Below are 50,437 nucleotides of genomic sequence, written 5' to 3' on the forward strand. Positions count from 1 at the left end.
AACCCTTGGATTCCGCACTCCCGCACACGAACTCAATGAGCTACTCTTAGCACCGAAACAACACGACGGTGTTGCGTCGACCCCCTGAATTCGCCCGGCAGATCTCGATGCGCGGGCTCGCAAGCTCGCTCGCTTACTCGATCAGCGAGGTGGGGCAGCTCTTCGGATCAGGCTCCGAGCGCAGCGAGGCGCCGCATCGAGATCACCTCACCTCGTACAGAATTCCGCGCATGATCGCCTCTCGGACCACCGGCAGGGCGGCCTGGGCCAATGCGTCGGAATCCACCTCGTGGAATCCGGCGAGCAGGTCGATAAGTGCACCCAGCGGCACCTGGCCGCGGCATCCCGCGAGCAACGCACGGGACACCTCGTCGACGCCGAGCACCGCCGCGGGGCCGCCTGGTCGTCGTACCGCCGATGAAACCTGTTGCCAGCCATCGTCTCCGGGCAGCGACTGGTCTTCGAGGAACACGGGTGCCGTGGTCAGGCAAGCCGTCAGAAGCTGCGCGTCCGACGTCGTGCGCAGGTAGTGCCGACGCGCGAGGAACGCATCGGCCTCGGGTCCGGTGACCTCCTCGCCCGCTCCGGTGATCTCCTCGACGATCTGGTCGGGCGGCCCGGCGTCACCGTCACCGTCGGCGCGCTTGCGTAACGTGATGACGCCCATGCCGATACCGGCAATGTCCTGTTCGGTGAACCAATTGAGCCACGCCGCACCACGATCGGCGGTCGCGTCCGCCGATTCGCCGGCGTCGGCAAGCCAGAGCGAGATGTAGCTGACCGGGTCGGCGAGCTCACGCTGGACCACCCACGCGTCGAGCCCGGTGCCGGCGAGCCAGCCCCGAACCCGTTCGGCCCAGTCGGGTATCGGTGTGGACGATCCAGTTGGCCAGGAGTTGTGCTGTGCCACCGGGATTCAGATGGTCGGGAATCTGCCGGATCAGCTCTGCGCACAGCGCGTCGCCCACCATGCCGGAGTCCCGGTAGATGTAGTCCTGGGCGCCCGCGCCGACGACGAAGGGCGGATTGGACACGATGAGGTCGAAGCGCTCGCCGGCCACCGGCTCGAACAGGCTGCCCGCGCGCAGATCCCAGGACATCCCATTGAGTCGAGCGGTGGCCGCCGCCAGCGCGAGCGCCCGCTCATTGGTGTCGGTGGCCACGATCTCGTCGCAGTGCGCATCCAGGTGCAATGCCTGGATGCCACATCCGGTCCCGATATCCAGTGCGCGCCGCACGGGCCGGCGAATCACCGCTCGCGCCAAGGACACCGACGCACCACCGATCCCGAGCACATGATCGTGGCGGACCGGCGCCGACCGCATCACGGCATCCTGGTCGGACACGACGAGGTAGTCGCCGACGTCGTCGGCGTGCGGCCGGATGTCGAGCACCGCACCCAGCGATCCGTCGGTGCGCTGCTCGAGCACGCCGTTGCCGACGAGGCGAGCGATCCCACTTCGGGAGAATGCATGTGCAACAGCGTCTTCGGGTTCATCAGTACCGAGCAGGAACAGCCGGACAATGGTGGCGAGATCGGCACGATCACCGGACACGCCGGAGGTCGCAGCCATGGCCGGCCACCAGATCCCGCGCCCGAGCGCCTCGTTGGCCGCATCCGAGAGCAGCGCTCCGACACCATCCGAACTGTAGTGGGCCGCACGGAGATCGGCGCCGAGGTCAACAACGACCGCGGCATCGGACAACGGCTGGATCGGACTCACCCGACCTTCCGGTACTTCTTGTGCATCGCCTGTTTGGACACTCCGAGCAGGAGCCCGATCTCGGCCCACGAGAGGCCGGCCTGCCGGGCGCGCCGCACGGCGACCTCCTCCTCGCGTGCGATGTCGCGTCGCAACGCCGCAATACGCGTCAGCTGCTCGATCGGCGTATCGCCGTCGCCATCTCCCACCACCGTTCTCATGCGTCCATGGTGCCCAGGAAGGACGCGATCGTCAACCTAGGTTGACTCCGGCCGGACCGGCCGCCGGGTTTCATCGCCCGCGTGCCGGTCGGTTGACGCCCCTGCGGCCGCCCGCGTCCGTGCCCGTCGCGATGTGGCCGACGACACGAGTCCGGCGCGCCGTCGCCGGATGGGAGATGATCTGGCGATGTCCGGTCGCCTGATCTACTACCACGGCCCGATGGGTGCCGGGAAGTCCACCTTCGCCCTGCAGACGCAGTTCAATCAGCAACAGCAGGGGCGCGCGGGAATGCTCGTGACCAAGCAGGACCGGTCCGGCGGGGCGCTGGTGAGCAGCCGGATCGGCCTGGAATCCGAGGCCGACCTGCTCGACGACGACACCGACCTCTACACCCTCGTCTCGACGCGTCACGAGGAATGCGCGGTCGACTTCGTGATCTGCGACGAGGCACAGTTCCTCACGCCGGCTCAGGTCGAGCAGCTCGCCCGGGTCGTCGACGTCGAGAGCATCGACGTGTTCGCGTTCGGTCTGCTCACCGACTTCCGGTCCATCCTGTTCCCCGGCGCGGCGCGGCTGGTGGAGATCGCCGACGAGGTGCACCGCATGCAGTCGATCGTGTTGTGCTGGTGCGGCGGTGCGGCATTCCTCAACGCCCGGATCGTCGACGGACTGGTGATGCGATCGGGTGACGTGATCGCGGTCGGTGATACTCGCGGCGGACCGGTCATGTACCGCGCGCTGTGCCGCAAGCACTATGTCGAGGGCCGGATCGGTCGCTGACTGCCGCGCTGGGGTGCCGACTCTCGGGATTTCGCGCCCCTGTCCGCCGCGACGGTGTGAAGTTGGGGCATGAAGGTGCTCTTCCTCGACATCGACGGCGTCGTCAACAGTCGGCGGACGAGTGTGCGTCACGGACGGATCGTCGGGATCGACCCGACACTGGCGAAGCGGGTGCGCCGCATCATCGCGGAGACCGAATGCGAGGTCGTGCTCTCCTCGACGTGGCGTCTGTGGGAGGAGAACGTGGCCGAGGTTCGGGCGGAGGTGACACCGGACCTCTACGGCATGACACCGTCGATCCCGCTCGCGCCCCGCGGCGACGAGATCGAACAATGGCTCGCCGACCATCCGGAGGTCACGCGCTATGCCATCGTCGACGACAACGACGACTTCGCCTCGGATCAGCCGCTGTTCCGGACCTCATGGGAGGTGGGACTGACCAACAAGGTCGCCGACGCGGTGATCGCGTATCTGAACGGCGAGGGCGATGTGGCCTTGGCGACCGGACAGCGCCGCAGTTGGTGGCGACGGTGGTTCGGCAGGTGATCGGTGGTGCGCGAGGGGGGACTTGAACCCCCACGTCCGTAGACACTGGAACCTAAATCCAGCGCGTCTGCCAATTCCGCCACTCGCGCGTGGCACCGGACACATCCGGCGCGGCCCCAGCGTACCGCCCGCGACCCGATCAGTGCTGGCCAGGTACCGTCGAGGGTATGCAATCCGGTTCCACCACGCCTCGGCGGCGGCATCGTCCGGCGCTGATCGCACTGGTCGGCGTCGCCGCCATCACGTGCCTGCTCCTGGCGTGGTGGCAGTGGGACCGCTACGAATCGGACTCGGGAACCGCCCAGAATCTCGGGTACGCCCTGCAGTGGCCGGCGTTCGCGGTCGCGTTCGTCTACGCGTACCGCCGATTCGTCGTCCTGGAGAGCGACCCCGAGGAACAACGCAAGCTCGCCCCCGACGCGAAGGGCGCCGCGGAGATCCCGGAAGGCATCCTGCCCGATCGACCGACCACGCCCAGCGCATCCTCGCTGGCGTCGTCCCCCGACCCGACCGAGGACTCGGCGCTCGCCGAGTACAACTCGTACCTGGCCGAACTGTCCGGCCAACCAACCGCAACCCCCAGCAGTGAGGAACAGCCCCGGTGACCGACACCACCACTCCGGCATCCACCACCCCCGTCGACAAGGTGCGCAGCGCGCTCGTGCGCTATCGCGTCCTGGCCTGGATCACCGGTCTGTGGTTGCTGCTGCTGGTCGCCGAACTCATCGTCAAGTACGGCTTCGGCAACGACTCCCTCGACTTCGTGCCGATCGTGCACGGCTGGGTCTACTTCGTCTACCTGATCTGCACCATCGACCTCGCCATCAAGGTGCGCTGGCCGCTGGGCAAGATCATCGTCACCGCGATCGCCGGCACCATCCCGTTCCTCTCGTTCTACTTCGAGCACATCCGCACCAAAGAGGTCAAAGCCACCTACAACCTGTGACCGAGGCGCACGGACCCCGGCTGTTCACGAGCTGATCCTCGGCGCGTGACCGTGCGATCGGCGTTGGTTCATCCGAACCCGACCACACTGTGCGAGTGCGCATCGTGCAACTCGCCAACTTCTACGGCGCCCGCTCCGGCGGACTGCGAACCGCCGTCGACCGCTGGGGTGCCGGCTACGTCGCCCTCGGTCACGAGGTCATCCTCGTCGTGCCCGGCGTCCGCGATTTCTCCGAGACGCTGGCCGGTGGGGTCGAGCGCCTCCACGTGCGTGCGCCGCGACTCCCCTGCTCCGGCGGCTATCGGGTCGCGTCCGCCCGCCGGGTCGCCGACGTTCTCGCCCACCTGAGGCCCGACGCCATCGAGGTGTCGGATCGGTTGACGCTGCGCGGTTTCGGGCGCTGGGCCCGCGCCCGTGACATCCACGCGACGATGGTCTCCCACGAACGCCTCGATCGACTCCTCGGCATGGTGATGCCCACCCGTCCGGCGCGCGCGATCGCCGACGAGGCCAATCGGCGCACCACCCGCTCCTTCGATGCGGTCGTCTGCACCACCGATTTCGCGGCCGCCGAGTTCCGGCGGATCGGGGCGAGCAACGTCCACCGGGCACCGCTCGGCGTCGACCTCGACCTCTTCGACCCGCGGCATGCCGATCCGACCATGCAGGCGCGATTCACCGACGAGTCGACCACGTTGATCACCCATTGCGGCCGGCTGTCCCCGGAGAAGCGCGCAGACCGCAGCATCGCCGCGATCGCGCGACTGCACGCGGCGCGGCGACCGGTGCATCTGGTGGTGGCCGGTGACGGTCCCCGACGACCCGCCCTCGAACGCGCGGCACGCGGACTACCGGTCACCTTCCTCGGGCACGTGCCGGATCGTCGTGAGATCGCGACGCTGCTGGCCACGACGGAGATCACCGTGGCACCGGGACCGCACGAGACGTTCTGCCTCTCGGCGCTGGAGTCGCTGGCGTCCGGAACGCCCGTGGTGGCGTCGCAATCGTCGGCGGTGGCCGGTCTGGTCGACGCGAGTTGTGGTGCGCTGGCCGACGATTCGGGCGACGGGTTCGCCGAGGCGATCGACCGGGTGCTGGCGATGCCCCGCCCGCTGCGGGAGCGCGCGGCGCGGGCACGCGCGGAACGCTACCGCTGGCCCGATTCGGTCGCCCGCATGCTCGAGATCCATCGTGGCTCCGAGCGCCCGGGAGAACCGGACACGAGTTCGTCCGCGGCCTCTTGATTCCTTCGCGCACAATTCACCGCCGACGAATCAAGACCCCGCGGACGAACAGGCCCTCAGCCCCCTGACAGCTCCCGCAAGGCGGGCACCAACTGCGCCAACGCCTTTCCGCGGTGACTGAGCGCATCCTTCTCCGCCGCCGAGAGCTCCGCCGACGAACGACCTTGCGCCACATCGTCGTCGGGGGCGAACAGCGGATCGTAGCCGAACCCGTTGGCGCCCCGGGGCGCGGCGAGAATACTGCCGCGCCACTCGCCGCGCACCACCGTCTCCTCCCCCGGCGGGACCACGAGCGCGCACGCCGACACGAAGGCCGCACCGCGGCGCTCGGCCGGGACGTCGGCGATCTGGGCGAGCAGCAGGTCGTTGTTGGCCCCGTCGGCGCCGTGACGCCCGCTCCAGCGCGCCGACAGCACGCCCGGCATCCCGTTCAGCGCATCCACCGACAGGCCGGAATCGTCTGCGAGACAAGCCAACCCGGTTGCCGATGCGCCGGACCGCGCTTTGATCAGCGCGTTCTCCTCGAAGGTCGCGCCGGTCTCGGGTTCCTCCGGATAGTCGTCGACGTCGTCGAGTCCGACGACGTCGAGCCCGGTGATCCCGGCGGTCGCGACGACCCGGCGCAACTCGGCGAGCTTCTTGGCGTTGCGGCTGGCGAGGAGAACCGTCGCCATCAGGACTTGCCGGGCAGCGTGCCCGGGTAGGGGGCGGCGAGCACCTCACGCTGCGCGTCGAACAACTTCCCGGTGCCGACCATCGCCATGTCGAGGAGCTTGTCGAGGGTGGCGCGCGCGAAGGTGGCGCCCTCGCCCGTGCCCTGCACCTCGACGAGGGTACCCGCGTCGGTGGCGACGACGTTCATGTCCACCTCGGCCCGCGAATCCTCCTCGTACGGAAGGTCAAGTCGCACACGGCCGTCGACCACACCGACGCTGACCGCGGCGATCATGCACGACAGCGGCTGCGGGTCCTTCAGCCGGCCCGCCGCACGCAGCCAGGTGACGGCATCGTCGAGCGCGACGTAGGCGCCGGTGATCGCGGCGGTCCTGGTGCCGCCGTCGGCCTGCAGCACGTCGCAGTCGAGCGCGATGGTGTTCTCGCCCAGGGCGGCGAGGTCGATGCACGCGCGCAACGACCGGCCGATGAGCCGGCTGATCTCATGGGTGCGGCCACCGATGCGGCCCTTCACCGACTCGCGGGACGACCGATCATGCGTCGACGACGGCAGCATCGCGTATTCGGCGGTCAGCCAGCCGAGCCCGGATCCCCGACGCCACGGCGGCACCCCCTCGGTCACGCTCGCGGTACACATCACGCGGGTGTCACCGAACTCCACCAGCACGGATCCCGCGGGATGGGAGGTGAATCCGCGGGTGAACGTGATCGGTCGCAGTTCGTCGTCGGCTCTGCCATCGGCTCGTGTCGTCACGGCGTCAACTGTAGTCAGTGCCGGATCCGCGCCCGTCACGGCACGAGGTCGAACACCTGCCCTTGCCGGACCAGGTCGACCGGACCGGAGAAGGTCGAGCGCGCCTCGGCCAGGATGGCGTCGGCGTCCGACCAGGGCGCGACATGGGTGAGCGCCAGCGCCCGCACCCCGGCCTTGGTCGCGATCTGCCCCGCCTCGTGCCCGGACAGATGCAGGTTGGGTGGCCGGTCCTCGGGCGCGTGGGTCCACGACGCCTCGCACAGGAAGATGTCGGCGTCGGCGGCGAGGTCGACCGCCTCGTCGCAGAATCCGGTGTCGCCGCTGTAGGCGATGACCTGCCCGTGGGGCCCGGTGATCCGCAGGCCGAAGGTCTCCGGCGGATGGTTGACCGACATCGGGGTGATCGTCAGACCACTCAGCGACACGTCGACGCCGTTGCGCCACGCGATCACGTCGAACGTGTCGGTGATGTCGTCGAGTTCACCCGGGACCTCTGACGACGCCGCACCCAGCCGCACGTCGGTGCCGGCCGGACCGTAGAGCCGTGCGCGGGTGGTGGCCGGTTGCGGGGCGTACCGGCGCCACACGAGCATCGCGGGCAGGTCCAGGCAGTGGTCGGCGTGCAGATGGCTGAGGATGACGTCGACGTCGTTGGGGTCGATGCGGCGTTGCAGCTCACCGAGCACGCCGGGTCCGCAGTCCATCAGTACCGGCTGCTCGCCGTCGACCTCGAGGAGATATCCGGAGCAGGCGGCACCCGGGCCACCCACACTTCCGGAACACCCGAGGACCGTCAGACGCATAGGGCTACTGTGCCATGCCCGCAGGCGGCCGTGACCGGATATCGGTCACAAGTCGTCAACGATGACTCATCACGGTTCACAAGTGCTGCACCTGGCCGATCGCGGGCCCCAGGAACCGGGTGGACAGGCGCGCGAAGAACTCGGGGTCGCCGGTGGCCTGGAACAGTCGCAACGCCACCCGGTCGGTGTGCGGGTGCAGCAGATCGCCTTCGGTCAGCACGCGGAAGACGTCCTTGGCGGTCTCCTCGGCACTCGACACCAGGGTGACCTGGTCCCCCATCGCGAGCTGGATCACCCCCGACAGCAACGGATAGTGCGTGCACCCGAGGACGACGGTGTCGACGTCGGCCTCCTGCAGCGGTTCGAGGTAGCCCTGCGCGAGCCCCAGGATCTGCCGGCCGCTGGTGATGCCGCGTTCCACGAAGTCGACGAACCGCGGGCACGCCACCGCGGTGATCTCGGCGTCGCGGGCTGCGGCGAACGAATCCTGGTAGGCCCGTGAGGAGATCGTCGCCTGGGTGCCGATCACCCCGATCCGGCCGGTCTTGGTGGCGATGACCGCGCGCCGGACCGCGGGCAGGATCACCTCGATCACCGGGATCGGCGCGTAGCGTTCCCGCGCGTCACGCAGGCACGCCGCCGAAGCCGTATTGCACGCGATGACAATCGCTTTCACCCCGCGCCCGGCCAGGTCGTCGCCGATGGCCAACGCGTGCCGCCGGATGTCGGGGATGGCCAGCGGCCCGTAGGGCCCGTTTGCGGTGTCGCCGATGTAGATGACGTCTTCGTCGGGCAGCAGGTCGATGATCGCCCGGGCGACGGTGAGTCCGCCCACGCCGGAGTCGAAGATCCCGATGGGCGCCATCGGGTCAGACGGGACGGTGTCTATGACCGCACCCCCGGATACTGCGTGCCCGGGTATTGGGGTCCGGGAAACTGGGGTCCGGCCTTCGCCTTTCGACGACGATCACGGTCCGCGATGTACCACGCGGCCAGTACGCCGCCGGCCGCGCCGAAGAGATGACCCTGCCACGACACCGTCGGGTTGCCCGGCAGGATGCCCCACAGGATCGACCCGTAGATCACGAACAGCACGAGGCCGCCGAGCACCTGCCAGATGTCGCGGTTGAACAGGCCGCGCACGAGCAGGTAGGTGAGCCAGCCGAAGATGATCCCCGACGCGCCGACGGTGATCGTGTACGGCGGCGCGAACAGCCACACCCCGAGCCCGGATACCAGCCAGACGATCGCGGTCACGATGACGAAGTGCCGGGTCATCAGCACCAGGAACCCGAGCACGAGGCCGGGGATCAGATTGCCGATCAGGTGCGCCCAGTCGGCGTGCAGCAGTGGCGCCCACAGGATGCCGTCGAGTCCGTCGATCTGCCGGGGCTCGATGCCGTTGTTGTCGAGCTGATAGTGCGTCGCGGCGTCGATGGCCTCGATCACGAACAGCAGGGCCGCGATCGCAGCCATGATGATGACGGACCGTTGCCACAGGGGCCGCGGCGTGGGCCGGGTGGGCGCGGGGCTGGCTGACATGCTGATCCTGTTCGGGCTAGGTCTCGATACGCCCGCGGGTCCTGAGTGAGCGAGCTTGCGAACGCATCGAAGGGCGGCTGGCACCTCGCGGGCTACTCGACCAGCGAAGAACTGGGCGTCATGCCCAGAGCTGGCCCTCGAGGGCTTCCTCTGCCTGCTCCAGGCTACCTTCGTACGCTCCGGTGCTCAGATACTTCCATCCGGCGTCGGGGATGACGAGGCCGATGTCGGCGCGCTGTCCCTTCTTGAGCGCACCGCGACCGATCCCCCGGGCGGCCTGCAGGATGGCGCCGGTCGAGATGCCCGCGAAGATGCCCTCCGCGTCGATGAGTTCCCGCACCCGGGCCACCGCGTCGACACCCTGGACGGAGAATCGCCGGGTGAGCACCGTGTCGTCGTAGAGCTCCGGCACGAAGCCCTCGTCGATGTTGCGCAGCCCGTAGACCTCGTCGCCGTAGCGCGGCTCGGCCGCGACGATCTCGATGTCCGGATTCTGCTCCCGCAGATACCGTCCGACACCCATCAGGGTTCCGGTGGTGCCCAGCCCGGCGACGAAGTGCGTGATCTCCGGGAGGTCGGCATACAGTTCGGGTCCGGTGCCCTCGTAGTGGGCGAGCATGTTGGCCTCGTTGCCGTACTGGTAGAGCATCACCCAGTCGGGGTTCTCGGCGGCCAGTTTCTTCGCCACGGCCACCGCGGTGTTCGACCCTCCCGCCGCCGGCGACGAAATGACCTCGGCGCCAAACATTTTCAGCAGTGAGCGGCGTTCTTCGGAGGTGTTCTCCGGCATCACGCAGATCAGCCGGTAGCCCTTGAGCTTGGCGGCCATGGCCAGCGAGATGCCGGTGTTGCCGCTCGTCGGTTCCAGGATGGTCGAGCCGGGCCGCACGAGCCCGTCACGCTCGGCCTGTTCGATCATCCGCAGCGCCGGGCGGTCCTTGATGGAGCCGGTCGGGTTGCGGTCCTCGAGTTTGGCCCACAGCCGGACGTGAGGTCCGCCATCAGGATCGTCGGGGTCGGTGTCGTCCCACCGCGGGGACAGACGCTGCAGGCCGATCAGCGGGGTGTGCCCCACCGACTCGATCAGCGAGGTGTAGCGCGCCACCTGCGACTATCCGCCCGCGACGGCCGGCAGGATGGTGACGTCGTCGCCGTCGTCGACGCTGGTGTCGAGACCACCGGAGAATCGGACGTCCTCGTCGTTGACGTAAATGTTGACGAAGCGATGCAGCTTGCCGTCCGCGACGAGGCGCTCCTTGATGCCGGGGTTCGCCGACTCGAGGCTGTCGATCACCTCGGCCAGTGTGGCGCCGCCGGCCTCCACGCGCTTCTCGCCGCCGGTGTGGGTCCGGAGGATGGTCGGGATGGACACGGTTACCGCCATGGTCAGCTCCTGATCTCGATGGGTTCTTCGGTCACCACGCCGTCGACGATGCGATAGCTGCGGATCTCCGCGGTGTCGGCGTCGCGGGTGGACACCAGGACGTAGTGGGCGCCCGGTTCGCTCGCATAGGAGATGTCGGTGCGACTCGGGTACGCCTCGGTGGCGGTGTGCGAGTGGTAGATCACCACTGGTTCCTCGTCGAGGCGCTCCATCTCGCGCCACACCTTCAGCTGTTCGCCGGAGTCGAACCGGTAGAAGGTGGGCGACCGTTCGGCGTTGGTCATCGCGACGAACCGTTCCGGCCGATCGGATCCCTCGGGTCCGGCGATGATGCCGCACGCCTCGTCCGGGTGGTCGGCGCGTGCATGCGCGACCATCTCGTCGACCAACTCCTGGCTGATCGTCAGCACCAGCTCTCCTTCTGCAGACATCGCCTCTTGCCAACACCCGGTCCTTCGACCCTATTCCGATTGCCCCATGACATCAGCCACACCGCTGCGGCACCTTCGCGTGCACAGTGCACCCGAGCACCGTCGACAGCTGTGCCCGGTGTCAGCCGAACGCCGACGGCACCACATCCCGATAGGCTGGAATCCCGGCCACCGACGTGGCCGAGAGCACCGCGTCCACGATCGCGCGGGCAACCACGACGGCGGCGACCCGCCCGATCTCGGCCACCACTGCGACGTCGGGATTCATCCCCTGCGGGACCGGTTGCGGCGGATCGGGATGCACCCGGCCGGTGGCGACCGCGAAGACCGTGTCGCCGTCCAGCGGAGAATGGGCGGGCACGATTGCGCGCGCGAGTCCGTCGTGGGCGGCCATCGCGACGCGTTTCGTCGACGCGGGGTCCAGCACGGCGTCGGTGGCCACCACCCCGATGGTCGTGTTGAGCACCGTCTGCTTGGCCACCAGGTCGGCGTACCGTGCCACCTCGGCGGCCACCGGCTGTCGTAGCCGATGATGTCGCATCTCAGAAGATGTTGCCGTCCAGGGCAATCCGGTTTCGGGATCGATGACCGAGCCGACCGGATTGGCCACCATCAGCGCGCCGACGGTGACGCCGGCGGCCGGTCCGTCGTCGATCCGGATCGACGCGGTGCCCACCCCGCCTTTGACCGCACCGGCCCGCGCTCCAGTTCCGGCACCGACCGAGCCGACGGCCACGTCCGCCGACGCCGCGGCCAGGGCACGGCGACCGAAGTCCGCATCGGGCCGCAGATCCCACGCACCCACCGGGAGGTCGAAGATCACCGCGGCGGGCACGATTGGTACGACGTGTCCGCGCTCGTCCATCGCCAGTCCGGCACCTGCTTCCTCGAGGCCGGCCATGACGCCGTCGGCCGCGGCCAGCCCGTACGCACTGCCACCGGTGAGCACGATCGCGTGCGCCGTCCGCACCGTGTTCGACGGATCGAGCAGATCGGTCTCCCGGGTGCCCGGGCCGCCGCCGCGGACATCGACCGCGCATGTGGCATCCGGCGCGGTGATCCGCACGACGGTGGTGCCGGCCGCCCATCCCGATCCGTAGGACTCCGGCGTCGCGACCGAAGCCGCCGGATCGAGTCGATGATGGTGCCCGACCTCGATTCCCGTCACATCGGTGATCCGGTCACCCGCAGTGGCGAACGAGGTCATCGCATCAGCGCTTCGACGAGCAGTTCCTGCATCACGGTCAGCCAGTGATACACGTCGAGATGCGCGGCGTGCGGATGGTCGGGCGGCAGCTGGTCGGGAGTGTCCTCGGTGATGCCGAGCATCGCACCGAGCGCGAGGCGGACGTCGTTGAGCGCGGTCAGCCACTCCGTCGCCTGGGCCTCGGTCAGCGCGAGTTCACCGCCACCGGCCGGCAGCGTGTCCAGCACGCACTGCGCGGCCGCCATCTTGGCGTCGATGATGTGCGGCTCGTGCACACTGCGCAGGGCCGCGTTCAGATCACCGTTCACCACATCCGCCGAAAGCGTCCGGTCCTGGTCGGGTCGGTGGAAGTCGGGCAGCAGCCGGCCGAGCGTCGCATCGGTGGGTGCGGTCGTGTGGCCCACCGGGATTCCGGTGAGCTCGGACAACTCGTCGTGGGGCGCGGTGGACTCGCGCTCGGTCAGCAGTTCGGTCAGCGACGTCACCATCGACGCGAGCAGTTCCACCTCGTGCACATCGAGATGGGAGTAGATACGCATCGATGCGCCACGGCCTTTGCGCTTCCAGGTACGCACGTGGTTGGTCTCGACCCCTTGTCAACTCGTCGGCGATGTCAGCTGTCGTGCTGCATCGTCGCCCACAGTCCGGCGGCGTGCAGCTTGCGGACGTCGGCTTCCATCTTGTCGCGGTCACCCGCCGACACGACGGCCTTCCCTTCCGTGTGTACCTGCATCATCAGTTCGTTGGCACGCGATTCCGAGTAGCCGAAGATCTTCTGGAACACGAACGTGACGTAACGCATCAGGTTCACCGGGTCGTCCCACACGATGGTCACCCAGGGCCGGTCGAGTGCCGTCGCCCCGTCCGCGACGCCGGGTTCGGCCACCGCGGTGCCGCCGGGAGATGTCCCGTCGCCGCCCCCGCCGGGGGTAGCCTCATGCGCACGAGTCTCGTCAGGCGCCATACGGACAAGGGTAAGCGATTGTGACCATCGACAACACCGCGTTGCTCACCGACCAGTACGAGCTGACCATGGTGTCGGCCGCGCTGCGCACGCCGATGGCTCATCGCCCGTGCGTCTTCGAGGTGTTCGCCCGGCGGCTGCCCGACGGCCGGCGCTACGGTGTCGTCGCCGGTACCGGACGGCTGCTCGACGAGTTGGCGCACTTCCGTTTCGGCGACGACGAACTGGCGTTGGTGAGCCGGTTCCTGGACCCGGACACCGTCGACTGGCTGCGCGACTACCGCTTCTCCGGCGACATCGACGGATACCGCGAGGGCGAACTGTACTTTCCCGGCTCGCCGATCCTCACCGTGCGAGCGAGTTTCGCCGAGGGGGTGCTGCTGGAGACACTGGTGCTGTCGATCCTCAACCACGACAGCGCGATCGCGTCGGCCGCCGCTCGCATGGTCAGTGCCGCCGCATCGCGGCCCATCATCGAGATGGGCTCTCGCCGTACCCACGAACGGGCCGCCGTGGCCAGCGCGCGCGCCGCGTATCTCGCCGGTGTCGCGACGACCTCCAACCTCGAGGCCGCCCGAACCTACGGCGTCCCGAGCGCCGGCACGGCCGCACACGCCTTCACCCTCGGCTTCACCGGCCCGGACGGGCCCGACGAGAAGGCGGCGTTCGCCGCGCAGATCGACCGGCTCGGCGTGGGCACCACACTGCTCGTGGACACCTACGACATCACCCAGGGCGTGCGCAACGCCATCGAGGTCGCCGGACCCGAACTCGGAGGTGTGCGCATCGACTCCGGGGACCTCGGCGTGCTGGCCCGGCAGGTCCGCGACCAGCTCGACGCCCTGGGCGCGACAAAGACTCGGATCGTGGTGTCCGGCGATCTCGACGAGTACGCGATCGCGTCGCTGCGCGCCGAACCCGTCGACATCTACGGGGTCGGCACGTCGCTGGTCACCGGCAGCGGCGCCCCGACCGCCGGCATGATCTACAAACTCGTCGAGGTCGACGGCATCCCGGTGGCCAAACGGTCCAGCCACAAGGAGTCCAAGGGGGGCGCGAAGGCCGCCGTCCGATCGGCCCGATCCACCGGCACGATCGTCGAGGAGATCGTCTACCCGGCCACCGGCGCGCCACCGCCCGCGGACGGATTGACCTTGCGCCCCTTGCAGATTCCCCTTGTCCGGGACGGCGATCCGGTTCCGGGCCTGCCCACGCTGGCCGACGGCCGCACCCACCTGGCCGACAACCTTGTCAGTCTCCCGTGGGAAGGTCTTGGTCTGTCCCACGGAGATCCGGCGGTACCCACGCGGTATCTCCTCGGTGCGAGCGGATAAGGAGTACCCGATGCCCGACAACAGCCCCGCCGACAAGGCGCCCCGCGATCAGGCACTCATCGTCGTCGACGTGCAGAACGACTTCTGCGAGGGCGGCGCGCTCGGCGTGAACGGCGGCGCCGCGGTGGCGCGCGCCATCGACTCGATCCTCGACGAGTACCAGACCGTGGTCGCCACCCGTGACTACCACATCGATCCGGGTGATCACTTCTCCGACCGTCCCGATTTCGTCGACTCGTGGCCGCCGCACTGCCGGGTCGGCACCGACGGCGTGTGGTTCCATTCGTCGTTCGACGCGTCGCGGGCTCAGGCGGTGTTCTCCAAGGGCGCGTACTCGGCCGCCTACTCCGGGTTCGAGGGCACCGACGAGGACGGCACCGGACTGGCCGACTGGCTGCACCGGCAGGGCATCAACCGCGTCGACGTCGTGGGTATCGCGACCGACCACTGCGTGCGCGCAACGGCGCTCGATGCGGCGGCCAACGGGTTCGGCACCCGGGTACTGCTGAACTTCACCGCCGCCGTCTCGCCGCAGACGACGTCGCAGGCATTGCGGGAGATGCGTGAGGTCGGCGTCGAACTCGTCGGCGACCTGCTCTACAACGGATCGTCGCGCACCGAATGAGCGGTGCCCCACCGGTGACCGCGTTGCTCGACTCCGCGGTCACCGCACTCGGCGGCAGCCGCCGCGGCGGCCAGGTCCGCATGGCCTCGGCGGTGGCGCACGCGATCGACACCGGCGAGCACCTCGCCGTGCAGGCGGGCACCGGCACCGGGAAGTCGTTGGCCTATCTCGTCCCGGCCATCCGCCACGCGATGGAATCCGGCCGGACCGTGGTGGTGTCGACCGCCACGATCGCCCTGCAACGCCAGCTCATCGAACGCGACCTCCCCCGGCTCGCCGCGGCCCTGGCCGGGCAACTGGGCCGCGAGCCGTCCTTCGCGATCCTGAAGGGACGTGGAAACTACCTGTGCTTGAACAAGATTCACAGTGGGACGGCCGAGGAGCCGGCCACTGAGCTGTTCGATGCGTTCGAGTTGTCGCGGACCGGGCGGGAGGTGACACGGCTGCGCGAATGGGTCTCGGACACCGACACCGGTGACCGCGACGATCTCTCCCCTGGCGTGTCCGACCGGTCGTGGCGTCAGGTCAGCGTCACCGCCCGGGAATGCCTGGGTGCGGCCAACTGCAGCTACGCCGAGGACTGCTTCGCCGAGAAATCGCGGCGCGCGGCGGGCACCGTCGACGTCGTGGTGACCAACCACGCACTGCTGGCGATCGACGCGATGAGCCCGGCGAGCATCCTGCCCGAGCACGACGTCGTGGTGATCGACGAGGCCCACGAACTCGTCGACCGCATCACCTCGGTGTCCACCGAGGAGATCTCCGGGGCGGGCATCACCCTGGTCGCCCGACGCTGCGGCAAACTGCTCGACGACGAGATCGCCGATGCCCTGCTCGGTGCCGGGGAGCTGATCGGCGAGCTGCTCGACGATTGCCCGGTGCGGGAGTGGACCCGCCTGCCGTCGGGGATGGCCGAGGCATTGGCATCGCTGCGCGACCGCCTCTGGCAGGCGCGCTCGGGGATCGGGCCGGTGCGCGTGCCCGGCGGCGGGAACGACGAGTCCGCGGCCGCACGCTCGGCAGCGCTGACCTCGTTGGACGAGACCCACGACACCGTCGTCCGCATCCTCACCGCCTTCGAGGTCGTCGACGAGACCAGAAAACGCGACGTCGTGTGGCTGGCGCAGGACAAGTTCGCCGGTGAGGTCCGCCCGGTGCTGCGGATCGCGCCGCTGTCGGTGGGCGGGTTGCTGCGCGCGTCGTTGTTCGCGCAGTCCACCGTGATCCTGACGTCGGCGACCCTGACCATCGGCGGCAACTTCGATGCGCTCGCCGCGACGTGGGGGTTGCCGGCGAGCGGGCGCCGCGACACGAACGGCCAGGTGGCCGGGCCGGACACCGGCACCCGCACCTCTGCGGTCGACGTGACGGCCACCGGCCTGACCGCCCCGTCGGACACCGGGACGATCCGCTGGTCGGGCCTGGACGCCGGCTCCCCGTTCGACTACCCGAAATCGGCAATCCTTTATGTCGCCCGCCACCTCCCGCGGCCCGGCCGTGACGCCATCGCCCCGGCCACCATGGACGAGTTGGCCGGGCTGATCGATGCCGCCGGTGGGCGCACCCTGGGGCTGTTCTCGTCGATGCGCGCGGCCAAGGAGGCCGCCGAGGCCATCCGCGGCCGCACCGCCCATCCGGTGCTCTGTCAGGGCGACGACATGACCTCTGCACTGGTGCGCCGCTTCGCCGACGACCCCGAGACCTGCCTGTTCGGCACCTTGTCCCTGTGGCAGGGCGTCGACGTACCCGGGCCGTCGTGCAGTCTCGTGGTGATCGACCGGATCCCGTTTCCGCGTCCCGACGACCCGCTGCTCACCGCCCGCCAGCGCGCGGTGGAGGCCCGCGGCGGAAACGGTTTCCTCACCGTCGCCGCCAATCACGCCGCGCTGCTGCTCGCACAGGGCGCGGGTCGCCTGTTGCGGTCGACCGATGATCGGGGTGTCGTCGCCATTCTCGACTCCCGACTCGCCTCGGCCGGATACGGTGGATACCTGCTCGCGTCGCTACCGCCGTTCTGGCGGACGACCGACGGCGATCTTGTCCGTTCTGCGTTGGGCAGACTGGCCTAGATCCCCTACGGTTGAGAGGAACGGCAACAGCAGGCAACGGTGCAGCCGGATCGGCATCCGCCGACGGGTCGCGCAACGCGACGAGAGGAGATCGTGAGTGATCGGGCGGATGGGGATCGACGATATCCAACCCCTCGTGTCGGCAGGCCAATTCCCGGTCAAAGCCGTTGTGGGTGAACTCATTCCGGTCAGCACCATCGCGTGGCGGGAAGGCCACGACGCCATCGGCGTCACCGTGCACATCGATGGCCCTGACCACAGCAGCCGCGACATCCGGATGGTCCCGGCACCGGAAACCCCCGACGCCTTCAACGCGGCGTTCGTACCCGACGTCGAGGGCTTCTGGGTGTACCGCATCGAGGCGTGGAGCGACCCGTACACGACGTGGCGGTCCGCGGTCATCAAGAAGGTCGACGCCGGTCAGGGACCCGAGGACATGGCCAACGACCTCGAAACCGGTGCACGCCTGCTCGAACGGGCGCGCGACTCCTTCCCCGTCGAGTCCTACGAGGTACTCGACGACGCGATCGCCTCGCTGCGCGCGCAGCGCAGGCGGATCGAGAACCGCGTGATCCTCGCGATCTCCGACGAGATCGTCGAACTGTTCCACCACCATCCGATCCGCGAATACATCACGAAGTCCAGGTCGTACCGCGTCTGGGCGGATCGCCGTCGAGCGCTGTTCGGTTCCTGGTACGAGTTCTTCCCGCGCTCGACCGGCGGCTGGGATCACGACGGCACGCCGGTGCACGGCACGTTCCTCACCGCGGTCGGCGACCTCCCGCGCATCGCGGGGATGGGATTCGACGTCGTCTACCTGCCGCCGATCCATCCGATCGGCCAGGTGAACCGCAAGGGCCGCAACAACACTCTGGTCGCCGGCCCCGACGACGTCGGGTCGCCGTGGGCGATCGGCTCCGACGAGGGCGGCCACGACGCCATCCATCCGCAACTCGGCAGCGTGGAGGATTTCACCTACTTCCTCACGCGCGCGCACGAACTCGGACTCGAGGTCGCCATCGACCTCGCGCTGCAATGCGCCCCCGACCACCCGTGGGCGGCCGAGCATCCCGAGTGGTTCACCGTCCTGCCCGACGGCACCATCGCCTACGCGGAAAACCCGCCGAAGAAGTACCAGGACATCTACCCGCTCAACTTCGACAACGACCGCAACGGCATCTACCGTGCCGTGCTCAAGATGGTCCTCGGTTGGGTTGGGTTGGGTATCAAGATCTTTCGCGTGGACAACCCCCATACGAAGCCACCGAACTTCTGGGAGTGGCTGATCAGCGAGGTGAAGAAACGCGACCCGGACGTGCTGTTCCTGTCCGAGTCGTTCACCCGCCCGGCTCGGCTGTACGGCCTGGCCCGCGCCGGGTTCACCCAGTCCTACACGTACTTCACCTGGAAGACCACCAAGTGGGAGCTCGAGGAGTTCGGCCGGGAACTCGCCGAGCACGCCGACGAGGCGCGCCCCAACCTGTTCGTCAACACCCCCGACATCCTGCACGCCAGCCTGCAGCACGGCGGGCCCGGAATGTTCGCTCTGCGCGCGGCGCTGGCCGCCACCCTGGCGCCGACATGGGGGGTGTATAGCGGTTACGAACTCTACGAGCACGTCGCCGTCGCCGAGGGCAGCGAGGAGTATCTGCACTCGGAGAAGTACGAGCTGCGGCCGCGGGACTACAAGGCGGCGTCGAGCCGTGGCGAGTCGCTGGAACCGTGGATCACCTCGCTCAACGCGATCCGTCGCCGCCATCCGGCACTACAGCAGTTGCGCAACATCTGTTTCCACCACGTCGACAACCCGGCCCTGATCGCCTACTCCAAGGTCGATCCGGTCAGCGGCGACCGGGTCATCGTCGTGATCAACCTCAATCCGTACGGCACCGAGACCTCCACCGTCTGGCTCGATCTGCCCGCCCTCGGTTTCGAGTGGCACGATCGCTTCCCCGTCCGCGACGAGGTCACCGGATACGAATACCACTGGGGCCAGGCCAACTACGTCCAGCTCGAACCGTGGCATCAGGTTGCCCACATCCTGGCGCTGCCCCCGCTCGACCCGTCCACCGCCCGTCGACTCGCCTATCGGATTCAGTGAGGTTGCCGTGACCAAGACACCGGAAAGCCCTCGGTCGAGCAGTGCGACGAAGACCTCGAGGTCAGCCAAGAGCACCAAACCGGCTGCTCCCCAACCGTTTGCGTCCGATCACGATCTGCGTCGCATATTCAGCCTGACCCACCCCGACCCGCACTCCTTCCTCGGCGCCCACGACGCCCCGGACGGCCACACGATCCTGCGGACACTGCGGCCCGACGCCGAATCGGTCACCGCGGTGATCGGCGGAGTCGACTATCCGATGCTCCGGCAGAGCGACGACCTGTGGGTGGTCGCGGTTCCGATGCCCGACCTGATCGACTACCGCTACCGCGTGGTCTACCCCAACGGCGAGGGAGGTTCCGACGAGTATGTCGTCGCCGACGGCTACCGCTTCCTGCCGAGCTTCGGAGAGATCGACCAGCACCTGTTCTCCGAAGGCCGGCACGAGAAGCTGTGGGAGATCCTCGGTGCGCGGCCCATCTCGTACACCACGCCCGACGGCGAGGTGAACGGAACCGCATTCTCGGTCTGGGCGCCGAATGCGCACGGCGTGGCGGTGATCGGCGATTTCGATGCGTGGCAGGGACGTCTCGCACCGATGCGCATGATCGGCAGCAGTGGCATCTGGGAGGTGTTCGTCCCCGACGTCGGCGCCGGCCAGCAGTACAAGTTCCGGGTGCACTGCGCCGACGGCGCCGTCCGCGACAAGGCCGACCCAATGGCCCGTGAGACACGGACCCCGCCGTCGACGGTGTCGGTGATCACCTCGTCGGACTTCACCTGGTCCGACGACGACTGGGTCGCTCGACGCGTCTCAGCCGATGCGGTCACCGCGCCGATGAGCGTCTACGAGGTGCACCTGGCGTCGTGGCGGCACGGCTTGTCGTATCGGGAGATCGCCGACCAACTCGGTGACTATCTCGTCGAAAAGGGTTTCACCCATGTGGAATTCCTGCCGGTCGCCGAGCATCCGTTCGGTGGGTCGTGGGGATATCAGGTCACGTCGTACTATGCGCCGACGGCTCGGTTCGGCTCCCCCGACGACTTCCGCTACCTGGTCGATCATCTGCACTCGCTCGGCATCGGTGTGCTCGTCGACTGGGTACCGGCGCATTTCCCCAAGGACGACTGGGCGCTCGCACGGTTCGACGGAACCCCGCTCTACGAAGACGGCGACCCGATGCGTGGCGAGCAACTGGACTGGGGCACATACGTTTTCAACTTCGGCCGACGCGAGGTACGCAACTTCCTGGTGGCCAACGCGCTGTTCTGGTGCGAGGAGTTCCACATCGACGGCCTCCGCGTCGACGCGGTCGCGTCGATGCTGTACCTCGACTACTCCCGCCCGGCGGGTGGCTGGCGCCCGAACATCTACGGCGGCCGGGAGAACCTGGAGGCGGTGCAATTCCTCCAGGAGACGAATGCGACTGTGCACAAGCTGTTTCCGGGCGTCGTGACGATCGCCGAGGAGTCCACCGCGTGGCCGGGTGTCACCCAGATGACCACGCTCGGCGGGCTCGGGTTCAGCTTCAAGTGGAACATGGGGTGGATGCACGACACCCTGGGCTATCTCGGACGCGACCAGGTGCATCGCAGTTTCCACCACCACGAGATCACCTTCTCGCTGATGTATGCGTGGAGTGAGCATTTCGTGCTGCCGATCTCCCACGACGAGGTGGTGCACGGCAAGGGCACACTGTGGTCGCGAATGCCCGGTGACTCGTGGACCAAGGCGGCCGGTGTACGAACATTGTTGGCCTACATGTGGTCCCACCCCGGCAAGCAGCTGCTGTTCATGGGACAGGAGTTCGGCCAGACCGGCGAATGGTCGGAGAGCCGCAGCCTCGACTGGCACCAGATGGAGGGCTGGGAAGGTGAGCTGCATTCGGGCATATCGGCTTTGGTGACCGACCTGAACAGCACCTACCGCGCACGGCCCGCCCTCTACACCCAGGACGGCACCCCGTTGGGCTACGAGTGGATCGACGCCAACGACACCGCCAACAACGTGATCACGTTCCTGCGATGGGGTTCGGACGGTTCGGTCGTCGCCTGCCTGTTCAACTTCTCCGGTTCCGACCGCGACAACTACCGGGTGGGCCTGCCGAGACCCGGTGTGTGGGAGGAGATCCTGAACACCGACTCGCAGGCGTACAACGGCGCCGGCAAGGGCAACCTCGGCAGCGTGACCGCCGACGGTCCCGGCTGGCACGGCCGGGAGACGTCGGCGACCGTGGTGATCCCCGCCAACTCCGCGATCTGGTTGGCCCCCAAGTCCGATCAGTGATGCCGCGAGTGGACCCCGCCGGTCGATCTCGATGCGCTCGTCGCATCGAGATCACCTCGCCCGCCCGCTGATCGAGTAAGGCACCGAGCGCAGCGAGGCGCCGCATCGAGATCAACCGGGCGCCAAACGATCTCGATGCGCTCGTCGCTACGCTCCTCACTTACTCGATCAGCGGAGGCGGGTCCCGCTGATCGTGGAGTGGGGCCCACCGCCCACTCGATCAGCGGAGGCGGGTCCCGCTGATCGTGGAGTGGGGCCCACCGCCCACTCGATCAGCGGAGGCGGGTCCCGCTGATCGTCGAGTAGGTCCCACCGCCCACTCGAACAGCGGCCCCCTCCGCCGATCGAGTAAGGCACCGAGCGCAGCGAGGCGCCGCATCGAGATCACCAGCGCGCCAACCGATCTCAATGCGCCACATCGCGATCAGTACAGCATCGTGATCAGTACAGCGCCGTCGCCAACTTCCGCCGCGCGCTGACGACGAACGGCTCGGCCGGGTCGAACAGCTCGAACAGTTCCAGCAGCCGCGTCCGCGCCCGGGTGCGATCGTCGCCCGCGGTCACCTTGACGACGTTGATGATGCGGTCGAAGGCGGCATCCGGCTGTTGCGCGAGGAGTAGCACGTCGGCCGCGGCGAGTTGCGCATCGACGTCGGTAGGGGCGGCGTTGTCCACGATCGCCGGGTCGTGCGCCTGGGCACGCAGCACGAATTCGAGATTGCGTGCGGCCGAGGCGGCCTCGGTGTTGGTGGGCTCCACCTCGGCGATCGCGCGGTAGATCGCGAGCGCGCCGTCGAAGTCACCGGCGTTGAGCCTCTCCTCCGCGGCGACCATTCTCGGGTCCTCCGGCTCGGGCTCGGGTCCGCTCGGTTCGCCTCCGACGAGGGTGTCGCCCACCTGCGCAAGGATCTCCGAAACCCACTGCGAGATCTCCGCCTCCGAGCGCACCCCGTTGAACGCCGCCACCGGCTGACCGTGCGCTATGGCCACCACCATCGGGATCGACTGCACCCGGAAGGCCTGAGCGACACGCTGATTGGCGTCGACGTCGATCTTCGCGAGCACCCATGCGCCACCGGCACGCGAGGCCAGCGACTCGAGGACCGGCGAGAGCTGCTTGCACGGTTCGCACCATTCGGCCCAGAGATCGACGAGCACCAGCTGCTGCTCGGAGCGGGCGAGCACCTCGGTCTCGAAGGTCGCGTCGGTGACGTCGACGACCGCCGCACCCGCGGGAGGCCCGGACGGGGCCGCCGCCGACGGGGGTGGCCCCGTCGGAGCCGTCGGAGCGGAACGCTGGGCTCCGGCGCGTTGAGCCTCGGCGCGTTCCTTGAGGCCGGACAGGTCGACGGCGCCGGACATGGCCACCGCCGCGGAGGCAGCCTGCTGGCGTGCCGCGGCCGCCTGCTGCCGGTTGGTTGGTCTGCTCACCCCACCAGTGTGTCACGGGACGGTGTCGGCTCGATCGCTCTGCCTGCGATAAGGACCGCCCACCGACGCGTCGACCGGTCAATCCCGGATCGGCACCTGCCGCGGCCGCACGACGCCCGCCGCCGCAATCGCGACCACCAGTGCGACCACCGCGACCACCAGACCCGTCGCCAGCGAGCTGCGGTTGCTGATGAAGCCGACGATCGCCGGACCGGCCAGCATCCCGAGGTAGCCGCACCCGACGACCAGCGAGATGCTGCGGCCGCTCGCACCGTCGGTGAGATTGCCGGCGGCGGTGAAGATCTGTGGGATCAACCCGGCCAGGCCGACGCCGAACACCGCCCACCCGGTGATCGCCCAGCCCGTCGTCGGAGCGAGGATCGCGGTCAGCATGCCGACAAGGCCGATCAGCGATCCGATCCGCACCACTGCCACCGGGCCGACCGCCGCGGCGACGCGGTCCACCCCGAAGCGCGCGACGGTCATCGCCGCGCTGAACGCACCGAACGTGATCGCGCCGACCGCGTCGCGCACGCCGTAGGTCTCCACGACGTGTAGCGCACTCCAGTCGTAGGCGGTGCCCTCGGCCAGCATCAGCGCGAACGCGACGACGGCCAGCACCGCGAGCCGGCGCATGTCCACCCCGCGCCACCACGGTGCCCGCCGATCCGGCTCATCGGTATCGCCGACAGACCGGCCGCCGGCGGCCGCATCGGGTCGACCGGCGAGATTACGTGCGACGACGGCCGTGACGAGCACACCGAGGACGACCGCGGCGAGGACCGTCCGCACGACACCGAGGTCCGCCCACAGCGCAGCGGCCACGATGGCCGACCCGGCGAGGCTGCCGACGGAGAAGAAGCCGTGGAACGTGGACATGATCGGCCGCGCGTAGATCTGCTCGACGACCACCGCCTGGGCGTTCATGGAGACGTCGAGCGAGCCGTTGGCGAAGCCGAAGACGGCCAGCACGGCGGCCAACGGCACCGGCCCGGCCGCCGTCACCGGGCCCAGGATGGACAGGCTCAACAGGATCGCCGCCGCGACGGTGGTGGGGCGCGATCCCCAGCGATCGATCAGTGGACCGCAGATCTGCATCCCGACGAAGGCCGACATCCCGAGCAGCAACAACAACCCACCGAGCTGATCATGCGAGACTGCGGTACGCGCGGAGATGACCGGGATGTGGGCGACCCACATCGCCGCCAGAAAGCCGTTGAGCGCGAAGACAACCGCAACCGCGACCCGGGATCTGCGCGCGTTCGCCGTCTCCATCGGATCAGCGGAGATGCTGATCGACCCGTTCGACCTTGCCGGTGAGCTCGTCGGTATGCCCCGGCCGGATGTCGGCCTTGAGGACCAGGCCGACCCGCGGGGCGTGTTCGGCGACGGCGTCGGCGGCACGCTTGACCACCGCCATCACCTCGTCCCACTCCCCTTCCAGGTAGGTGAACATCGCCGTGGTCTGGTTGGGCAGACCACTCTCGCGCACCACCCGCACCGCGGCGGCGACAGCTTCACTCATCCCGCCGTCCGCGTCGACGGCATCACCGCCCGACGGCGACAGACTGAACGCGACGATCACGGAGCCTCCTCGACTCTCGAGCCGCTCAGGCGGCCAGTTGCTGCGGCGCCGACCCCTCCGACAGTTCGGCCAGGTGCCCGTTCTTCTGGGCCCACCACTCGAACACGATCGTGCCGAACGGCGGAATGCTCGAGATCAGCGCGAGCCCGGTGACGGGCAGCGACCACCGCAGCTGCCGGGCGGTCAGCACCGAGGTCAGCACGAACACGATGAACACGATCCCGTGCACCATGCCCGGCACCGCCACCGCCTCGGTATGCCCGAGCACCCACTTGAAGAACATCGCGACGAGCAAGGCCAGCCAGGTGACGGCCTCCGCGACGGCGACGAATCGGAAGCGCTTGGCAGGTGTGCTGAGATCAAAGAACTGCGACATGGTCTCCATTGTGCCGAATCACCACGCCCGGCTACTACCTGCTGTAGTACAGATCTCCATTCACTGCTTCGGAACGCGGACGATCAGCGCGTCGCCCTGGCCGCCGGCGCCGCAGAGTGCGGCCGCGCCGACACCGCCGCCGCGGCGCTGCAGCTCGAGTGCGAGGTGCAGCGTGATGCGGGCGCCGGACGTGCCGATCGGGTGCCCGACCGCGATCGCGCCACCGTTCACGTTGACGATCGACGGGTCGACGCCCAGTTGTTGCGTGGAGGCCAGCCCGACGGCGGCGAACGCCTCGTTGATCTCGATGACGTCGAGGTCGGTCGGTGCGATTCCGGCGCGCGCACAGGCCTTCTCGATGGCGTTGGCCGGCTGCGCCTGCAGCGACGAGTCCGGACCGGCGACCACGCCGTGCGGGCCGATCTCGGCCAGCCAGGAGACGCCGAGCTCTTGCGCCTTGGCCTTGCTCATCACGATGACCGCGGCCGCGCCGTCGGAGATCTGCGACGAGTTGCCGGCGGTGATGGTGCCGTCCTTACGGAACGCGGGACGCAGGCCGGCGAGCGAGTCCGCGGAGGTGTCGGCCCGCACGCCCTCGTCCTCGGCGAACGAGATCGGATCACCCTTGCGCTGCGGGATCTCGACCGGCACGACCTCGTCGGCGAACACCCCGTTCTTCCACGCGATGGCCGCCCGCTGGTGGCTGGTCGCGGCGAACTCGTCCTGCTCGGCACGCGTGAACCCATTGGTGTCATTGCCCTGCTCGGTCAGCGCGCCCATCGGCTGATCGGTGAAGGCGTCCCACAGTCCGTCGTAGGCCAGGTGGTCGACGAGTTCGGTGTTGCCGTACTTGAAGCCGTTGCGGCTGCCGGGCAGCAGGTGCGGCGCCTGGGTCATCGACTCCTGGCCGCCGGCGACCACGCATTCGAACTCGCCGGCGCGGATCAGCTGGTCGGCGAGCGCGATGGCGTCGATGCCCGACAGGCACATCTTGTTGATGGTCAGGGTCGCGACGTCCCACCCGATGCCGGCCTTGACCGCCGCCTGGCGGGCGGGCATCTGGCCGGCTCCGGCCGTCAGCACCTGGCCCATGATGACGTAGTCGACGGCCGATGCGGGAACCCCCGTGCGCTCGAGAGCGCCCTTGATCGCGACGGCGCCGAGATCCACGGCGCTGAAGTCCTTCAGCGACCCCAGCAGCCGGCCGAACGGTGTCCGGGCCCCGCCGACGATGACCGTCGAGAACTGGTCGGTGTTCGTGGACATGAAGTACCTCCAACATCGGGAAATTCCGGGCAGACCGAACGCCCGCTCGGCACGCGTGTACCCCCAACGCTACCGTTAGGGCATGACGTCTTCAGCAACTGACCCCACGACCGATGCCGCCGCTCCGACGGCGCTGATCTCCGACCTCGTGGTCGCCGTCGACCATGCCGGCATCGCGGTACCCGATCTCGACGCCGCCAAGAAGTGGTATCTCGACAATCTCGGCTTCGAGACCCTGCACGAAGAGGTCAACGAGGGCCAGGGCGTGCGCGAGGCGATGGTAGGCCCCCGCTCGGCCGCCGCGTCCGGCGGCACGGTCATCCAACTCCTCGCCCCGCTCGACGAGTCCTCGACCATCGCGAAGTTCCTCGACCGCAACGGCCCCGGCCTCCAGCAGCTCGCCGTCCGCGTCACCGACGTGGAGGCCGTGATGGCCCGCCTCACCGAGGCCGGCATCCGGGTGCTCTACCCCGCTCCGCGGCGCGGTACCGCCGACTCGCGGATCAACTTCGTGCACCCCAAGGACGCCGGCGGCGTGTTGCTCGAACTCGTTGAGCCTGCAAAGGATTCCGCAGGTCACTGACCTACTCGGGACCGAAGTCCCGGGCCGCGTGTCGGGGGCATGCCCTAGACTTGCTCCCATGTCAGCACCCGCACCGCGGCCGTTACCGTTTGCCACCGTGATGCGCGGCTTCGACCGCGATCAGGTGGCCGAACACCTGCGCCGGATCGATGCCGAGATGCGCGTCCTCGCCGCCGACCGCGACGCCGCCACGGCCAACGCACACGAACTCGCCGCTCATCTCGACGAGGCGCGCGACGAGATCGAAGACCTGCGCCGCGAGGTCGACAAGTTGTCGGTGCCCCCCACCACCGCGCAGGGCATGAGCGAACGTCTGTCCCGGATGCTGCAGTTGGCGGCCGACGAGGCCTCGGAGATGCGTGCGGACGCCTCCGCCGAGGCCGCCGAGACCACTTCGGTGGCCCGGCAGGAGGCCGACTCGATGCGCGCGGATGCCGAAGCCGACGCTGCGCGTATCCGCGCCGAGGCGCAGGCCGAAGCCCAGCAGATCATCGACGCCGCGCACGAGGCCGAGCGGCTCACCACCGAACGCCGGGCGGCGATGGAGGTCGAGCACACCGAGACGATGGCGGCCGCCAAGGCGGAGGCCGAACGTATCGTCGCCGCCGCCACCGAGGAGGCCGCCGAACTCGAGCGGCAGAGTGCCCAGACGCGACGGGCCGAGCGCGAGCAGCATGACGCCGAGCTCGCCGACCAACGGGAGAAGGCCCAGCGTGACGCCCGGCAGGTGCGCGACGCCGCCGCCGCCATCGCGACCGAACGGCTGGCCCGCTCGCGGGACGTGGCGGCGATGGCCGAACTGGCCCGCCAGGATGTCGTCGACCAGCTGAATCAGGTGCGCGACCACGTGGCGCAGCTGCCGATGCACCTGACCGCGCACCACCGCGAACTCGCCGAGCTGAATGCCGCCGATGACCTCGAGCTCCTCAACGGCTCACTGTCGGCGCAGGCCAAGATCGGTTCGTCGTCGAAGGGATCGGCACCCAACGGGGTGGCATCCGACGCAGTCCCAACCGACGACGCGCCGACCGACAAGGTCCCGACAGACGGGGCGGCATCCGACGGGACCCCGCAGACCGTGTCCGCGACCAAGGGTTCCCCGCGGTCCTGACCGATCCCGGCCGACGGTCTCAGAACAATCGGAACTCGGTGCTCTCGGCTCCGCGCAGCGCATCGTAATCCAGGACGAGACAACGGATTCCGCGATCCTCGGCGAGCGTGCGCGCCTGCGGCTTGATCTGCTGCGCGGCGAACACCCCGGACACCGGCGACAGCAGCGGATCCCGGTTGAGCAGCTCGAGGTACCGCGTCAGCTGTTCGACCCCGTCGATCTCACCGCGCCGCTTGATCTCGACCGCAACCGTGCCGCCCCCCGCGTCCCGGCAGAGCAGATCCACCGGGCCGATGGCGGTCATGTACTCGCGACGGACCAGGGTGTGTCCCGGCCCCAGGGTGTCGACGTGCTCGGCGAGCAACTCCTGCAGGTGGGCCTCGACGCCGTCCTTGACCAGACCTGGGTCGACGCCGAGTTCGTGTGCGGAGTCGTGCTCGATGGCGGCGATGGTGATGCGCAGTTCCTCACCGGCCTTGTTGGTGACCACCCAGTACGCCTGCGCCTCGACGCCGTCGGGCACGGGCGCCTCGGCCAGCCAGCACGGCGGGCTCATCCAGTTCAGCGGCTTGTAGGCGCGATCGTCGGCGTGCACGCTGACCGATCCGTCGGACTTGATCAGCAGCAGCCGTTTCGCCATCGGCAGGTGCGCCGTCAACCGACCCACGTAGTCCACTTGGCATTCCGCTATGACCAGACGCACGTGGGTCAGCTTAGAGTGTCCTCGCCGGGCACAGCAGCATCCCCGCCGTCGAGCATGTCGCCGGCGAGGCGGCGTTTCAGCTGGAACGCCTCGGCGTCGGCGACCGCGGCGTCCATCGTCGAATGGACGTGCGGCAGTGTCGGATCGAAACCCCGAAGCGCTTCGGGTGCAACAAGATCCGGAGAGATGTGATCGTGCCGATGACGCTCGACGCTGGCTTTGAGCACGGAATCCGGATCGACGACCAGACCGAGCTGCCCGCGGGATTCCAGGGTGTGCTTGAACGTCAGCAACATGGTCCGGGCGACGGGGTCGATGGCATCGATGCGGGAGAGATCCACGATCGCCGCCTCGAAGGCGTCGATGTCGCTCTCGAGTCGACGCATCGCCGATTCCGCTCCCGAGAAGGTCAGGTCACCCTGCAGCTCGTAGACCCGGACACGGTCGCGGCAGGTGCGCAGGAAGCTGCGTTCACGTTCTCCCCAGTCCGCACCCACCTCGAACTCGCCGATGTCGTAGATCGTCCGGATGGTGACGCGACTCTCGCGCGTGAGGTTGAACATGTGCAGTCCGAGGTCCGTCGACAGATGCCGGCAGGTGAGGATGCCGCGCACGCTGTTGCCGTGCCGGTCCAGCCGCGGCGAGTACACGCCGATACCCAGCTGCCCCGGCAGGACGGCCAGGATTCCGCCACCCACACCGCTTTTCGCGGGTAGGCCGACCGCCGACACCCAGTCACCCGCGCCGTCGTACATCCCGCACATGGTCATCACCGCCATCACCCGCTGCGCGACCTCCGGTTTGAGGACCTGACGGCCGGTGCGCGGATTGACACCCCCGCAGGCGAGGGTCGCGCCGATCACGGCGAGATCGGCGGTCGTCACCTCCAGGGAGCACTGCCGGTAGTAGATGTCGAGCGCCGCCTCCGGATCCGTGTCGACCACTCCGAAGCTGTCGAGCATGTAGGCGATCGCGCGATTGCGGGCACCGGTCTGCGCCTCCGAGCGGTAGACGTTCTCGTCGAGCGTCAGCCGGCGGCCCGCGCACTCGGAGAAGAACTCGACGAGTTCGGCGAAGACACGGTCGACCGTCGACGGATTCACGTCCCGCACCGGCGGCAACAGCAACGACGAGGCAAGGATCGCACCCGCGTTGATCATCGGGTTCTTCGGTCGACGTCGATCGTCGACCCGGATCTCGTTGAAGGCCTCGCCGGAGGGTTCCACACCGATCTTGTCATCGACCTCCGCGAACCCGAGTCGGGTCAGTGCGAGGGCGTACGTCAGCGGCTTCGACACCGACTGGATGGTGAACCGGTGCCCGCTGTCCCCGTCGTTGTAGAGGTGACCGTCGTGCATACACAGCGAGAGGCCATAGCCGTCCGGGTCGACCTGCGTCAGCTCGGGGATGTAATCGGCCGGCTCTCCCGATCGGTCGTCGGCGCAGACATCCATGATGTGGCGGAGGTACCCGCCGACGTGAGAGATCACGATGACAAATCTAGGGCATGTCTCCCAACCCTTTGCGGGTCTTGGCAGTGGAATTGAGACACATGCCCTAGTCCTGAACCGATGTCGTCCGGATCGGGATCGGACGCGCTCAAGCTCCGAAGTGGTGAAGGCGGGCCGATCGCACACGCCAGTTCGTCGGTGGTGGCCGGTTGCGGCGCCGGGCACGGTGGGACCCGACATTCACGCCGATGACAAAGGAGTCTCGCGGTGATCGAAGCCAGCACGTCCCCCACGCACGAACCCACCGACCTGTCCCATTCCCCCGACGCCCCGTCGCTCACCTTCGCGCCGAGCGGTCCGGGCGCGACCCGGGTGCGGGCGACGCTGACGTGGCCGCACAATGCACCGAGCATGACCGGCCTCATCGCGACCTTCGGCCACTTCGGTCTCGAGGTGATCGCGCACGAGGCGGGTGTGGATGACGCGGAGGTGCCAGTGCATCGACTCGTCCTGCAGATGCCGTCGTCGTGCGCGTGGGACCCGGCCACGGCCGACTCGGTCTCCGAGGCATTCGGGCTGCTCGGGCAGGACACCTTCGAGGTCGACGGCCACCTGCGCCACGTGGTCACCGCGTCGCTGTCGGGCGCCGAGGTCGTCCTGATCCGGACGCTGTGCCGCTACGTCGCCCAATGCGGCCTGTCGATCGAGGCGGAGAACGTGGCGGCCCTGCTGGCCGGACGCCCCGATGTCATCCGCGGACTGCTCGATCTGTTCACCGCACGGCTGCGCCCACAGCTGACCGACCGCGAGGCCGCGATCGACGACGCCGAGCGGCGCCTCGACGCGGCGATCGCCACCGCAGCCACCCTCGACGCCGACCGCCTGTTCCGCTCGCTGCGGTCGGCGGTGCGGGCTACGTTGCGCACCAACTGGTTCCAGCAAGGTGTCCCGTCGACGCGGGCTCTGGCGCTCAAACTCGATCCGTCGCTGGTCGAACCGGCCACCGCGGTGGTCCCGTTCCGGGAACTGTTCGTCCACTCGGCAACCGTCGAGGGCAGCCATGTGCGCGGCGGACCGATCGCCCGGGGCGGGCTCCGGCATTCCGAGCGCCCCGGCGATTTCCGCACCGAGGTGCTCGGCCTGATGCGCACGCAGGTCGTCAAGAACTCCCTCATCGTGCCGGTCGGTGCCAAGGGTGCGTTCGTGGTGCGCGGTGGCGAGCCGACGCCCGAGCGTGTGCGAGCCGCCTACTCGGAGTTCATCGAGGCACTGCTCGACGTCACCGACAACCGCTCCGGTGAGGGAGTCGTGCATCCGGCCGACACCGTGGTCACCGACGGTCCCGATCCCTATCTCGTGGTCGCCGCCGACAAGGGCACCGCTCGCTTCTCCGATGTCGCCAACGCGATCGCGCTGCGGCGCGGGTTCTGGCTCGGCGATGCGTTCGCCTCCGGTGGGTCCGCCGGCTACGACCACAAGGCCATGGGCATCACCGCCCGCGGCGCGTGGCTCGCGGTGAGCCGTCACCTGTCCGAGTCGGGCATCGATGCGGAGACAGACGAGTTCACCGTCGTCGGGATCGGCGACATGTCGGGCGACGTGTTCGGCAACGGCATGCTGTCGTCGCCGGCGATCCGCCTGGTCGCGGCGTTCGACCATCGGCACATCTTCCTCGACCCGAATCCGGACGCACAGTCGTCGTTCTTCGAGCGCCAACGGCTCTTCCATCTGCCGTCGAGCACCTGGGACAACTACGACCGCAGCCTGATCTCCGTCGGCGGTGGCGTGTGGCCGCGGTCCACGAAATCCATCCCGCTCTCCCCCGAGGCGCGTCGTGCACTGGACGTCGACGACGCCGAACTCGCACCGCACCAGCTGATCTCGGCGATTCTGCGCGCCCGGGTGGATCTGCTCTTCAACGGCGGCGTCGGCACCTACGTGAAGGCGTCGACCGAACCGCATTCGGCGGCCGGCGATTCGGCCAACGACATCCTGCGCGTGGATGCGACGACGCTGCGCGCCACGGTGATCGGCGAGGGCGGCAACCTGGGCCTGACCCAGCGCGCCCGCGTCGAATACTCATTGGCGGGCGGTCGGGTCAACGGCGACTTCATCGACAACGCGGCCGGTGTCGCGACCTCGGACCGAGAGGTGAACCTCAAGATCGCCCTGGATGCCCTCGTTCGGTCGGGCGAGGTCACCGCGGCGGCGCGCGACGAGCTGCTCGCCGGCGCGACGGATGATGTCGCCGCAGCCGTGCTCGCCGACTGCGATCGCCAGACGCTGGCCCTCTCGCTGGCCGAGTCGAATTCGTCGTTCCTGCTGGGCCGGCATGCGCGGCTCATCGAGAACCTCGAAGCGACCACCGGGATCGACCGAACCGCCGAGGTGCTGCCGACCAGCGGCCAACTCGACGGACGGCTACGGGACGGCAGCGGACTCGTCCGGCCGGAGATCGCGGTGCTCCTGGCCATGTCCAAGAACGTGGTCCGCGACGATCTGCTCGCCTCCACCGTCCCCGACCACGACGCGTTCGCGCACATACTGACCGACTACTTCCCGGGCGCCATCCGAGACACGCTCGGCGACAACGTGTTCGGGCACCGCGTCGCGCGCGAGATCGTGGCGGTCCGCCTGGCCAACGATTTGATCGATCACGTCGGACCCGGTTTCGTCTACCGTGCCGAGGAGCGGTTCGGGGTATCCACCCCGGAGATCGTCAGCGCCTACGCGCTCGCCGCCGACACCCTGGGGCTGCCGGACCTGTGGGACGCCGTCGTCGCGCGTCGGGACCTGTCCCACGGCGAGCGCATGAGACTGCTGACCGACGTTCAGACGGCGATCGAGGAGGCCACGGGGTGGATTCTGCGACAAGGGAACTCGCGTCGCTTCGGGTCGCCGCACGACCTTGTCGCGCAGGTGCGCGCGCTGGCGCCAGTCGTCACCGAACTCCGGGCGGGCCTGTCCCCGCTGACCGGCGATCCGGCGATCGACCGGACCACCCTCACCGCGGTTACCCACGCGCTGCCGATCGCCGACGAGGCCGCCTCCCTCGACCTTCCGGTGAGCCGTGTCTGGGAGACGTGGCGCGTCGCGGGTGAGCGGTTCGGTCTGGACGGATTGCGTGCCCGGATGCTCGCGGGTGCCCGCGGCGACCACTGGGCCGCGATGGCCGCCGCGGTGGTCGCCGACGAGATCACCGCGGCGCACCGAGCCCTGGTGCGGGTGATCCTGACCGACACGCGGGCCGGCACACCGGCCGCCGAGGCGATCGAAGTGTGGGCAGGGCGTCATCACGCGCCGATCGCACGACTCGACGACATGGTCGCCCGCCTGCGCGACGACGACCTGGACACCGCGCGTGGCCTGTTGGCCGCCGCCGAGGTTCGCCTGCTCGTCGATCACGTTGCGCGGCAGCCACTTACCACTCCCTGAGCCGAGGGGCCCGGCCGCAACGCGCGGGCACCACCCCCATGCTCAGGTCCGGGCGATGATCGCGAGCAGCAGCTCGGCGCGCACCCGGGCGACGGAGAGGTCGCAACCCAGCACCTCTTCCGCCCGCGCGATCCGTCCGCGCAGGGTGTGCCGGTGCACGCCCAGCGCGGCGGCCGCGGCCTCCCACTGACCGTTCGCCTCCAGGTAGGCGCGCAGGGAGGCCAGCAGGTCGGTGCCGTGGGCGGTGTCGTATTCGACGAGCGGTGCGACGAGGATCTCGGCGAGCCCGTCGAGTACCCGCCGCGATTCCGGGAAGGAGAGCAACGCGCGGCCCGCGAGCGACGTCGACTCCTCGGGAAATCCGCGCCGCTCGGCCGAGGCCGCCGCCATTCGGGATTGGTCGACGGCGGTGCCCAGATCGTCGATGCGATGGGCGGCACTGAGCCCGATCCGCAGCCCGCGGCGCTGCGCCGGGGTCAACCCCTCGAAGAGCCGGCCGGCGAACTCGACGGTGTCGGTGCCGCGGAGCAGCACCACGAGGGTGCCGGCATCCTCGATGACGAACACCGGCCGCGCCGATGCCGCGAGCGCGTCGTCGATCGTGGACACCACCGATGTGCCGCGTTGCGGCAGATCCAGCACGGTCAGCACCCGCACCTCGTCGTGGGCGTCGCCCGCGGCCATCACCACGTCGCGCGCGGTGTTGCGATCCGCGGTGCCCGACAACAGGATGCGCAACGCCGCGGTGTTGATCCGGGACTGTTGCAGATGCAGTCGGCGTGGTTTTTCGAAGTCAAGTGCCAGAAGCGAATTCGCGTGTCCGATGAGAACCTGGTCCGTCGGGCGCGGATCGCCGGCGAACACCACCCCGAGATACCCGTGGACCCGCTTCTCGACGCGGATCGATTGCGTCACCACCACACCGAACGGGCTCGACGACACCCCGCTCACCACACTCGAGGAATCACGCGAGATGAGCTCGGCCACCGACGCCACCACGTCGGCGGCAAGATCGACCGGATAGGTGTCGATGACGCGTTCGTCTCCGTCGAGCAACACGACCGCGGCGGCACACGCCACCGAGAGTTCCTTGATCAGCGCCGACGGCCCGCCACCGACGGCAGCCCTGGTCATCCGTGGTTGCGCCCGTGACGCCAGGAGGACCGCGTCGTACTGCAATTCGGCGAGGCGATCCGTGACGGTCTTGACCACCGCGACGAACGGTGTCGGCAGCGGGACCGTGAACAGGGTGAGGCCGTGGTCGTCGGCGGCCGCGATCAGTTCGGCCGGGACGTTCTCGTGCGAGAATCCGATGCCGACCCCGAGGGCGGCGGCCCCACTCTCGACGAGCTCCGCCACGTAGCGGCGTTGACCCGCGTCATCGGAGGGCAGTCCCAGGCCGGTGGTCAGCACCGCCTCACCGCCGGAAAGCCATTCGCCCGGCCGTTCGAGCTCGGAGGCGACCACGAAAGTGATCTCGGCATCGTCGGCACCACCCGCAACCCGCCGCAAGCCGAGTTCGCGGCGCCCGAGCAACCAACGGACCGGCACACCCATGGCAACTCCAATCTGTCCGGCGCGGGCGGGTTCAGCCGGACATTGTGGCACCCACACTCGCCCTTGGAGGAGAGCACAGTTGAGGGCGGCGGGGCAACCCCCCGCCGAGTTCTCTCCCAGCTGTCAGAAATGGAGTTCACGATGCGGCTGCTCGTTGCCTACCTCGCCACCACCGGTGGCGCCGACGCGATCGCCGTCGGTGTGCGACTGGCGCGGACACTGCACGCCGACCTCGACATCTGCCTCGTCGTGCCCCGCGAGCGCTCCGCACCGCTCCTCGGCTCGGCCGCCTACGACGAGGTCGTGGTGGAACAATCCGAGCAGTGGCTCGCCGAAGCCACCGATCTGGTCCCGTCCGACGTGTCGGCCACCACGCACATCGTCGTGGCCGACTCGATCGCGGCAGGGCTGATCGCCGAGACACAACGTCTCGGAGCGCACGCGATCGTCGTGGGTGGCTCGGGTGGCGGCGTCGTCCGCGGCCACACCCTCGGCTCGGTCGTCAACGAGCTTCTGCAGTCGTCACCGGTGCCCATTGTGTTGTCCCCCAGAGGAATACGACACTCGACGGTTCACCGCGCGCGCGAGGTCACCTGCGCGCTGGGCATGCTGCCGGGTGCCGGCGAACTCCTGGACACGGCGGTGCGCACGTGCGCCCAGGGCGGGCTGCCGCTGCGTCTGGTGTCCCTGGTCGCCCTCGACCCGGCCGCCACAGTCGACGCGCAGCGTCTCCGGCGGGCGCTGGATCACGCGCACGAAACGGTGGACAAGGCACTCGCACCGCTGCCGGCGGAGTTGCGGGTCACCTCGGCGGTCGCCGAGGGCACATCCGTGGAAACCGCTCTCGACGCCCTGACCTGGAGTGACGGCGACCTGATCATGGTGGGGGCGAGCAGACTGGCCCAGCCACGCCGACTCTTCCTCGGTTCGATCGCCGCCAAGATGCTGCGTGTCCTCGGCGTCCCGGTCGTCGTCGTGCCGCGTGACAACGACTGACACGAGCGCGACCGTCAACCTGACAAAACGTCGTCGCGATACGCCTTCGGTTCACCGGAATGTCGATATCGCCGACCACCCATCCACGAAACACTTCAGTGCAGAGACGCACCCGACACCTCAGGAGCCCGTCATGACCGACCTCACCTACCGCCTGCCCCAGAAGCGGCACCTCGTCACACCGCTGCCCGGGCCGCGCTCCGAGTCGCTCACCGCACGTCGTCGCGCCACGGTCGCGGCCGGCGTCGGATCGTCGGTGCCGGTGTACGCCGCCGATGCCGACGGCGGTGTGATCGTCGACGTCGACGGCAACTCGCTCATCGATCTCGGCTCCGGCATCGCCGTCACCAGTGTCGGAGCGTCGGATGCCGGTGTCGCCCAGGCGGTCCGGGAGCAGGTCGGCCACTTCACCCACACCTGCTTCATGGTCACGCCGTACGAGGGGTACGTCCGCGTCGCCGAGGAACTCGCGGCCCTGACGCCCGGCGAGCACGAGAAGCGCACGGTGCTGTTCAACTCGGGTGCCGAGGCCGTGGAGAACGCGGTGAAGGTCGCGCGCCTGGCGACCGGACGCAACGCGGTGGTCGCCTTCGATCACGCCTACCACGGTCGCACCAACCTGACGATGGCGCTGACCGCTAAGAACATGCCGTACAAGCACAACTTCGGTCCGTTCGCCCCGGAGATCTACCGGATGCCGATGAGCTACCCGTTCCGCGACAGCGACGGGCTGACCGGTGAGCAGGCCGCCCGCCGCGCCATCTCGCAGATCGAGAAGCAGATCGGCGCCGACGCGCTCGCCGCCATCATCATCGAACCCATCCAGGGTGAGGGCGGGTTCATCGTGCCCGCACGTGGATTCCTCCCGACCCTCGTCGCATGGGCCAAGGACAACGGGGTCGTGTTCATCGCCGACGAGGTGCAGACCGGCTTCGCCCGGACGGGCGACTGGTTCGCCTGCAATGACGAGCAGATCGTGCCCGACATCATCACGATGGCCAAGGGCATCGCCGGCGGCATGCCGCTGGCCGCGATCACCGGCCGCGCCGACCTGCTCGACAAGGTCCATGCCGGTGGTCTCGGCGGCACCTACGGCGGCAACCCGGTCGCCTGCGCCGCCGCGCTTGCCGCGATCGACGCCATGCGCACCCACGACATGCCGGCCCGGGCCCGCCACATCGGTGACCTCGCCCTCGCGCGGCTGCGGTCACTCGCCGACGAGGTCGACGTGATCGGCGATGTCCGCGGCCGCGGCGGCATGCTCGCCATCGAACTCGTCCGGCCCGGCACCACCGAGCCGGACCCGGACCTGACCAAAAAGGTTGCGGCGCAGTGCCTCGCCGAAGGTGTCATCATCCTGACCTGCGGCACCTACGGCAACGTCATCCGCCTGCTCCCGCCGCTGGTCATCGACGACGACCTGCTCACCGACGGCCTTGATGTCCTCGCCGACGCGATCCTGACCGCCGCCGCAGCGTAGCCCGCTTCCCCGATCCCTGAGCAGCCCGCGAGGCGATAGCCGAGCGCGCGTGTCAAAGGGCCCCGTCACACAGGAGCACACCATGAGCACCCCCTCCCTCCCCGCACTGCCCACAGGCCTCTGGCTGGGCGGACAGTCCGTTCCCGCGAGCAACGGCAACGAGTTCGACGTCATCGCCCCGGCGACCGGTGAGCTGCTCGCCCGGGTCGCCGACGCCACGATCGCCGACGCCATGACCGCCCTCGACACCGCCGCTGCGGCCCAGGCCGCGTGGGCCGCGACCCCTGCCCGCACCCGGTCGGAGATCCTCTATCGCGCCTGGGAACTCGTCGTCGAGCACACCGACGACCTGGCCCTGGTGATGACCCTGGAGATGGGCAAGCCACTCGCCGAGGCCCGGGGCGAGGTCGCCTATGGCGCGGAGTTCCTGCGCTGGTTCGCCGAGGAGGCGGTCCGCGTCGGCGGGCGCACCGCGCCGGCGCCGTCCGGTAACGGCCGCATCCTGGTCACGAGGGAACCGGTCGGTCCGGTCCTCGCCGTGACCCCGTGGAACTTCCCGCTGGCCATGGGCACCCGCAAGATCGGTCCCGCGCTCGCGGCCGGCTGCACCGTGGTGGTCAAGCCGTCCGAGGACACACCGCTGACCATGCTGCTGCTCGCCCGCCTCTTCGCCGAGGCCGGCCTGCCCGCCGGCGTGCTGTCGGTGCTGCCGACCCGCGACGCGGTCGGTGTGGTCGGTGCGCTGATGAACGACTCGAGGCTGCGCAAGATCTCGTTCACCGGTTCGACCCAGGTCGGCCGAAAGTTGTTGGCACAGGCCGCCGATCAGGTGCTGCGGACGTCGATGGAGCTCGGCGGCAACGCCCCCTTCATCGTGTTCGACGACGCCGACCTCGCCGCCGCGGTCGACGGCGCGATGGCCGCCAAGATGCGCAACGGCGGCGAGGCGTGCACGTCGGCCAACCGTTTCCTGGTGCACAACTCGGTGCGTGAACAGTTCACCGCGGCCCTGGCCGATCGCATCGGTGCGCTGCGGGTCGGCCCCGGGTGGGCCGACGGGACCGAGGTCGGGCCGATCATCAATGAGCGGCAACGCGATCGGATCGCCGCGCTGGTCGACGGCGCGGTCGCCGAGGGTGCGGTCGTCCGCACCGGCGGCAAGGTGATCGAGGGCGACGGCTGGTTCTACTCGCCCACCGTGCTCGACAACCTCCCCGCCGACGCCGCCATCCTCGACGAGGAGATCTTCGGGCCCGTCGCCACGATCACCGGCTTCGACACCGAGGCCGAGGCGATCGAACGCGCCAACGCCACCGAGTACGGACTTGCCGCCTACTTCTACACCCGCGACCTCGACCGGGCGCTACGTGTCTCGGCCGCACTGGAATCCGGCATGGTCGGGGTCAATCGCGGCATCATCTCGGACCCCGCCGCGCCGTTCGGTGGCGTCAAGCAGTCGGGCCTCGGCAGCGAAGGTGGCAGCGAGGGCATCGACGAGTACCTCAACACCAAATACATCGCGCTGCAGTCCTGACGGAGAAAACCGATGACCACACAACTGTCCCCGGCCCATGACGCGCCGGCGGTCGAGGACCTGACCACCAAGGGCCTGGCCGCCGGCAAGATCGGCGTGATCTCCGGCGCCGTCCTCGGCATCTCCACGGTCGCACCGGGATACACGCTCACCGCGTCCATCGGGCTGATCGTCGCGGCCGTCGGATTGAAGATGCCGGCCATCCTCATCGCCGGCTTCATCCCGATGTTCCTCACCGCGTACGGCTATCGGGAGCTCAACGCCGACAACCCCGACTGCGGCGCCTCGTTCACCTGGTCCACCAGGGCATTCGGGCCGTACGTCGGCTGGATGTGTGGGTGGGGCATGGTCATCGCGACGATCATCGTGCTGTCGAACCTGGCCGCCGTCGCGGTGGAGTTCTTCTACCTCATCCTGGGGCGCGCATTCGACTCGGTGTGGCTCGCCGATCTCGGCGGCAACAAGGCCGTCAACATCGCCACCACACTCGCCTTCCTGGCGATCGCCACCTGGGTGTCGATGCGCGGCATCACCACCAGCCAACGAATTCAGTACGTACTGGTGGCTTTTCAGATGATCGTCCTCATCGGCTTCGCCATCGCCGCATTCGTCAAGGTCGCCAACGGCGAGGCGCCCGGACAGCTGCATTTCGATCTCGACTGGTTCAACCCCTTCACCGGCCTGACCATCGGCGCGTTCGCGGTCGGCCTCACCGGATCGATCTTCGCGTTCTGGGGCTGGGACACCTGCCTGACCCTCGGCGAGGAATCCACCGACCCCAAGCGGACGCCCGGACGCGCCGGACTGCTGTGTGTGATCTCGATCCTGCTCACCTACCTGCTCATCGCCGTGGCCACGATGATGTACGCGGGTGTCGGCGAATCCGGACTCGGACTGGGTAATCCGGACAACTCGGAGAACGTGTTCGGCGCGCTTGCCGAACCGATCCTCGGACGGTGGGGCGGCGTCATGCTGTTCAGCGCCGTGCTGGTGTCATCGATCGCGAGCCTGCAGACCACCTTCCTGCCGGTCGCGCGAACCATGCTCGCGATGGGCACCTACCGCGCCTTCCCCACCAAGGTCGCCGACATCCACCCGCGGTTCATGTCGCCGTCGTTCGCCGCACTCCTCGCCGGCGTCGTCACCGGCGGGTTCTACACGGTCGTGACGATCCTGTCGGACAACACGTTGTGGGACACCATCGCCGCGCTGGGCATCATGATCTGCTGGTACTACGGCATCACCGCGTTCGCCTGCGTCTGGTACTTCCGCCGCACCCTGTTCGCCAGCGTGCACAACATCGTGTTCCGCCTGCTCTTCCCACTGATCGGCGGCATCGCCCTGCTGGTCGTGTTCGTCATCTCGGTGGGCGAGAGCATGAATCCCGCCAACGGCAGCGGCGCCTCGATCTTCGGCATCGGGCTCGTCTTCTACATCGGCTTCGGCGTCCTGGCGATCGGTGCGGTGCTGATGCTGGTGATGCGCACCGCCCAGCCCGCCTTCTTCCGCGGTGAAACCCTTCCGCGATCCGTAGCTGCGTCGAAATAGCTCTTCCCCCAACACCTCAGGAGCAAGCAACCGTGACCACCATCATCGAACGCGATGTCGTCGTGATCGGCGCCGGACCGTCCGGCCTGACCGCCGCCCACGAACTCACCAAGGCAGGCCGAACAGTAGCCGTCGTCGAGGCCCGCGACCGCGTCGGCGGCCGCACCTGGACCGACACCATCGACGGCGCCATGCTCGAGATCGGCGGCCAGTGGGTGTCGCCCGACCAGTCCGCGCTCTACGAAACCCTCGACGAACTCGGCCTGCAGACCTTCCCCCGCTACCGTGAGGGCAGTTCGGTCTACGTGAGGCCCTCCGGCGAACGCGTGGTCTACGACGGCGAGGACTTCCCTGTCGCCGACCACACCATCGCCGAGATGAACCGCATCACCGCGATCATCGACGACCTCGCCGCCGCGATCGGCGCCGAGGAGCCGTGGGCACATCCGCGCGCGGCCGAACTGGACACGGTCTCGTTCCGGCGCTGGCTGGAAGACCTCACCGACGACACCGCGGCGATCGACAACATCAGCCTGTTCGTGGCCGGCGGCATGCTGACCAAACCGGCTCATGCGTTCTCCGCCCTGCAGGCCGTACTGATGGCGGCCTCGGCCGGATCGTTCAGCAACCTCGTCGACGAGGACTTCATCCTCGACCGACGGGTCGTCGGCGGTATGCAGCAGGTGTCGGAGCGGTTGGCGGAACGGTTGGGCGACAACGTCTTCCTGAACTCACCGGCGCGCACGGTCCGGTGGGACGCCGACGGTGGGGTCACCGTGATCGCCGACGGCGGCCTGGAATTCCGTGCTCAGCGGGTGATCCTCGCGGTCCCGCCGAATCTCTACACCCGGATCTCGTTCGACCCGCCGCTGCCCCGCCGTCAGCATCAGATGCATCAGCACCAGTCGCTCGGCCTGGTCATCAAGGTGCACGCGGTGTACGAGACACCGTTCTGGCGTGCCGAGGGCTTGTCCGGCACCGGATTCAGCGGCTCCGAACCGGTGCAGGAGGTCTACGACAACACCAATCACGGCGACGAGCGTGGCACCCTGGTCGGCTTCGTGTCCGATCAGAAGGCCGACGCGATGTTCGAGCTGCCCGCCGACGAACGCCGCAAGGCGATCCTCGCCTCCATCGCCCGCTTCCTCGGACCGCAGGCGCTCGAACCTGTCGTGTACTACGAATCCGATTGGGGCGCCGAGGAATGGACGCGCGGCGCGTATGCCGCCAGCTTCGATCTCGGTGGACTGCACCGCTACGGCAAGGATCAGCGCCGCCCCGTCGGACCGATCCACTTCTCCTGCTCGGACATCGCGGGCGCCGGCTACCAGCATGTCGACGGCGCGATCCGGATGGGCAAGCGCACCGCCCAGGCCATCCACGAGGACCTGACCATCAACGCCCCCGCCCGTTGAGCCTGTCGGAACGTTGAGCCTGTCGGAACGTTGAGCCTGTCGGAACGTTGAGGCTGTCGAGACGTCGAGCCTGCCAGAACGTCGAGCCTGTCCGAACGTCGAGCTCGCCAGAACGTTGAGCCTGTCGAAACGTCGAGCCCGTCGAAACGCTAGTCGGCCACCCGTACCGTCACGCCGTCGGCGTACCGGTACGGGTTGGCCGCGAGCAACCCGCCGAGGTGCTTGCGCAATCGCGACACCTCGGCGCGCACCGTGATCGTGCGGTCGTCGACGCCGAACAGGTGCTTCGACATCTCGGCGGCACTGCATCCCGCCGGATGCCGCGCCAGCAGACCGAGAATCTCGGCGTGCCGCGGCGACGGCTGCATCGTCCATCGCCCGGTGCTGCTCATGACGGTGACCACGGGAGCGCGCATGTCGTGGAAGTCGAGATCGATCACCGTCGCCGACGACCCGTCACCCTCGGCCACCCGGACCAGCCATCCGCCCGGCAACGGTTCGAGGTCACAGTCACCGAGGCTGTGCAACCACACGCGACCGGGCGCGGCCTGCTTGGGCAGGGTCAGCCGGGTGCGCGGCGCCACCGCGTCGAGCGCCGCGACCCACCCGTCGGTGTCGACGGCGAGGGCCGGTCCACCCAACCGGGCGAGCATCGGCGCGGCCACCGACCGCAGTTGATCCAGGGTTCGGCGGTGGTGATCACGCAGTTGCGACTCGGCGAGCTTGGCGACGACATCGACGAGTGCGATGGTCGTCGGATGGATAGTGGCCGCCGGTCCGCTCACGTCCACCACGCCGAGGACTGACCCGGTCCGCGGATCGCGGATCGGAGCGCCGGCACACGTCCACGAATGATGGCTCCGCACAAAGTGTTCCGCGGAGAACACCTGCACCGCCCGGCCCGACATCAGGGCGGTGCCGATCGCGTTGGTGCCGACGGCGGACTCACCCCAGTCGGCACCTTCCACGAACCCGAGCCGGTCGGCCCGGTGCAGCACCCGTGGCGAACCGCTGCGCCACAGCACCGACCCCTGCGCATCGGCGACCACCAGGATGTTGTCGCCGTCGGCGATGACCGAGTCGAGCCCGCGGGTCAGATCCTCGAGCACCAGCGACAGCGCCGACTCCCCGCGCCGCGACTCGAGTTCGCCCACATCGAGCGCGTCATCCGACGAGCCGAGCTCCGGATCGACACCGGCCTCGAGCACCCGGCTCCACGACTCACCGATCACCGATCGGGGTCGCGCGGGCATCTTCTCCCCCGCCATCGCGGCGTCGTAGACCGCCGACAGCAGCTGGGCGTAGTGGCGCGGATCCTCCCCCGCGGCGACCGCGGGTTCCGGACGAGGTTGCGCATCGGGTACGGACACATCCCGATTGTGCTCCCGATCACACCGCGCTCGCAAAGACGCAACCCGATGCAACCCTTGTCGCCCATACTCGACAGGGGGTGTGCTGTGGATCACAGATCGACCGAGCCCGAGGAGAACACGATGACGCAGACACTGGAACCCACCGCCCAGGCACGACCCGACGATCCACAGCAACGCGTCGACGCGTGGCTCGCGGGCTTCGAGGCCGCCCTGGCCGCCCGAGACATCGAGGCGGTGACCGGCATGTTCGCCACCGACAGCTTCTGGCGCGACCTGGTGTCGTTCACCTGGAACATCAAGACCGTCGAGGGGCGCGAGCAGATCGCCGGCATGCTCGGCGAACGGCTGGCCGACACCGACCCGAGCGGATTCCGCACAAGCGAGACACCCACCGACGACGACGGCGTGGCCTCGGCATTCATCGAGTTCGAGACCGCCATCGGACGCGGGGTGGGACACCTCCGGCTGCGTCGCGACGACGAATCGGGCAGCGACCAGGCCTGGACACTGCTGACCGCGCTGCAGGAACTCAAGGGATACGAGGAGCCGAGCGGACACGGCCGCGTGCTCGGTGCCGTGCACGGCGCGGACCCCGACCGCCGCTCGTGGGCGGAGAAGCGTGAGGACGAGGAAGCGGCGCTCGGCCGCAGCGTGCAGCCGTACGTCCTGGTGATCGGCGGCGGGCAGGGTGGCATCGCGCTCGGCGCGCGACTGCGGCAGCTCGGTGTGCCGTCGATCGTCGTCGACCGCCACGACCGGCCCGGCGACCAGTGGCGTCAGCGGTACAAGAGCCTGTGCCTGCACGACCCGGTGTGGTACGACCACCTGCCGTATCTCCCGTTCCCGGCGAACTGGCCGGTCTTCGCCCCCAAGGACAAGATCGGCGACTGGCTCGAGTTCTACACGAAGGTCATGGAGGTGCCGTACTGGTCGAAGACCACCTGCCTGTCGGCGTCCTACGACGAGGACGCCGAGCAGTGGACCGTCGAGATCGACCGCGACGGCGAGCGGATGACGCTGCATCCCACTCAGCTCGTGCTGGCGACCGGGATGTCGGGCAAGGCCAACGTGCCGACGATCCCCGGGCAGGACGTGTTCACCGGGGAGCAGCATCATTCCAGCCGACACCCCGGCCCGGACGGCTACGCCGGTAAGAAGGTCGTCGTGATCGGCGCCAACAACTCCTCCCACGACATCTGTAAAGCCTTGGTGGAGAACGGCATCGACACGACGATGGTGCAGCGGTCGTCGACGCACATCGTGCGCTCGGACTCGCTGATGGAGGTCGGACTCGGCGGACTCTACAGCGAGCAGGCGGTGGAATCCGGCATGACCACCAAGAAGGCCGACCTGACCTTCGCCTCTCTGCCCTACCGGATCATGCACCAGTTCCAGATCCCGATCTACGACGAGATCCGCGAACGCGACAAGGACTTCTACCAGCGGCTCGAAGACGCCGGCTTCGACCTCGACTTCGGCGACGACGATTCCGGACTGTTCATGAAGTATCTGCGACGCGGCTCCGGCTACTACATCGACGTCGGCGCCTGCGAGCTCGTCGCCGACGGCACCATCAAGCTCGCGCACGGCGAGGTCGATCACCTCACCGAGAACAGCGTGGTGCTCGCCGACGGCACCGAGCTACCCGCCGACGTCGTCGTCTACGCGACGGGCTATGGCTCGATGAACGGCTGGGCGGCCGACCTCATGGGCCAGGATGTCGCCGACCGGGTGGGCAAGGTGTGGGGTCTCGGCTCCTCCACCACCAAGGACCCGGGTCCGTGGGAGGGTGAGCAGCGCAACATGTGGAAGCCCACCCAGCAGCCGGGTCTGTGGTTCCACGGCGGCAATCTGCACCAGTCACGCCACTACTCGCTGTATCTGGCGCTGCAGCTCAAGGCCCGGTACGAGGGCCTCGACACCCCGGTCTACGGACTTCAGGAGGTGCACCACCTGAGCTGATCGGCACCCCACCGATCGCCGACGGCCCGGCCGCCCAACGTATTTGGGCGGCCGGGCCGTCAACGTTGCAGGGTCAGGCCTCCATGACCTTCTCGGTGGGCAGGTCGTACACGGGGCGCTCGGCCACCCCGATGGTCTCGCGGGTGATGGCCTCCACCTGCTTCTGGGTGGCCTCGGCGTCGGTGACCCAGTTCCGGTAGAAGTCGAACGGGCACTCGGCGACACCCTTGTCGCCGTCGCCGCCGGCCAAGACGCCGGTATATCCCCGGTGCAGCAGCTTGAAGAGGTGGTTCTGCGACTGGTCGTAGCGCCGCGCGTCCCGGATCGTCGACAGCGACAGCTGCGCGTACTGCACCCCGTACTCCTCTTCGCCGCACTCACCGAGGGTGCGACCGTCGAAACCGATGATCGCGCTGTGACCGAAGTAGGAGTACACCCCGTCGAAGCCGGTCGCGTTGGCCACCGCGACGTAGCAGTTGTTGGCCCACGCCATCGACTTCGCCATCAGCACCTGCTGTTCCTTGGCCGGATACATGTAACCCTGCGGCCGGACGACGAGTTCGGCACCCTTCATCGCGCAATCCCGCCAGATCTCCGGATAGTTGCCGTCGTCGCAGATGATGAGCGAGACCTTCAGGCCCTTCGGGCCGTCGGTCACATAGGTCTGTCCGCCCGGATACCACCCCTCGATCGGCGTCCACGGCAGGATCTTTCGGTACTTCTGCACGATCTCGCCCTGGTCGTTGATCAGTACGAGCGTGTTGTACGGCGGCTTGTTCGGATGATCTTCATGGCGTTCGCCCGTGATTGAGAAGACTCCCCACGTCTTCGCCTCGCGACAGGCCGCAGAGAAGATGTCGGTCTCGTCACCGGGCACGGTGGCCGCGGTCGCGTACATCTCGTCGGTGTCGTACATGATGCCCTGGGTGGAGTACTCGGGGAAGACGACGAGGTCCATTCCCGGCAGTCCGCTCTTCATCCCGACGACCATCTGCGCAATGGCCTCGGCGTTGGCGATGACCTCGTCGCGGGTGTGCAGGCGCGGCATCTTGTAGTTCACCACCGCCACGCCCACCGTGTCGGGACTGGATGCGATGTCTCCGTGCCGCATGTCGACTCCTCCTCGATCGATTTACTTTCATTCGGAAGTATATGAGGGTGCACGGTCTCCCGCATGCCGTGATCTACTTTCATACGGAACAAAAGGAGGAGCGGTGTCGGGTTATCTCGCGACCAAATTCAACGATCTCGACGTGACCGGCGGTTTCCGGCTCGGCGATCTGCGATCGCCCGAGACTCTGGCCGGCGCGCTACGCGAATCCATCCGAGGCCAGGACCACGCCGTCGACGCGGTCGTGCGCGCACTGACGATCGCGGCGGCCGGCATCCGCGACCCGCACCGACCCATCGCCTCCCTGCTGCTCGTCGGCCCGACCGGAGTCGGCAAGACGGAACTCGCCCGGCAGGTCGCCGCGAGCGTCCGGGGCGACGCGGACAACCTGTGCCGGATCGACATGAATTCCCTTGCACAGGAACACTATGCGGCGTCGCTTTCCGGAGCCCCGCCCGGCTACGCCGGCTCCAAGGAGCAATTCACCCTGTTCGAACGCGACAAGATCGAGGGCAGCGTGTCGCGCCCCGGCGTGGTGTTGTTCGACGAGATCGAGAAGGCCCACGGCACGGTCCTGCGCGCGCTGCTGCAGATCCTCGACACCGGCACCCTGCGTCTGGCATCGGGAACGACGTCGATCGACTTCCGCAACTGCCTCGTCCTGCTCACGTCGAATCTCGGTTCGCGGGAACTGCACGACATGCACCGCGGCGCCCGGTCGGTCGTCGACGGCACGCTGACCGCGATTCGCCGCACCTTCGGACGGCCGCGCACCGAGACCGAGATCGTCCTGGAGGCGGTGCGGGAGTTCTTCGACCCCGAGTTGTTCAATCGCTTCGACGAAGTGATCCCGTTCGTCTCCCTCGACCGTGACGTCGCACGGGAGATCGTCGATCGCGAGATCGACACCCTGCTGGCTGCGCTCGCCGGACGCGGCATCGGCTGCTCGGTGTCCGACGGCGCACGCGCGCTGCTCGCCGAGTCGGGATTCGACGTGCGCTACGGCGCCCGCCACGTGAACCGGGTATTGCGCCGCGACCTCCTCGCACCGATCGCCGACGCGATGGTCCGGCGATCCACGATGCCCGGGCCCGGACGTCCGTCGACCGTCAGGGTGTCGGTCGTCGATGGGAGGATCACCGTCGTCGAGGATCCACCGGGGGAGGTCGATGATGACTGACGAGGTCGACGGTTCACCACTGCTCCTGCAGCTGTTGCGGGCGGTCCAGGTCATCGAGGAACGTCTGGCCCCGATGCTCACCGCACTCGAGGTGACCCCCGAGCAGTGGCGGGTCCTGACGGTGCTGGCCGACGGCGATGGCCGGACAATGTCCGACCTGGCGCGCCAGGCGGTACTGCCACCTGCGACGGCGACGCGGATCGTCGATCGCCTGGTCTCGCGGGCGATGGTCTACCGGAGGATCGATCCCGTCGATCGGCGACGCATCGTGGTGTTCCTCAGTCCACACGGGTCCGATCAGATCGCCCCGGCCCGTCAACGACAGATCGATCTCGAACGTGACCTCGCGGCCGAGATCGGCTCGCGGCGGTTCCTGTCACTCAGCGACGGGCTCACGCATCTGACCCGGTGACCCACGTCGACCCGTGTGCTGCCGAGCAGAGAACTCGACGAAACCGCGAGGTAACGCGGTCCTGGCAGACTTGCTGCGAGGCCGAGACCGGTAGAGGGAACTCATCATGCACCTGGGGCTCGTGATCCCGCAGAGCGGACCATCGGGAATCTTCGGGCCGTCGTGCGCCGCGAGCGCGGAGCTGGCCATCGAGGAGATCAACGCGTCCGGCGGGCTGCGCGGCTCCGAGGTGACCGTGACGACCATCGACGGCGGCCGGGCGCCCGACGTGGTGGCCGCCGACGTCGCTCATCATGTTCGCCGAGGGCTGGATGCAGTGGTGGGCTGGCACACGTCCGCCGTGCGACGACGCCTGGTCCGGGTCTTGGAGGGGCGGACACCGTACGTCTACACCGCGGTGTACGAGGGCGGCGAGTCGGCGCCCGCAACGTTCATGACCGGCGAGGTCCCCGAAGCACAGCTGCTGCCGGCGCTGTCGTGGATGGCCGACGAACTCGGGATCCGGCGGTGGGCCGTGGTGGGCAGCGACTACGTGTGGCCACGCAGCACCGCCACCCGCGCCACGATGCACCTCACCACCGACGACTCGCCGGCGCGGATCGTGCACACGGCGTTCCTGCCGCTGGGCACGACCCGTTTCGGCGAGGTGCTCGACGACGTCGTCCGCTCGGGCGCCGACGGCGTCCTGGTCCTTCTCCTCGGCGACGACGCGGTCCACTTCAATCGGGCTTTCGGCGCCGCCCGCCTGCACCAGCAGTGTGTCCGGCTCAGTCCGTTGATGGACGAGAACATGCTGCTGGGGACGGGAGCCGCCGGATCGCGCGGGCTGTACTCGGTTGCCGGCTACTTCGAGTCGCTGCCGACGGCGCACAACCTCGACTTCGAGCACCGCTATGGGCGACGGTTCGGGTTCTGTGCACCACCGCTGACCTCGCCCGGCGAATCGTGCTACGAAGGCCTGGCACTGCTCGCCGAACTCGCCCGTCGGGCACCGGACCTCGGCGCGTCGTCGCTCGACCGCGCGGCCGGCGACATGTTCCGCTACGACAGCCCCCGTGGCGAGGTGTGTTTCGCCGACGGCCACGTCCGTCAGGACGTCTATCTGGCGGCTGCCGACGGCCTCGAATTCGATGTCGTCGCACAGGTCAGCGCGGTGTGATCGTCGATCCGAACGCCGAGGCGGACGAAGTCCCCACCTCCGCGGCGCCCACGTGCTGAGATGGGAACGGAGAACTCACGTCTCGTTCCCGACCGCACGATCGGAGTACACGTTGAAGCTGCTCGTCGCCTACATCGCCACCTCGGGTGGCGCGGACGCAGTCGCGCTGGGGGTCTGTCTCGCCCGCACCCTGCGGGCTCCGCTGGATATCACGCTGGTCATCCCGCCGGACAACCTGCAGGGCTACAGCAGAACCGAGAACTTCGCCGAGATCCTGGACGAGCGGGCACACGAGTGGCTGAGGGAAGCCGAAGCCATGGTGCCCGACGACATCTCGGTGCAAACCCATGTCTGCCTCGAGGAGAACGCGGCCGACGGGCTGATCAAAGAGGTCGAGCGGCTGCATTCGAACCTCCTGATCGTCGGCGGATCCGGTGGCGGCATGCTCGTCGGGCGGCATTCCCTCGGCTCGGTGGTCAACGACCTGCTCCACTCGTCGCCCGTTCCGGTTGCGTTGGCACCGAGTGGTTTTCGATACACCGGCGCCGACACCATCCGTGAGATCACCACAGCCATCGGCCGGCGCCCCGGAGCCGAGACCCTCATCGACACGGCCGCCGCACTGAGTGCCGCCGGCAACGTCCCTCTCAGGTTCCTGGCCCTGGTGTCACGGGACGACATGCCGCCGCGCAAGACCGACGAGGACGAAGACGAAGCGCAGGCGTTTGCGACCAACCTCGCACACAAGGCGATCACCACCGCTCACGAACGACTCCCCGAGAACACCCACATCTCCTCGATGGTGGCCCACGGCCGCACCATCGAAGATGCGGTCGCGACGGTCGAATGGCACCCAGGCGACATGATCATGGTCGGCTCGAGCCGGCTGGCCGCACCGAAACGACTGTTCCTCGGTTCGACGGCCGCGAAAATGCTGCGCGTCCTTGCGGTTCCGATGATTGTGGTGCCCCGACACGAGAACGGGTGACGCGATCGGAAAAGACCCCAGAAACGACTGTGACCCCCGGACGAATCCGGGGGTCACAGTGCAATATTAGTTCGGCGGTGTCCTACTCTCCCACACTGGTTAGGGTGCAGTACCATCGGCGCTGGAGGGCTTAGCTTCCGGGTTCGGAATGGGGCCGGGCGTTT

45 protein-coding genes, 1 tRNA gene, 1 rRNA gene and 1 pseudogene are annotated in these 50,437 nt (G+C 68.4%); 23 read left to right on the top strand and 25 right to left on the bottom strand.

Annotation, left to right across the window (positions count from 1 at the left end; all coding sequences use genetic code 11):
• Positions 1 to 202: 202 nt before the first annotated feature.
• Together ACWDTI_RS25830 and ACWDTI_RS25835 are read right to left on the bottom strand one after the other, a co-directional pair.
• Positions 203 to 1,724, bottom strand: a pseudogene (locus ACWDTI_RS25830) (DUF7782 domain-containing protein).
• Entirely contained in the window at positions 1,721 to 1,924 is a 204-nt protein-coding gene (locus tag ACWDTI_RS25835) for a hypothetical protein (RefSeq protein ID WP_449740992.1), read from the bottom strand. Before ACWDTI_RS25835 ends, ACWDTI_RS25830 begins: the two are co-directional and overlap by 4 nt.
• Before the next feature lie 187 nt (positions 1,925 to 2,111).
• Between ACWDTI_RS25835 and ACWDTI_RS25840 the strand changes: the two genes are divergently transcribed.
• Together ACWDTI_RS25840 and ACWDTI_RS25845 are read left to right on the top strand one after the other, a co-directional pair.
• Entirely contained in the window at positions 2,112 to 2,705 is a 594-nt protein-coding gene (locus ACWDTI_RS25840; RefSeq protein WP_449740993.1) for a thymidine kinase, read from the top strand.
• A gap of 69 nt (positions 2,706 to 2,774) precedes the next feature.
• Positions 2,775 to 3,251 carry an HAD domain-containing protein gene (locus tag ACWDTI_RS25845; RefSeq protein WP_449740994.1) on the top strand — a complete coding sequence of 159 codons (477 nt, stop codon included), beginning with the start codon at positions 2,775 to 2,777 and terminating at the stop codon, positions 3,249 to 3,251.
• A gap of 4 nt (positions 3,252 to 3,255) precedes the next feature.
• Here ACWDTI_RS25845 and ACWDTI_RS25850 read toward each other — a convergent pair.
• Positions 3,256 to 3,340, bottom strand: a tRNA-Leu gene (locus ACWDTI_RS25850).
• Positions 3,341 to 3,418: 78 nt separating this feature from the next.
• Between ACWDTI_RS25850 and ACWDTI_RS25855 the strand changes: the two genes are divergently transcribed.
• The 3 genes from ACWDTI_RS25855 to ACWDTI_RS25865 all read left to right on the top strand — a co-directional run bounded on the left by ACWDTI_RS25855 (position 3,419) and on the right by ACWDTI_RS25865 (position 5,441).
• Complete coding sequence (locus ACWDTI_RS25855; RefSeq protein WP_449740995.1) at positions 3,419 to 3,856, top strand: transcriptional regulator; 438 nt, start codon at positions 3,419 to 3,421, stop codon at positions 3,854 to 3,856.
• Positions 3,853 to 4,197 carry a DUF3817 domain-containing protein gene (locus tag ACWDTI_RS25860; protein ID WP_449740996.1) on the top strand — a complete coding sequence of 115 codons (345 nt, stop codon included), beginning with the start codon at positions 3,853 to 3,855 and terminating at the stop codon, positions 4,195 to 4,197. Before ACWDTI_RS25855 ends, ACWDTI_RS25860 begins: the two co-directional genes overlap by 4 nt.
• Positions 4,198 to 4,292: 95 nt before the next feature.
• Positions 4,293 to 5,441 (top strand): glycosyltransferase, encoded by a 1,149-nt coding sequence (locus ACWDTI_RS25865; protein WP_449740997.1) that lies wholly within the window; start codon positions 4,293 to 4,295, stop codon positions 5,439 to 5,441.
• A gap of 56 nt (positions 5,442 to 5,497) precedes the next feature.
• Here ACWDTI_RS25865 and rdgB read toward each other — a convergent pair whose 3' ends face one another.
• The 11 genes from rdgB to clpS form a co-directional block, all read right to left on the bottom strand.
• Complete coding sequence (gene rdgB / locus ACWDTI_RS25870; RefSeq protein WP_449740998.1) at positions 5,498 to 6,115, bottom strand: RdgB/HAM1 family non-canonical purine NTP pyrophosphatase; 618 nt, start codon at positions 6,113 to 6,115, stop codon at positions 5,498 to 5,500.
• Positions 6,115 to 6,870: a ribonuclease PH gene (gene rph / locus ACWDTI_RS25875; RefSeq protein WP_449740999.1), complete on the bottom strand. Its 756-nt coding sequence runs from the start codon at positions 6,868 to 6,870 to the stop codon at positions 6,115 to 6,117. Before rph ends, rdgB begins: the two co-directional genes overlap by 1 nt.
• Positions 6,871 to 6,905: 35 nt before the next feature.
• Positions 6,906 to 7,673 (bottom strand): cyclic nucleotide-degrading phosphodiesterase, encoded by a 768-nt coding sequence (locus ACWDTI_RS25880; RefSeq protein WP_449741000.1) that lies wholly within the window; start codon positions 7,671 to 7,673, stop codon positions 6,906 to 6,908.
• A gap of 76 nt (positions 7,674 to 7,749) precedes the next feature.
• Positions 7,750 to 8,538, bottom strand: coding sequence for a glutamate racemase (murI, locus tag ACWDTI_RS25885; RefSeq protein ID WP_449741001.1), 789 nt, complete (start codon positions 8,536 to 8,538; stop codon positions 7,750 to 7,752).
• 20 nt (positions 8,539 to 8,558) lie between these two features.
• Positions 8,559 to 9,215, bottom strand: a complete 657-nt coding sequence (locus tag ACWDTI_RS25890; RefSeq protein ID WP_449741002.1) for a rhomboid family intramembrane serine protease — start codon at positions 9,213 to 9,215, stop codon at positions 8,559 to 8,561.
• 118 nt (positions 9,216 to 9,333) lie between these two features.
• Complete coding sequence (locus tag ACWDTI_RS25895; RefSeq protein WP_449741003.1) at positions 9,334 to 10,320, bottom strand: PLP-dependent cysteine synthase family protein; 987 nt, start codon at positions 10,318 to 10,320, stop codon at positions 9,334 to 9,336.
• A gap of 6 nt (positions 10,321 to 10,326) precedes the next feature.
• Positions 10,327 to 10,599 (bottom strand): MoaD/ThiS family protein, encoded by a 273-nt coding sequence (locus ACWDTI_RS25900; protein WP_449741004.1) that lies wholly within the window; start codon positions 10,597 to 10,599, stop codon positions 10,327 to 10,329.
• A 2-nt stretch (positions 10,600 to 10,601) separates the two neighbouring features.
• On the bottom strand, positions 10,602 to 11,009 hold the full coding sequence (locus tag ACWDTI_RS25905) for a Mov34/MPN/PAD-1 family protein (RefSeq protein WP_449741005.1): 408 nt from the start codon (positions 11,007 to 11,009) through the stop codon (positions 10,602 to 10,604).
• Positions 11,010 to 11,151: 142 nt separating this feature from the next.
• On the bottom strand, positions 11,152 to 12,237 hold the full coding sequence (locus tag ACWDTI_RS25910) for a P1 family peptidase (protein ID WP_449741006.1): 1,086 nt from the start codon (positions 12,235 to 12,237) through the stop codon (positions 11,152 to 11,154).
• Positions 12,234 to 12,812: an oxidative stress transcriptional regulator AosR gene (gene aosR / locus ACWDTI_RS25915; RefSeq protein WP_449741007.1), complete on the bottom strand. Its 579-nt coding sequence runs from the start codon at positions 12,810 to 12,812 to the stop codon at positions 12,234 to 12,236. Before aosR ends, ACWDTI_RS25910 begins: the two co-directional genes overlap by 4 nt.
• A 38-nt stretch (positions 12,813 to 12,850) precedes the next feature.
• The gene (gene clpS, locus ACWDTI_RS25920) at positions 12,851 to 13,201 is read right to left on the bottom strand and encodes an ATP-dependent Clp protease adapter ClpS (RefSeq protein ID WP_449741008.1); all 351 of its coding nucleotides are present in this window, start codon (positions 13,199 to 13,201) and stop codon (positions 12,851 to 12,853) included.
• A gap of 20 nt (positions 13,202 to 13,221) precedes the next feature.
• Here clpS and ACWDTI_RS25925 point away from each other — a divergent pair, with 20 nt between their 5' ends.
• From ACWDTI_RS25925 to glgB, 5 genes are all read left to right on the top strand, one after another.
• Positions 13,222 to 14,535, top strand: coding sequence for a nicotinate phosphoribosyltransferase (locus ACWDTI_RS25925; RefSeq protein WP_449741009.1), 1,314 nt, complete (start codon positions 13,222 to 13,224; stop codon positions 14,533 to 14,535).
• Positions 14,536 to 14,545: 10 nt separating this feature from the next.
• A complete protein-coding gene (locus tag ACWDTI_RS25930) occupies positions 14,546 to 15,160 on the top strand; it encodes an isochorismatase family protein (RefSeq protein ID WP_449741010.1) in 615 nt (204 codons plus the stop codon).
• On the top strand, positions 15,157 to 17,229 hold the full coding sequence (locus ACWDTI_RS25935) for an ATP-dependent DNA helicase (RefSeq protein ID WP_449741011.1): 2,073 nt from the start codon (positions 15,157 to 15,159) through the stop codon (positions 17,227 to 17,229). Before ACWDTI_RS25930 ends, ACWDTI_RS25935 begins: the two co-directional genes overlap by 4 nt.
• 97 nt (positions 17,230 to 17,326) lie before the next feature.
• Positions 17,327 to 19,330, top strand: a complete 2,004-nt coding sequence (locus tag ACWDTI_RS25940; RefSeq protein ID WP_449741012.1) for a maltotransferase domain-containing protein — start codon at positions 17,327 to 17,329, stop codon at positions 19,328 to 19,330.
• Positions 19,331 to 19,337: 7 nt separating this feature from the next.
• On the top strand, positions 19,338 to 21,617 hold the full coding sequence (gene glgB, locus ACWDTI_RS25945) for a 1,4-alpha-glucan branching protein GlgB (RefSeq protein ID WP_449741013.1): 2,280 nt from the start codon (positions 19,338 to 19,340) through the stop codon (positions 21,615 to 21,617).
• 441 nt (positions 21,618 to 22,058) lie between these two features.
• On the opposite strand, the gene ACWDTI_RS25950 is transcribed toward glgB, so the two are convergent.
• The 5 genes from ACWDTI_RS25950 to ACWDTI_RS25970 form a co-directional block, all read right to left on the bottom strand.
• Positions 22,059 to 22,979, bottom strand: a complete 921-nt coding sequence (locus ACWDTI_RS25950) for a tetratricopeptide repeat protein (protein WP_449741036.1) — start codon at positions 22,977 to 22,979, stop codon at positions 22,059 to 22,061.
• Between the two features lie 147 nt (positions 22,980 to 23,126).
• On the bottom strand, positions 23,127 to 24,323 hold the full coding sequence (locus ACWDTI_RS25955) for an MFS transporter (protein WP_449741014.1): 1,197 nt from the start codon (positions 24,321 to 24,323) through the stop codon (positions 23,127 to 23,129).
• 4 nt (positions 24,324 to 24,327) lie between these two features.
• Positions 24,328 to 24,633 carry a thiamine-binding protein gene (locus ACWDTI_RS25960; protein WP_449741015.1) on the bottom strand — a complete coding sequence of 102 codons (306 nt, stop codon included), beginning with the start codon at positions 24,631 to 24,633 and terminating at the stop codon, positions 24,328 to 24,330.
• A gap of 25 nt (positions 24,634 to 24,658) precedes the next feature.
• The gene (locus ACWDTI_RS25965; RefSeq protein ID WP_449741016.1) at positions 24,659 to 25,018 is read right to left on the bottom strand and encodes a DUF3817 domain-containing protein; all 360 of its coding nucleotides are present in this window, start codon (positions 25,016 to 25,018) and stop codon (positions 24,659 to 24,661) included.
• 51 nt (positions 25,019 to 25,069) lie between these two features.
• Positions 25,070 to 26,275, bottom strand: coding sequence for an acetyl-CoA C-acetyltransferase (locus tag ACWDTI_RS25970; protein ID WP_449741017.1), 1,206 nt, complete (start codon positions 26,273 to 26,275; stop codon positions 25,070 to 25,072).
• 82 nt (positions 26,276 to 26,357) lie between these two features.
• Between ACWDTI_RS25970 and mce the strand changes: the two genes are divergently transcribed.
• Positions 26,358 to 26,858 carry a methylmalonyl-CoA epimerase gene (gene mce, locus ACWDTI_RS25975; protein ID WP_449741018.1) on the top strand — a complete coding sequence of 167 codons (501 nt, stop codon included), beginning with the start codon at positions 26,358 to 26,360 and terminating at the stop codon, positions 26,856 to 26,858.
• 58 nt (positions 26,859 to 26,916) lie between these two features.
• Positions 26,917 to 27,969, top strand: a complete 1,053-nt coding sequence (locus ACWDTI_RS25980) for a hypothetical protein (RefSeq protein ID WP_449741019.1) — start codon at positions 26,917 to 26,919, stop codon at positions 27,967 to 27,969.
• Positions 27,970 to 27,988: 19 nt separating this feature from the next.
• Here ACWDTI_RS25980 and nucS read toward each other — a convergent pair whose 3' ends face one another.
• Together nucS and glsA are read right to left on the bottom strand one after the other, a co-directional pair.
• Positions 27,989 to 28,672, bottom strand: coding sequence for an endonuclease NucS (gene nucS, locus ACWDTI_RS25985; protein WP_449741020.1), 684 nt, complete (start codon positions 28,670 to 28,672; stop codon positions 27,989 to 27,991).
• Positions 28,673 to 28,677: 5 nt separating this feature from the next.
• The gene (gene glsA / locus ACWDTI_RS25990) at positions 28,678 to 30,162 is read right to left on the bottom strand and encodes a glutaminase A (RefSeq protein WP_449741021.1); all 1,485 of its coding nucleotides are present in this window, start codon (positions 30,160 to 30,162) and stop codon (positions 28,678 to 28,680) included.
• A gap of 228 nt (positions 30,163 to 30,390) precedes the next feature.
• On the opposite strand from glsA, the gene ACWDTI_RS25995 reads away from it, so the two are divergent.
• On the top strand, positions 30,391 to 33,558 hold the full coding sequence (locus ACWDTI_RS25995; RefSeq protein ID WP_449741022.1) for an NAD-glutamate dehydrogenase domain-containing protein: 3,168 nt from the start codon (positions 30,391 to 30,393) through the stop codon (positions 33,556 to 33,558).
• Positions 33,559 to 33,600: 42 nt separating this feature from the next.
• Here ACWDTI_RS25995 and ACWDTI_RS26000 read toward each other — a convergent pair whose 3' ends face one another.
• Entirely contained in the window at positions 33,601 to 35,115 is a 1,515-nt protein-coding gene (locus tag ACWDTI_RS26000) for a PucR family transcriptional regulator (protein WP_449741023.1), read from the bottom strand.
• 141 nt (positions 35,116 to 35,256) lie between these two features.
• On the opposite strand from ACWDTI_RS26000, the gene ACWDTI_RS26005 reads away from it, so the two are divergent.
• The 5 genes from ACWDTI_RS26005 (at position 35,257) to ACWDTI_RS26025 (ending at position 42,088) form a co-directional block, all read left to right on the top strand.
• Positions 35,257 to 36,111: a universal stress protein gene (locus tag ACWDTI_RS26005; RefSeq protein ID WP_449741024.1), complete on the top strand. Its 855-nt coding sequence runs from the start codon at positions 35,257 to 35,259 to the stop codon at positions 36,109 to 36,111.
• Between the two features lie 133 nt (positions 36,112 to 36,244).
• On the top strand, positions 36,245 to 37,591 hold the full coding sequence (gene gabT / locus ACWDTI_RS26010) for a 4-aminobutyrate--2-oxoglutarate transaminase (protein WP_449741025.1): 1,347 nt from the start codon (positions 36,245 to 36,247) through the stop codon (positions 37,589 to 37,591).
• Positions 37,592 to 37,673: 82 nt separating this feature from the next.
• Complete coding sequence (locus ACWDTI_RS26015; protein WP_449741026.1) at positions 37,674 to 39,125, top strand: NAD-dependent succinate-semialdehyde dehydrogenase; 1,452 nt, start codon at positions 37,674 to 37,676, stop codon at positions 39,123 to 39,125.
• Positions 39,126 to 39,137: 12 nt separating this feature from the next.
• Positions 39,138 to 40,673: an APC family permease gene (locus tag ACWDTI_RS26020; RefSeq protein ID WP_449741027.1), complete on the top strand. Its 1,536-nt coding sequence runs from the start codon at positions 39,138 to 39,140 to the stop codon at positions 40,671 to 40,673.
• Between the two features lie 32 nt (positions 40,674 to 40,705).
• Positions 40,706 to 42,088 carry a flavin monoamine oxidase family protein gene (locus tag ACWDTI_RS26025; RefSeq protein WP_449741028.1) on the top strand — a complete coding sequence of 461 codons (1,383 nt, stop codon included), beginning with the start codon at positions 40,706 to 40,708 and terminating at the stop codon, positions 42,086 to 42,088.
• 149 nt (positions 42,089 to 42,237) lie between these two features.
• Here ACWDTI_RS26025 and ACWDTI_RS26030 read toward each other — a convergent pair whose 3' ends face one another.
• The gene (locus ACWDTI_RS26030; protein ID WP_449741029.1) at positions 42,238 to 43,458 is read right to left on the bottom strand and encodes a GAF domain-containing protein; all 1,221 of its coding nucleotides are present in this window, start codon (positions 43,456 to 43,458) and stop codon (positions 42,238 to 42,240) included.
• Positions 43,459 to 43,581: 123 nt separating this feature from the next.
• On the opposite strand from ACWDTI_RS26030, the gene ACWDTI_RS26035 reads away from it, so the two are divergent.
• The gene (locus ACWDTI_RS26035) at positions 43,582 to 45,423 is read left to right on the top strand and encodes an NAD(P)-binding domain-containing protein (RefSeq protein ID WP_449741030.1); all 1,842 of its coding nucleotides are present in this window, start codon (positions 43,582 to 43,584) and stop codon (positions 45,421 to 45,423) included.
• 73 nt (positions 45,424 to 45,496) lie between these two features.
• Here ACWDTI_RS26035 and ACWDTI_RS26040 read toward each other — a convergent pair whose 3' ends face one another.
• Entirely contained in the window at positions 45,497 to 46,534 is a 1,038-nt protein-coding gene (locus tag ACWDTI_RS26040; RefSeq protein ID WP_449741031.1) for an aliphatic amidase, read from the bottom strand.
• Between the two features lie 103 nt (positions 46,535 to 46,637).
• On the opposite strand from ACWDTI_RS26040, the gene ACWDTI_RS26045 reads away from it, so the two are divergent.
• From ACWDTI_RS26045 to ACWDTI_RS26060, 4 genes are all read left to right on the top strand, one after another.
• The gene (locus tag ACWDTI_RS26045; protein ID WP_449741032.1) at positions 46,638 to 47,714 is read left to right on the top strand and encodes an AAA family ATPase; all 1,077 of its coding nucleotides are present in this window, start codon (positions 46,638 to 46,640) and stop codon (positions 47,712 to 47,714) included.
• Positions 47,704 to 48,126 (top strand): MarR family winged helix-turn-helix transcriptional regulator, encoded by a 423-nt coding sequence (locus ACWDTI_RS26050; RefSeq protein ID WP_449741033.1) that lies wholly within the window; start codon positions 47,704 to 47,706, stop codon positions 48,124 to 48,126. The genes ACWDTI_RS26045 and ACWDTI_RS26050 overlap by 11 nt, the downstream gene beginning before the upstream one ends.
• A 106-nt stretch (positions 48,127 to 48,232) precedes the next feature.
• Positions 48,233 to 49,285, top strand: a complete 1,053-nt coding sequence (locus tag ACWDTI_RS26055) for a substrate-binding domain-containing protein (protein ID WP_449741034.1) — start codon at positions 48,233 to 48,235, stop codon at positions 49,283 to 49,285.
• A gap of 52 nt (positions 49,286 to 49,337) precedes the next feature.
• The gene (locus ACWDTI_RS26060; protein WP_449741035.1) at positions 49,338 to 50,273 is read left to right on the top strand and encodes a universal stress protein; all 936 of its coding nucleotides are present in this window, start codon (positions 49,338 to 49,340) and stop codon (positions 50,271 to 50,273) included.
• Positions 50,274 to 50,342: 69 nt separating this feature from the next.
• Here the strand turns inward: ACWDTI_RS26060 and rrf are convergent.
• A 5S ribosomal RNA gene (rrf, locus tag ACWDTI_RS26065) occupies positions 50,343 to 50,437 on the bottom strand; the annotation flags it as partial.

The organism is Gordonia sp. NPDC003424, assembly GCF_053588655.1.

What these genes read in the sequence shown, in the direction of transcription:
- ACWDTI_RS25835 (WP_449740992.1), bottom strand. Translation starts at nt 1,924, where the DNA reads ATGAGAACGGTGGTGGGAGATGGCGACGGCGATACGCCGATCGAGCAG.
- ACWDTI_RS25840 (WP_449740993.1), top strand. Translation starts at nt 2,112, where the DNA reads ATGTCCGGTCGCCTGATCTACTACCACGGCCCGATGGGTGCCGGGAAG.
- ACWDTI_RS25845 (WP_449740994.1), top strand. Translation starts at nt 2,775, where the DNA reads ATGAAGGTGCTCTTCCTCGACATCGACGGCGTCGTCAACAGTCGGCGG.
- ACWDTI_RS25855 (WP_449740995.1), top strand. Translation starts at nt 3,419, where the DNA reads ATGCAATCCGGTTCCACCACGCCTCGGCGGCGGCATCGTCCGGCGCTG.
- rdgB (WP_449740998.1), bottom strand. Translation starts at nt 6,115, where the DNA reads ATGGCGACGGTTCTCCTCGCCAGCCGCAACGCCAAGAAGCTCGCCGAG.
- ACWDTI_RS25880 (WP_449741000.1), bottom strand. Translation starts at nt 7,673, where the DNA reads ATGCGTCTGACGGTCCTCGGGTGTTCCGGAAGTGTGGGTGGCCCGGGT.
- murI (WP_449741001.1), bottom strand. Translation starts at nt 8,538, where the DNA reads ATGGCGCCCATCGGGATCTTCGACTCCGGCGTGGGCGGACTCACCGTC.
- ACWDTI_RS25890 (WP_449741002.1), bottom strand. Translation starts at nt 9,215, where the DNA reads ATGTCAGCCAGCCCCGCGCCCACCCGGCCCACGCCGCGGCCCCTGTGG.
- ACWDTI_RS25900 (WP_449741004.1), bottom strand. Translation starts at nt 10,599, where the DNA reads ATGGCGGTAACCGTGTCCATCCCGACCATCCTCCGGACCCACACCGGC.
- ACWDTI_RS25910 (WP_449741006.1), bottom strand. Translation starts at nt 12,237, where the DNA reads ATGACCTCGTTCGCCACTGCGGGTGACCGGATCACCGATGTGACGGGA.
- clpS (WP_449741008.1), bottom strand. Translation starts at nt 13,201, where the DNA reads ATGGCGCCTGACGAGACTCGTGCGCATGAGGCTACCCCCGGCGGGGGC.
- ACWDTI_RS25930 (WP_449741010.1), top strand. Translation starts at nt 14,546, where the DNA reads ATGCCCGACAACAGCCCCGCCGACAAGGCGCCCCGCGATCAGGCACTC.
- ACWDTI_RS25935 (WP_449741011.1), top strand. Translation starts at nt 15,157, where the DNA reads ATGAGCGGTGCCCCACCGGTGACCGCGTTGCTCGACTCCGCGGTCACC.
- ACWDTI_RS25950 (WP_449741036.1), bottom strand. Translation starts at nt 22,979, where the DNA reads ATGTCCGGCGCCGTCGACCTGTCCGGCCTCAAGGAACGCGCCGAGGCT.
- ACWDTI_RS25955 (WP_449741014.1), bottom strand. Translation starts at nt 24,323, where the DNA reads ATGGAGACGGCGAACGCGCGCAGATCCCGGGTCGCGGTTGCGGTTGTC.
- ACWDTI_RS25965 (WP_449741016.1), bottom strand. Translation starts at nt 25,018, where the DNA reads ATGGAGACCATGTCGCAGTTCTTTGATCTCAGCACACCTGCCAAGCGC.
- ACWDTI_RS25970 (WP_449741017.1), bottom strand. Translation starts at nt 26,275, where the DNA reads ATGTCCACGAACACCGACCAGTTCTCGACGGTCATCGTCGGCGGGGCC.
- mce (WP_449741018.1), top strand. Translation starts at nt 26,358, where the DNA reads ATGACGTCTTCAGCAACTGACCCCACGACCGATGCCGCCGCTCCGACG.
- ACWDTI_RS25980 (WP_449741019.1), top strand. Translation starts at nt 26,917, where the DNA reads ATGTCAGCACCCGCACCGCGGCCGTTACCGTTTGCCACCGTGATGCGC.
- ACWDTI_RS26000 (WP_449741023.1), bottom strand. Translation starts at nt 35,115, where the DNA reads ATGGGTGTGCCGGTCCGTTGGTTGCTCGGGCGCCGCGAACTCGGCTTG.
- ACWDTI_RS26005 (WP_449741024.1), top strand. Translation starts at nt 35,257, where the DNA reads ATGCGGCTGCTCGTTGCCTACCTCGCCACCACCGGTGGCGCCGACGCG.
- gabT (WP_449741025.1), top strand. Translation starts at nt 36,245, where the DNA reads ATGACCGACCTCACCTACCGCCTGCCCCAGAAGCGGCACCTCGTCACA.
- ACWDTI_RS26015 (WP_449741026.1), top strand. Translation starts at nt 37,674, where the DNA reads ATGAGCACCCCCTCCCTCCCCGCACTGCCCACAGGCCTCTGGCTGGGC.
- ACWDTI_RS26020 (WP_449741027.1), top strand. Translation starts at nt 39,138, where the DNA reads ATGACCACACAACTGTCCCCGGCCCATGACGCGCCGGCGGTCGAGGAC.
- ACWDTI_RS26035 (WP_449741030.1), top strand. Translation starts at nt 43,582, where the DNA reads ATGACGCAGACACTGGAACCCACCGCCCAGGCACGACCCGACGATCCA.
- ACWDTI_RS26040 (WP_449741031.1), bottom strand. Translation starts at nt 46,534, where the DNA reads ATGCGGCACGGAGACATCGCATCCAGTCCCGACACGGTGGGCGTGGCG.
- ACWDTI_RS26050 (WP_449741033.1), top strand. Translation starts at nt 47,704, where the DNA reads ATGATGACTGACGAGGTCGACGGTTCACCACTGCTCCTGCAGCTGTTG.
- ACWDTI_RS26055 (WP_449741034.1), top strand. Translation starts at nt 48,233, where the DNA reads ATGCACCTGGGGCTCGTGATCCCGCAGAGCGGACCATCGGGAATCTTC.